This window comes from Thiothrix sp. UBA5583 (genome assembly GCA_002425225.1).
GTDB lineage: Bacteria > Pseudomonadota > Gammaproteobacteria > Thiotrichales > Thiotrichaceae > Thiothrix > Thiothrix moscowensis.
In genome coordinates this window covers 57510-113074 of sequence record DILV01000029.1, presented here as the reverse complement: position 1 = coordinate 113074, position 55565 = coordinate 57510, and the positions used below count along the sequence as shown (strand labels likewise).

General features: G+C 53.7%; 62 protein-coding genes (2 of these 62 cut by a window edge). 38 read left to right on the top strand and 24 right to left on the bottom strand.

Going from position 1 to position 55565, the window contains the following annotated elements:
* The 3 genes in view from B2U47_RS12200 to B2U47_RS12190 are tightly spaced (at most 48 nt apart) and all read left to right on the top strand, a layout consistent with a single transcriptional unit that may run on beyond the window.
* Positions 1–407: the 3' portion of a DOMON-like domain-containing protein gene (locus B2U47_RS12200; protein ID WP_296681283.1), read on the top strand. Its footprint begins 139 nt before the window's first position; 407 of the gene's 546 nt are visible here — the last part of the coding sequence; its start codon lies off the left edge, out of view; its stop codon occupies positions 405–407.
* A complete protein-coding gene (locus tag B2U47_RS12195) occupies positions 391–1593 on the top strand; it encodes an exo-beta-N-acetylmuramidase NamZ family protein (RefSeq protein WP_296681280.1) in 1203 nt (400 codons plus the stop codon). Before B2U47_RS12200 ends, B2U47_RS12195 begins: the two co-directional genes overlap by 17 nt.
* Positions 1594–1641: 48 nt before the next feature.
* Positions 1642–2274 carry a hypothetical protein gene (locus B2U47_RS12190; RefSeq protein ID WP_296681278.1) on the top strand — a complete coding sequence of 211 codons (633 nt, stop codon included), beginning with the start codon at positions 1642–1644 and terminating at the stop codon, positions 2272–2274.
* A gap of 2 nt (positions 2275–2276) precedes the next feature.
* On the opposite strand, the gene B2U47_RS12185 is transcribed toward B2U47_RS12190, so the two are convergent.
* The 4 genes from B2U47_RS12185 to B2U47_RS12170 form a co-directional block, all read right to left on the bottom strand.
* A complete protein-coding gene (locus B2U47_RS12185) occupies positions 2277–2963 on the bottom strand; it encodes a helix-turn-helix transcriptional regulator (protein WP_296681275.1) in 687 nt (228 codons plus the stop codon).
* A gap of 9 nt (positions 2964–2972) precedes the next feature.
* Positions 2973–3371 (bottom strand): VOC family protein, encoded by a 399-nt coding sequence (locus B2U47_RS12180; protein ID WP_296681273.1) that lies wholly within the window; start codon positions 3369–3371, stop codon positions 2973–2975.
* Positions 3372–3463: 92 nt separating this feature from the next.
* The gene (locus B2U47_RS12175) at positions 3464–3823 is read right to left on the bottom strand and encodes a DUF1428 domain-containing protein (RefSeq protein ID WP_296681270.1); all 360 of its coding nucleotides are present in this window, start codon (positions 3821–3823) and stop codon (positions 3464–3466) included.
* A gap of 150 nt (positions 3824–3973) precedes the next feature.
* Entirely contained in the window at positions 3974–6313 is a 2340-nt protein-coding gene (locus tag B2U47_RS12170; protein ID WP_296681267.1) for a right-handed parallel beta-helix repeat-containing protein, read from the bottom strand.
* Between the two features lie 537 nt (positions 6314–6850).
* On the opposite strand from B2U47_RS12170, the gene B2U47_RS12165 reads away from it, so the two are divergent.
* On the top strand, positions 6851–7531 hold the full coding sequence (locus B2U47_RS12165; RefSeq protein WP_296681265.1) for a cytochrome b/b6 domain-containing protein: 681 nt from the start codon (positions 6851–6853) through the stop codon (positions 7529–7531).
* Positions 7532–7548: 17 nt separating this feature from the next.
* Here the strand turns inward: B2U47_RS12165 and B2U47_RS12160 are convergent, their stop codons facing one another.
* From B2U47_RS12160 to B2U47_RS12135, 6 genes are all read right to left on the bottom strand, one after another.
* A complete protein-coding gene (locus B2U47_RS12160; protein ID WP_296681262.1) occupies positions 7549–9159 on the bottom strand; it encodes a type I restriction-modification system subunit M in 1611 nt (536 codons plus the stop codon).
* On the bottom strand, positions 9156–10235 hold the full coding sequence (locus tag B2U47_RS12155; RefSeq protein ID WP_296681259.1) for a PDDEXK nuclease domain-containing protein: 1080 nt from the start codon (positions 10233–10235) through the stop codon (positions 9156–9158). Before B2U47_RS12155 ends, B2U47_RS12160 begins: the two co-directional genes overlap by 4 nt.
* Before the next feature lie 190 nt (positions 10236–10425).
* Positions 10426–11709, bottom strand: coding sequence for a restriction endonuclease subunit S (locus B2U47_RS12150; RefSeq protein WP_296681255.1), 1284 nt, complete (start codon positions 11707–11709; stop codon positions 10426–10428).
* A 149-nt stretch (positions 11710–11858) separates the two neighbouring features.
* Positions 11859–12860, bottom strand: a complete 1002-nt coding sequence (locus B2U47_RS12145; protein ID WP_296681253.1) for a PDDEXK nuclease domain-containing protein — start codon at positions 12858–12860, stop codon at positions 11859–11861.
* Complete coding sequence (locus B2U47_RS12140; RefSeq protein WP_296681250.1) at positions 12853–15846, bottom strand: type I restriction endonuclease subunit R; 2994 nt, start codon at positions 15844–15846, stop codon at positions 12853–12855. The genes B2U47_RS12145 and B2U47_RS12140 overlap by 8 nt, the downstream gene beginning before the upstream one ends.
* A 258-nt stretch (positions 15847–16104) precedes the next feature.
* Positions 16105–16722, bottom strand: coding sequence for a ubiquinone biosynthesis accessory factor UbiJ (locus B2U47_RS12135; protein WP_296681248.1), 618 nt, complete (start codon positions 16720–16722; stop codon positions 16105–16107).
* A gap of 236 nt (positions 16723–16958) precedes the next feature.
* Between B2U47_RS12135 and B2U47_RS12130 the strand changes: the two genes are divergently transcribed.
* The 4 genes from B2U47_RS12130 (at position 16959) to B2U47_RS12115 (ending at position 22183) form a co-directional block, all read left to right on the top strand.
* Positions 16959–18158 carry an FIST signal transduction protein gene (locus B2U47_RS12130; RefSeq protein ID WP_296681245.1) on the top strand — a complete coding sequence of 400 codons (1200 nt, stop codon included), beginning with the start codon at positions 16959–16961 and terminating at the stop codon, positions 18156–18158.
* 85 nt (positions 18159–18243) lie between these two features.
* Positions 18244–19998: an ATP-binding protein gene (locus B2U47_RS12125; RefSeq protein WP_296681242.1), complete on the top strand. Its 1755-nt coding sequence runs from the start codon at positions 18244–18246 to the stop codon at positions 19996–19998.
* A 54-nt stretch (positions 19999–20052) separates the two neighbouring features.
* Positions 20053–21477: a sigma-54-dependent transcriptional regulator gene (locus B2U47_RS12120; RefSeq protein WP_296681239.1), complete on the top strand. Its 1425-nt coding sequence runs from the start codon at positions 20053–20055 to the stop codon at positions 21475–21477.
* A 172-nt stretch (positions 21478–21649) separates the two neighbouring features.
* Entirely contained in the window at positions 21650–22183 is a 534-nt protein-coding gene (locus tag B2U47_RS12115) for a hypothetical protein (RefSeq protein ID WP_296681237.1), read from the top strand.
* On the opposite strand, the gene B2U47_RS12110 is transcribed toward B2U47_RS12115, so the two are convergent.
* The 3 genes from B2U47_RS12110 to B2U47_RS12100 all read right to left on the bottom strand — a co-directional run bounded on the left by B2U47_RS12110 (position 22167) and on the right by B2U47_RS12100 (position 24341).
* On the bottom strand, positions 22167–23276 hold the full coding sequence (locus tag B2U47_RS12110; RefSeq protein ID WP_296681234.1) for a hypothetical protein: 1110 nt from the start codon (positions 23274–23276) through the stop codon (positions 22167–22169). The two genes, B2U47_RS12115 and B2U47_RS12110, sit on opposite strands and share 17 nt — an antisense overlap.
* A gap of 50 nt (positions 23277–23326) precedes the next feature.
* On the bottom strand, positions 23327–23632 hold the full coding sequence (locus B2U47_RS12105; RefSeq protein WP_296681231.1) for a hypothetical protein: 306 nt from the start codon (positions 23630–23632) through the stop codon (positions 23327–23329).
* Positions 23633–23702: 70 nt separating this feature from the next.
* Positions 23703–24341, bottom strand: coding sequence for an SCO family protein (locus tag B2U47_RS12100; protein ID WP_296681230.1), 639 nt, complete (start codon positions 24339–24341; stop codon positions 23703–23705).
* Between the two features lie 120 nt (positions 24342–24461).
* Between B2U47_RS12100 and msrP the strand changes: the two genes are divergently transcribed.
* Positions 24462–25364 carry a protein-methionine-sulfoxide reductase catalytic subunit MsrP gene (gene msrP / locus B2U47_RS12095; protein WP_296681299.1) on the top strand — a complete coding sequence of 301 codons (903 nt, stop codon included), beginning with the start codon at positions 24462–24464 and terminating at the stop codon, positions 25362–25364.
* The gene (locus tag B2U47_RS12090) at positions 25364–26014 is read left to right on the top strand and encodes a sulfite oxidase heme-binding subunit YedZ (protein ID WP_296681227.1); all 651 of its coding nucleotides are present in this window, start codon (positions 25364–25366) and stop codon (positions 26012–26014) included. Before msrP ends, B2U47_RS12090 begins: the two co-directional genes overlap by 1 nt.
* Here the strand turns inward: B2U47_RS12090 and B2U47_RS12085 are convergent.
* Entirely contained in the window at positions 25980–26282 is a 303-nt protein-coding gene (locus B2U47_RS12085) for a hypothetical protein (RefSeq protein WP_296681224.1), read from the bottom strand. The genes B2U47_RS12090 and B2U47_RS12085 overlap by 35 nt on opposite strands.
* Before the next feature lie 136 nt (positions 26283–26418).
* Here B2U47_RS12085 and B2U47_RS12080 point away from each other — a divergent pair, with 136 nt between their 5' ends.
* The 4 genes from B2U47_RS12080 (at position 26419) to B2U47_RS12065 (ending at position 31309) form a co-directional block, all read left to right on the top strand.
* Positions 26419–27687, top strand: a complete 1269-nt coding sequence (locus tag B2U47_RS12080) for an SUMF1/EgtB/PvdO family nonheme iron enzyme (RefSeq protein WP_296681221.1) — start codon at positions 26419–26421, stop codon at positions 27685–27687.
* Positions 27688–27897: 210 nt separating this feature from the next.
* Positions 27898–28158, top strand: coding sequence for a hypothetical protein (locus tag B2U47_RS12075; protein ID WP_296681216.1), 261 nt, complete (start codon positions 27898–27900; stop codon positions 28156–28158).
* A 9-nt stretch (positions 28159–28167) separates the two neighbouring features.
* Positions 28168–30069, top strand: coding sequence for an ATP-binding cassette domain-containing protein (locus tag B2U47_RS12070; protein ID WP_296681213.1), 1902 nt, complete (start codon positions 28168–28170; stop codon positions 30067–30069).
* A gap of 40 nt (positions 30070–30109) precedes the next feature.
* A complete protein-coding gene (locus tag B2U47_RS12065; RefSeq protein ID WP_296681210.1) occupies positions 30110–31309 on the top strand; it encodes a methionine gamma-lyase in 1200 nt (399 codons plus the stop codon).
* Here the strand turns inward: B2U47_RS12065 and B2U47_RS12060 are convergent, their stop codons facing one another.
* Positions 31310–32254: an alpha/beta hydrolase gene (locus B2U47_RS12060; RefSeq protein ID WP_296681297.1), complete on the bottom strand. Its 945-nt coding sequence runs from the start codon at positions 32252–32254 to the stop codon at positions 31310–31312.
* 252 nt (positions 32255–32506) lie between these two features.
* Between B2U47_RS12060 and B2U47_RS12055 the strand changes: the two genes are divergently transcribed.
* Positions 32507–33100 carry a DNA-3-methyladenine glycosylase I gene (locus B2U47_RS12055; RefSeq protein ID WP_296681207.1) on the top strand — a complete coding sequence of 198 codons (594 nt, stop codon included), beginning with the start codon at positions 32507–32509 and terminating at the stop codon, positions 33098–33100.
* A gap of 126 nt (positions 33101–33226) precedes the next feature.
* Here B2U47_RS12055 and B2U47_RS12050 read toward each other — a convergent pair whose 3' ends face one another.
* A complete protein-coding gene (locus tag B2U47_RS12050) occupies positions 33227–33574 on the bottom strand; it encodes a winged helix-turn-helix transcriptional regulator (RefSeq protein ID WP_296681204.1) in 348 nt (115 codons plus the stop codon).
* Between the two features lie 123 nt (positions 33575–33697).
* Here B2U47_RS12050 and B2U47_RS12045 point away from each other — a divergent pair, with 123 nt between their 5' ends.
* The 7 genes from B2U47_RS12045 to B2U47_RS12015 all read left to right on the top strand — a co-directional run bounded on the left by B2U47_RS12045 (position 33698) and on the right by B2U47_RS12015 (position 37156).
* Complete coding sequence (locus B2U47_RS12045) at positions 33698–33934, top strand: thioredoxin family protein (protein WP_296681202.1); 237 nt, start codon at positions 33698–33700, stop codon at positions 33932–33934.
* Between the two features lie 78 nt (positions 33935–34012).
* Positions 34013–34432, top strand: coding sequence for a DUF1801 domain-containing protein (locus tag B2U47_RS12040; RefSeq protein WP_296681199.1), 420 nt, complete (start codon positions 34013–34015; stop codon positions 34430–34432).
* Positions 34433–34697: 265 nt separating this feature from the next.
* Positions 34698–34946 carry a hypothetical protein gene (locus B2U47_RS12035; protein ID WP_296681302.1) on the top strand — a complete coding sequence of 83 codons (249 nt, stop codon included), beginning with the start codon at positions 34698–34700 and terminating at the stop codon, positions 34944–34946.
* A 2-nt stretch (positions 34947–34948) separates the two neighbouring features.
* On the top strand, positions 34949–35425 hold the full coding sequence (locus tag B2U47_RS12030; protein WP_296681196.1) for a DM13 domain-containing protein: 477 nt from the start codon (positions 34949–34951) through the stop codon (positions 35423–35425).
* Between the two features lie 125 nt (positions 35426–35550).
* Positions 35551–35790 carry a hypothetical protein gene (locus tag B2U47_RS12025; RefSeq protein ID WP_296681194.1) on the top strand — a complete coding sequence of 80 codons (240 nt, stop codon included), beginning with the start codon at positions 35551–35553 and terminating at the stop codon, positions 35788–35790.
* Positions 35685–35942, top strand: coding sequence for a DMT family transporter (locus tag B2U47_RS12020; protein ID WP_296681191.1), 258 nt, complete (start codon positions 35685–35687; stop codon positions 35940–35942). Before B2U47_RS12025 ends, B2U47_RS12020 begins: the two co-directional genes overlap by 106 nt.
* A gap of 302 nt (positions 35943–36244) precedes the next feature.
* Positions 36245–37156, top strand: a complete 912-nt coding sequence (locus B2U47_RS12015) for a DMT family transporter (protein ID WP_296681189.1) — start codon at positions 36245–36247, stop codon at positions 37154–37156.
* A 31-nt stretch (positions 37157–37187) separates the two neighbouring features.
* Here B2U47_RS12015 and B2U47_RS12010 read toward each other — a convergent pair whose 3' ends face one another.
* The gene (locus B2U47_RS12010; RefSeq protein WP_296681186.1) at positions 37188–37790 is read right to left on the bottom strand and encodes a DUF4395 domain-containing protein; all 603 of its coding nucleotides are present in this window, start codon (positions 37788–37790) and stop codon (positions 37188–37190) included.
* 85 nt (positions 37791–37875) lie between these two features.
* Positions 37876–38214 (bottom strand): hypothetical protein, encoded by a 339-nt coding sequence (locus B2U47_RS12005; protein ID WP_296681183.1) that lies wholly within the window; start codon positions 38212–38214, stop codon positions 37876–37878.
* A 130-nt stretch (positions 38215–38344) separates the two neighbouring features.
* Here B2U47_RS12005 and B2U47_RS12000 point away from each other — a divergent pair, with 130 nt between their 5' ends.
* The 5 genes from B2U47_RS12000 to B2U47_RS11980 all read left to right on the top strand — a co-directional run bounded on the left by B2U47_RS12000 (position 38345) and on the right by B2U47_RS11980 (position 41211).
* The gene (locus B2U47_RS12000) at positions 38345–38812 is read left to right on the top strand and encodes a DUF695 domain-containing protein (RefSeq protein ID WP_296681180.1); all 468 of its coding nucleotides are present in this window, start codon (positions 38345–38347) and stop codon (positions 38810–38812) included.
* Positions 38813–38833: 21 nt separating this feature from the next.
* Entirely contained in the window at positions 38834–39652 is an 819-nt protein-coding gene (locus B2U47_RS11995) for a hypothetical protein (protein ID WP_296681177.1), read from the top strand.
* A gap of 69 nt (positions 39653–39721) precedes the next feature.
* Positions 39722–40117 carry a lactoylglutathione lyase gene (gene gloA, locus B2U47_RS11990; protein ID WP_296681174.1) on the top strand — a complete coding sequence of 132 codons (396 nt, stop codon included), beginning with the start codon at positions 39722–39724 and terminating at the stop codon, positions 40115–40117.
* Positions 40118–40123: 6 nt separating this feature from the next.
* Complete coding sequence (locus B2U47_RS11985; RefSeq protein ID WP_349675726.1) at positions 40124–40327, top strand: GNAT family N-acetyltransferase; 204 nt, start codon at positions 40124–40126, stop codon at positions 40325–40327.
* Between the two features lie 140 nt (positions 40328–40467).
* Complete coding sequence (locus B2U47_RS11980) at positions 40468–41211, top strand: DUF5131 family protein (RefSeq protein ID WP_296681169.1); 744 nt, start codon at positions 40468–40470, stop codon at positions 41209–41211.
* Here B2U47_RS11980 and B2U47_RS11975 read toward each other — a convergent pair.
* The 3 genes from B2U47_RS11975 to vapB form a co-directional block, all read right to left on the bottom strand.
* A complete protein-coding gene (locus B2U47_RS11975) occupies positions 41195–42061 on the bottom strand; it encodes a three-Cys-motif partner protein TcmP (protein WP_296681166.1) in 867 nt (288 codons plus the stop codon). The two genes, B2U47_RS11980 and B2U47_RS11975, sit on opposite strands and share 17 nt — an antisense overlap.
* A gap of 159 nt (positions 42062–42220) precedes the next feature.
* Positions 42221–42622, bottom strand: a complete 402-nt coding sequence (gene vapC / locus B2U47_RS11970) for a type II toxin-antitoxin system tRNA(fMet)-specific endonuclease VapC (protein ID WP_296681163.1) — start codon at positions 42620–42622, stop codon at positions 42221–42223.
* Positions 42619–42855 carry a type II toxin-antitoxin system antitoxin VapB gene (vapB, locus tag B2U47_RS11965; RefSeq protein ID WP_296681159.1) on the bottom strand — a complete coding sequence of 79 codons (237 nt, stop codon included), beginning with the start codon at positions 42853–42855 and terminating at the stop codon, positions 42619–42621. Before vapB ends, vapC begins: the two co-directional genes overlap by 4 nt.
* A gap of 122 nt (positions 42856–42977) precedes the next feature.
* Here vapB and B2U47_RS11960 point away from each other — a divergent pair, with 122 nt between their 5' ends.
* Positions 42978–43562: a transglutaminase-like domain-containing protein gene (locus B2U47_RS11960; protein ID WP_296681156.1), complete on the top strand. Its 585-nt coding sequence runs from the start codon at positions 42978–42980 to the stop codon at positions 43560–43562.
* Between the two features lie 127 nt (positions 43563–43689).
* Here B2U47_RS11960 and B2U47_RS11955 read toward each other — a convergent pair whose 3' ends face one another.
* Together B2U47_RS11955 and B2U47_RS11950 are read right to left on the bottom strand one after the other, a co-directional pair.
* Complete coding sequence (locus tag B2U47_RS11955; RefSeq protein ID WP_296681154.1) at positions 43690–44112, bottom strand: type II toxin-antitoxin system VapC family toxin; 423 nt, start codon at positions 44110–44112, stop codon at positions 43690–43692.
* The gene (locus B2U47_RS11950; protein ID WP_296681150.1) at positions 44103–44375 is read right to left on the bottom strand and encodes a type II toxin-antitoxin system Phd/YefM family antitoxin; all 273 of its coding nucleotides are present in this window, start codon (positions 44373–44375) and stop codon (positions 44103–44105) included. The genes B2U47_RS11955 and B2U47_RS11950 overlap by 10 nt, the downstream gene beginning before the upstream one ends.
* A gap of 10 nt (positions 44376–44385) precedes the next feature.
* Between B2U47_RS11950 and B2U47_RS11945 the strand changes: the two genes are divergently transcribed.
* Together B2U47_RS11945 and B2U47_RS11940 are read left to right on the top strand one after the other, a co-directional pair.
* Positions 44386–44709 (top strand): FMN-binding negative transcriptional regulator, encoded by a 324-nt coding sequence (locus tag B2U47_RS11945; RefSeq protein ID WP_296681145.1) that lies wholly within the window; start codon positions 44386–44388, stop codon positions 44707–44709.
* A 22-nt stretch (positions 44710–44731) separates the two neighbouring features.
* The gene (locus tag B2U47_RS11940; RefSeq protein WP_349675725.1) at positions 44732–44992 is read left to right on the top strand and encodes a Uma2 family endonuclease; all 261 of its coding nucleotides are present in this window, start codon (positions 44732–44734) and stop codon (positions 44990–44992) included.
* A gap of 251 nt (positions 44993–45243) precedes the next feature.
* On the opposite strand, the gene B2U47_RS11935 is transcribed toward B2U47_RS11940, so the two are convergent.
* Complete coding sequence (locus B2U47_RS11935) at positions 45244–45495, bottom strand: hypothetical protein (RefSeq protein WP_296681142.1); 252 nt, start codon at positions 45493–45495, stop codon at positions 45244–45246.
* A 192-nt stretch (positions 45496–45687) separates the two neighbouring features.
* On the opposite strand from B2U47_RS11935, the gene B2U47_RS11930 reads away from it, so the two are divergent.
* The 8 genes in view from B2U47_RS11930 to B2U47_RS11895 are tightly spaced (at most 58 nt apart) and all read left to right on the top strand, a layout consistent with a single transcriptional unit that may run on beyond the window.
* Positions 45688–46524 carry a DNA/RNA non-specific endonuclease gene (locus tag B2U47_RS11930; protein ID WP_296681139.1) on the top strand — a complete coding sequence of 279 codons (837 nt, stop codon included), beginning with the start codon at positions 45688–45690 and terminating at the stop codon, positions 46522–46524.
* Between the two features lie 10 nt (positions 46525–46534).
* On the top strand, positions 46535–46786 hold the full coding sequence (locus tag B2U47_RS11925; RefSeq protein WP_296681136.1) for a hypothetical protein: 252 nt from the start codon (positions 46535–46537) through the stop codon (positions 46784–46786).
* 37 nt (positions 46787–46823) lie between these two features.
* Positions 46824–47837: a hypothetical protein gene (locus tag B2U47_RS11920; RefSeq protein WP_296681134.1), complete on the top strand. Its 1014-nt coding sequence runs from the start codon at positions 46824–46826 to the stop codon at positions 47835–47837.
* A complete protein-coding gene (locus B2U47_RS11915) occupies positions 47834–50176 on the top strand; it encodes a hypothetical protein (protein WP_296681131.1) in 2343 nt (780 codons plus the stop codon). Before B2U47_RS11920 ends, B2U47_RS11915 begins: the two co-directional genes overlap by 4 nt.
* Positions 50177–50234: 58 nt before the next feature.
* On the top strand, positions 50235–53654 hold the full coding sequence (gene hsdR, locus B2U47_RS11910) for a type I restriction-modification system endonuclease (RefSeq protein ID WP_296681128.1): 3420 nt from the start codon (positions 50235–50237) through the stop codon (positions 53652–53654).
* Between the two features lie 54 nt (positions 53655–53708).
* Entirely contained in the window at positions 53709–54851 is a 1143-nt protein-coding gene (locus B2U47_RS11905) for a helix-turn-helix domain-containing protein (protein ID WP_296681125.1), read from the top strand.
* Positions 54851–55402 carry a PIN domain-containing protein gene (locus tag B2U47_RS11900; protein ID WP_296681122.1) on the top strand — a complete coding sequence of 184 codons (552 nt, stop codon included), beginning with the start codon at positions 54851–54853 and terminating at the stop codon, positions 55400–55402. Before B2U47_RS11905 ends, B2U47_RS11900 begins: the two co-directional genes overlap by 1 nt.
* Before the next feature lie 3 nt (positions 55403–55405).
* A protein-coding gene (locus B2U47_RS11895) for an N-6 DNA methylase (RefSeq protein ID WP_296681119.1) crosses the window boundary here: on the top strand, positions 55406–55565 show its 5' end (the start). 1337 nt of this gene lie beyond the right edge of the window; the window shows 160 of its 1497 coding nt (coding positions 1–160); it begins with the start codon at positions 55406–55408; its stop codon lies beyond the right edge, outside the window.

Here is a 55565-nt window from a genome sequence, read left to right as displayed (position 1 = left end):
CCGCGCAACCCCCGCAGTTCACGGATAACCTGTGGGAACACACCTGTCTGGAAGCCTTCGTCGGTGTCGTGGGCGACAGCGCCTACCGCGAATTCAACTTTTCCCCTTCCGGTCAGTGGGCGGCGTATGCTTTCAGCGACTACCGGCAGCGGCTGGCATGGCAAGACCCAGCCGCACCCACGCTCTCTCTTGCTCCCTTCCCTGACAAGGGCAGGGTTGGGGATGGGTTTGTTGTTAGCGCCATCATCACCCCCGCCAACCTGCCCGCAGCAACCCCCTGGCAACTCGGCATTACCGCTGTCATCGCGTTGCTCGACGGCAGCAAATGCTACTGGGCACTAACACACCCAACCGAACGCCCCGATTTCCACCACCGTGACGGATTCACCCATGAAATTTGGCCTTGACCGCTTCCTCAATGATTCCACCCTGCGTGCGCCCTTGGCGGGCAAGCGCGTTGCCCTGCTGGCACACCCCGCCTCGGTCACGCCCGACCTGACCCACGCGCTGGATGCCATTGCCGCCTTGCCGGATGTGCAACTGACTGCCGCCTTTGGCCCGCAGCACGGCATCAAGGGCGACAAGCAGGACAACATGATGGAATCGCCCGATTTCCTCGACCCCATTCATGGCATCCCGGTGTTCAGCCTGTACGGGGAAGTGCGCCGCCCCACGGATGCAATGCTGGCGACGTTCGACGTGCTGCTGGTGGATTTGCAGGACTTGGGTTGCCGCATCTATACCTTCATCACCACCCTGCGTTACGTGCTGGAAGCGGCAGCGCAACACGGCAAGTCGGTGTGGGTGCTGGATCGCCCCAACCCGGCAGGCCGCCCGGTGGAAGGGCTGAGCTTGCGTGCCGGGTGGGAAAGTTTCGTCGGTGCGGGTGCAATGCCGATGCGCCACGGTCTGACCATGGGCGAACTCGGCCTGTGGTTCATTGACCAGCTCAAGCTGGATGTTGATTACCGCGTGATTACCCTGCAAGGCTGGCAACCGGAATCCAAACCCGGCTACGGCTGGCCGCTGGGGGAACGTGAATGGGTCAACCCCAGCCCCAATGCGCCCAACCTGTCAATGGCGCGTTGCTACGCCGGGACGGTGATGCTGGAAGGCGCAACCCTTTCCGAAGGGCGCGGCACAACCCGCCCGCTGGAGTTGTTCGGCGCACCCGACATTGATGCCTGTGCCGTGATCCGCACCATGCAGGCAATGGCGCCACACTGGTTGCACGGCTGCATCCTGCGCGAATGCTGGTTTGAGCCGACTTTCCACAAGCATGTCGGCAAGCTGTGTGCCGGGGTGCAAATCCATGTGGAAGCGCCGCATTACGACTATGCGACATTCCGCCCCTGGCGGGTACAGGCGCTGGCGTTCAAGGCCATCCGCCAGCTTTACCCCGACTATGCGTTGTGGCGTGATTTCCCTTACGAATACGCATTCGGCAAGCTGCCGATCGACGTGATCAACGGCTCACCGCTGCTGCGTGAATGGGTGGATGATGCGCAAGCCAGCCCCGCCGATCTGGATGCCCTGACTATCCCGGATGAACAGGCATGGGCGGAGGCACGCCAGCCGTTCCTGCTATACTGAGGTGTAAGGGGGAGTTCTTTCCCCTGGCACAATCAATGGAGGTGCGCAATGTTTCAACGAATCCTCATGCTGTTGCTGGCGGGCTTGCTCAGTGCCTGCATCAACACCCCCAACAGCAGCAACAACAACCAGCAAGTCATTAGCGGCACGCCTTTGCAGGCAGCCAATACGGTGGTGCAAGCCATCAACAACCTGCAAAACGGCAGCGGCGGCTTGCAGCCGTTTACCAGCCTGTTTGATGCGGCAGGGGTGCGTTTCATGCCGTATTACCGCACGGAAGCCACTGACCAGATCCTGACTGCCACCGCGTTTGAAAGCGATTTCATCCTGCAAAATCCGCCGACCCGCAACTGGGGAACGCAGGATGGTTCCGGCGACCCGATCATGCTGCATGTGCGCGACTATTTCGGGCGCTACGTGTGGGATTTCCCCTACCACAGCAATGCCACGGTCACGCTGATCAGCAGCAACAGCGATTTCCACTCGCAAGGCAACCTGATCAACAATCTGCTGGGCAGTTTCCCGCAGCCACAATACCGCATCGTCGAATACCACCAGCCCGGAACCAACCCCGCCTATAACGGCATGGACTGGACTAGCCTGATGGTGATCCTCAAAGATGCGGGTGGTGGCAACCAGTGGACACTGGTCGGTTTGGCGCATGGTTCCTGGACGATTTAGGCTCAATAGCCTTCTGACTGCATCAGCCTGACGAAATCGCCCAGCGTTTGCCCCGGCGATTCCTCAAAAATCTTGTCCAGCGTATCCAGCCAGCGGATGCGGTCGAGGCGGAAGGTACGGAAGTCGTGGCGCAATTCGCACCATGCGGTCAGCGTCCACACATTGCCCCAGAAAAACAGCCCCAGTGGTTTGACATCGCGCTGGCTGCATTCGTGGTCAGCCCGCTGGTAATCCAGCCGCAGGTAACGGTGCTGGGCAATCGCATGGCGGCAGGTGTCGAGGGTGGTTTCGAGGTCTTCGCGCACCCCGAAACGCATGGCAAACAGGCGGCTTTCCTCCAGATGGCGGTGCAGTTCGGTGGGAATGACAGCATGAACCTTGTCGAGTACCGATTTCGCACTGCTGCCGAGTTCACTGCCACCCCAGGCTTGCAGCATCCGCGCACCCACCACCAGCGCTTCGATTTCGGCAGCGGTAAACATCAGCGGCGGAATGTCGAGCGAATAACGCAGGTGATAGCCAACCCCGGCTTCGCCTTCCACCGGCACGCCAGAGACGCTCAAGTCCTGAATGTCGCGATAAATGGTGCGCTCGGAAACCTCCAGCCGCTCGGCAAGTTCACGCGCAGTGACCAGCCGCTTGTTACGCAGGATTTGCACAAGCTGAAACAAACGGTCGGCACGGCGCATGGGTCAGCCTTACGCCATCGAATGCAGGCCGATCATATTGCCCTCGGTGTCGAACACCAGCGCAATGAAACCGTGTTCGCCGATCGGCATTTTTTCCTTGAAGATGCTGCCACCGTTGGCTGCGGCGCGAGCGGCATCCACTGCGCAATCTTCACAACTGAAATACACTAATGTACCGCCGCCACCGGATGGGCAACCGCCCATTTTGCACAGTGCGCCCGCAGCACCATAGGTAGGATTGTCGCAATCGGACATCGGAAACGTCCACATTTCCAGATCAGGCCAGGCTTCAGGGTCAGACATGGGTAGCTTTTCCAGCTTGGTTGCAAGCATGGCTTCGTAGAAGGCGATGGCGCGAGGCATATCCTGCACGTAGATTTCAAACCAGCCGACGGGGTTCGCTTTCATGGTATTACTCCTTTGGTGGGTCATTGTTGATTGGTTTTTTTAGTATAGATGCTGCTTCCTGACAGCATCATGTCAGGAGGGTCTGACTTTCTCTACAAATCTACCAAGGTGGTGAAGCCGCCGTAATTCATGCGGTTGCAATCGAACGGCAAATCCTTCATGTCGCCGCATTGCATCCGTGGGTCTTGGTGGACTTTGGCGTTTACTTCATCGCGGTGCTCGCGGGATTGGTAGACGATGAAGGCGAAAATGACGGTTTCACCTTCCTGCACCCCGGCGATACGTGGGAAAGAATTGTTGGCAAATTCGGAACTCAGGTCTTCGCCCACGCATTCCTTGTAGGCGAGTGCGCCGTGTTCCATCCAGATTTCGCCTGCCTGTTGCGCCATTACGCGATAGTCTTCCAGACGATTTTCGGGAACGGGTAATACGAATCCGTCGATGTAGCTCATGGGGTGTCTCCTTGGGTGGTAATGATTTTTTTAAGTATATGGGAAATATTCATGAACACAGGGGAAAGCGAGTTGTGAGTGTGTGCCAGCCAGAAAAAAAGGGGAAACCTTTCGGCTTCCCCCTCAACTTCTCGTGAAAAGTCAGATTGCTTATTGTGCGGTCAAGGTGATGGCTACGCTGTTGTTGCTCAGGTTACTGTCCCCCTTGTCGGAGGTGGCTGTACCTGTCAGGGCATAACTGCCCGTCACCGCAGGACGCAGGTAGAGGTAACGGGTACGTGAAGCCCCTTTTGCCAAGCTGCCAAAACTGCACGTCACTTGGGTAGTGGTGGCGCTGCATTCGCTACCGTTGCCACCTTTGACCCATGCCATATTGGCAGGCAACGGCAACACAAAACGCGCATTGCTGGCGGTATCATTGCCGTTGTTCTTCACCGTGAAGCTGAACTCGGCGGCTGTACCCTTGGTGACGCTGGCCTTGGTTGCCTTGAACACGGTCAATGCCATGTCCGCATTGCCTGTGGCTGGTGGGGTGGCGTTGATGGTCAGGCTCAGGGCTTGGGTATCCGACAAGCCTTTGCCATCGGTCACTTTAACGCTGAAGCTGGTTGTCCCCGCCGTGGTGGGTGTACCACTGATGACGCCCGCAGCACTCAAGGACAAGCCTGCTGGCAAGCTGCCGCTGTTGAGTGACCAGGTATACGGGGCTGTGCCACTGCTAACCGCTAAGGTTGCGCTATAGGCTGTGCCCGCTGTACCTGCCGCCAGGCTGGTGGTGGTGATATTCGGTGGCACGGCAACGGGTTGCTCTGCCACCACTAAGCCCAATTCCTGTGTATCCAGTGCGCCGTTGGCATCAGTGACACCCAAGGTGACAGTGGCTGTCCCTGCTGTGGTGGGTGTTCCGCTTACCAAGCCCGTGGCACTCAGGTTCAAGCCGTTAGGCAAAACCCCACTGACAAGCTGCCAGGAGTAAGGGGCAACCCCGCCGCTGGCATTGGCTTGTGCGGTATAGCTTGTGCCTACGGTAGCTTGTGGCAAGCTGGTAGTGGTGATGTTCAGGGCTGGTGGTTGACCGGAGAACTCATAAGCCCCTATATCCCACACCCCGTTCATGGGACGTACCAGACCGTCGTAATCATGGTCTGGGGCGTTGGTTGCCGTACCCGCATCAATGGCGGGTGAGTTGGCAGTCAGGTGGAAATCGGTAGCACTGGCGAGTTGTGGGGCTGCCAGTACGGGGTTAACCCCCAGCATTTCGCTACCCCAGTCACACCGTGGCTTGCCGGATGGACCATTCAGCAGGTTGTTTTCGATGGTGTAATGGGATGCAACGTCGGCATTGCCGTTGTTGGAGATCGGGCAACCTGCAAAGTTCAGGGTTTTATGCCCGTTGTCGTGGATGAGGTTGTTGGCAACGTAGATATTGCCAAATTCAGGGTGGATGGGGACACCTGCATCACGGGTGTAATTGATCCCGACCTGACCATTGCCGACGATAGTGTTATTGACGATTTTTACCCCGTTGATGTTGCCGGGGGTGGGGGCTGGGCTGCCACATTGCCCAAACATATCGCCCCAAATACCGACATTCACCCCGTGGCGGGTATTGTTGTAAACGAGGTTGTTGCTGATGGTGACATTACGCAAGGGGCCGCCGCATTCCGATCCCAAGGTAATGGCACTTTTGCCGATGCCGTAAACCTTGTTGCGGTCAATCAGGATGTTGTAGGTATGCTTGTTCCAGGCATCCACATAAATCCCGACCTTGGTGTTGTTGTAAACGGTGTTGCCTTGCACCAGCACGTCGTGTGAACCTTGCTTGATGTCGATGCCTTCACCGCCACCAGCATCATTGCCGTTATCATGCACCACGTTATTGGTGACGGTCACGAAACTGCTTTCCCGCAACACGGAAAGGTTTTCATGTTCACCGCCGTTGTTGGCTTTCTCAATGTCGTTGCCATCCACCACCACCCGGTCGCCATAGCCCACCACGATCCCGGACAGGCGGGTGTTATAGGTTTTGTTGTTGCGGATTTCCACGTCAGCACAGTCATAGCAGGAGATGCCAAAGCCGTTGGAGGAGGTGTTATTTTGTACCTTCAAACCGCTGACACGGACATGGCGGGTTTTGTTGGTGGCAGTCCCCCGGATGGTGAAAATACCGTTCCAGTAATCGGCACTGGTTTTGCCGGTGGCGTCCAGCACCGGAGTTTCACCGGGGTAATTGGTGAAGGTGATGGGGTTGCCCGCTGTGCCGGATTTGCTGACCAGTACCACCCCGCTGTAAGTGCCACCTCGGATGTAGACGGTATCTCCCGCATTGGCGGTGTTAGCGGCTTTCTGGATGGTCTTGAACGGTGCGGCTTCCGTACCCGCGTTGGTGTCGTTGCCTGTGGTAGCTACGTAGTAGTTGGCGGCATGGCCTGCCTGAGCTGCCAGCAACAGGGGGATGGAGGCGTAAAAATACGCCTTGTGCTTTTTCATGGGTAACTCCCTCATTGTGTTTCGCAAGTAACAACAAGGTAGCATTTAGGCAAGTTAAAAACAAAAACTGATTATCTCAGCTTATAATAGAAAGTTGATTTATGTCATGGTTTGGTCAGAATCCACCGATAACGAGACCGGCTGTTACTGCCAATAAATACCCCCGCTTTAGGGCGGGGGTTAGAGGAGTCGAAACATGGCTAGGCAGCTTGTTGTTATTGATGATTATGCCTGCTCTCTGCTTCTTGGGGCTTGCTGATAAATTCTTTTGTTGTTGTTACGCTGTTCTGACTGAGAGGATTATTGCAACCCCCGTGCCAACGTTGGTGGAAACCCCAAGTTATTGATAATTTTGGTTTTTATTTTATTGTTAGGAATGTGCGTCAGCCATTGGCAGTGACGTGCCTGTCAGGAAGTGACAACTGTGGCGGTATTGACCAAAGTCGGGGCGCAGGCTGGCAGCGTAACGATTTTTCCCATGCTGGTGGGCAATCGCTTACACTTGCCCTTATACGTAAATTGCAGAAGGGGAATACCATGCCACAGGAAACCATCCGCCACATACTGGTCTGGTCGGGTTGGGTACGCCTGCCCCACTGGCTGATTGCTGTTGGTGTACTGTTTCAGTTTGTCAGCGTTTGGGCCATCGGGCTGGGGGCGGCGGATTACGAATTCTGGCGCGACTGGCATCTGATTGTCGGGCAGTTGCTGATCGTGGCAGTGGTTGCACGGGTCATTCTGCTGTTCATGCTGCCGGGTAGTGCCCATTGGCGGGCATTGTTGCCGGATCGGGCGCAATGGGTAGGCGTAAAGCAAATGCTGCTATTTTATCTGAGCTTTGCGCGTGCGCCCTTACCGAACTGGTTTGCGCATAATCCGTTCTGGCGACAACTTTACCCGTTGTTGTGGCTGGTATTGCTGCTGTGTGCGTTCAGCGGGCTGTATTACAACTCGGCAAACAGCTTCCTTGGCATGTCGATGTTTGGCTGGCATGACGTGCTAGCTAGCATCATTCTGGGTTTCAGCGTGCTGCACATCCTGGCGGTTGTTCTGCATGACCTGAAAGGCAAGGGGGCGGGCATTTCCGGCATCATCAACGGCTACCGCTATTTCCATGTGGAAGGGCGGGATGAGGGCGGGAACACACCGCCAGCAAGCAAGAAATCGGCGGTGGTGCATGTGTCGGTCGACAGCATCCAGAAAGCGCCGAAACGCTAAGGCAAAACCCAACCTCATCAGATCGGTAATAACCCCAGTTCCTTGAGGAAGGCGTTGTGGGTCTCGGAGGCTTGTACGGCGCGTTTCTCAATCGCTCTGAGTTCCGCATTGACCGCTTGCAGATCAATGGTTTCCTCGCCCTTGGCGGTGCTGACATAGCGCGAGATATTCAGGTTGTAATCGTTCTTTTCGATTTCTGCCATGCCCACTTTGCGCGAATAACGTTCCTCTTCCTTGCGGTATTGGTAAGTGCTGACAATCTTGTCGATATGCTCCGGCAGCAGGCGGTTTTGCCGCTTGCCTTTCTCGAAATGGTCGGCGGCATTGATAAACAGCACATCATCCGGTTTTTTGCAGCGTTTCAGCACCAGAACGCAGACCGGAATACCGGTGGAGAAAAACAGGTTGGGCGGCAAACCGATCACGGTGTCGATGTGCCCGTCCTTCAGCAGTTTGGTGCGGATGCGCTCCTCCGCCCCGCCCCGAAACAGCACACCATGCGGCAGGATAATCGCCATCACGCCGTTATCACTGAGGAAGTGGAAGCCGTGCAGCAAAAACGCGAAGTCAGCAGCGGATTTAGGCGCAAGACCGTAGTTCTTGAAACGAAAGTCCTCGCCCAGCGCGTCGTTAGGTTCCCAACGGTAGCTAAATGGCGGATTGGCGACCACCGCATCGAATTTCAGCTTTTTCGCTGGGTTCATCTCATTGAGGATGCCCCAGTCATTGAGCAGGGAATCGCCGTGGTGAATCTCGAATTCGGTATCCTTCACCCCGTGCAGCAGCATGTTCATCCGTGCGAGGTTGTAGGTGGTGATGTTCTTTTCCTGCCCGTAGATTTTGCCAATTGTCCCGCCTTCCTGACGCATCCGGTTTCTGACATTCAGCAGCAATGAACCGGATCCACAGGCGAAGTCGAGCACATTTTCCAGCTTTTTCTTCTTGCCGGTTTTGGGTTCTTGGCTGTCCAGCGTGACGATTTCAGAGAGAATGGTGGAAATCTGCTGCGGGGTGTAAAACTCACCAGCTTTTTTGCCGCTGCCTGCTGCAAACTGACCGATCAGGTATTCGTAGGCGTCACCTAAAATGTCGGTGTTGGTGCTGAACTGGGCAATCCCTTCGGCGATTTTCTGGATGATGGTGCAGAGTTTGGCATTGCGCTCAGCCGGTTTTCTGCCCAGCTTTTCGGAATGCAGGTTGATCTCGGAAAACAGCCCCTGAAAATTGCCACCAAAGGATTTTTCTTCGATGTATTTGAAACCGTTATACAGGGTTGTCAGCAGGTCGGGGTTTTGGGTACGCGCCAATTCCGCGATGTTGCTCCACAGGTATTGGGGTTCGATCACGTAATGCACTTTGAGGCGCATTTGCTTTTCAAAATCCGCCACGTCTTCCGCATAATCCTGATACCACAGGCTCAGCGGTGTGACGTTGGGCAGGTCGGCAGTATCCGGGTAATCCGCACCCAGTTCCTTTTTCGCGGCCGCTTCGTAGTTGTCGGAGAGGTAGCGCAAAAACAGGAACGACAGCATGTAGTCGCGGAAGTCATCGGCATTCATCGCACCGCGCAGGTCGTCAGCGATGTTCCAAAGGGTGATACCCAATTTCTTTTGGTCTGATTCAGTCATGGCTTATCGTTTGGGTGTGTTTTGATACTGAGTTCTTGTTCAATTTGCTCAATGGTGGGCAAACCGATTTCAAGCACGGCTGGAATAGCATCACCCAATTGATACTGGGCAATGCCTATGGGTTTATGACTATCACGCAAAGCGTATTCTGCTACGATGCGGTTATGATTTTTGCACAACAGTAATCCGATGGAGGGCTGATCATCTGGGTGTTTAAGCAATGAATCGACCGCACTCAAATAAAAACTGATTTGCCCAGTATGTTCCGGTTTAAAGTCACCCGCTTTGAGTTCGACTACCACATAACAACGCAATTTTAGGTGGTAAAATAGCAAGTCCAAATAAAAGTCGTCTCCACCCACCTCTAAATGAATTTGCTTGCCAACAAAAGCAAAGCCTGCACCTAGTTCCAGCAAAAATTGCGTGATGTGCTCAACCAATGCAGTTTCGACAGCTCGTTCCTGTGCCTCTTGTCCTAATCCCAAAAAGTCTAGGCGATAAGGGTCTTTCAGCGATTCTCGTGCCAAGTCAGATTGAGGTGTTGGCAAACACTGAGCAAAGTTATTGACGGCTTTACCTGCTCTATCTAGCAAGTTAGTTTCTATTTGCATCACCAATACGTTGCGAGACCAATTGTGGGTGATGGCTTGTTGGGCATACCATTCACGAGCTGCTTGGGTGTTGAGCTTATCCAATAAGGTGATGTGGTGATACCACGGCAATTGTGCAAGCACCTCTTGCACAAATTCACTGCTGCTCCAGTTTTGGGCAAAAGAACGCATGTATTTGAGGTTACGCGGTGAAAATCCTTTCATGTCAGGAAAAGCAACCCGCAAGTCATGCGCCAAGCGGTCAATCACTTTCGCGCCCCAACCCTGCGTGGATTGGCGGGTTAAAATTTCCTGCCCTATTTGCCAATATAACAACACCAACTCACGGTTAACCGCTAATGTTGCCCGCTGTTGTGCGGTGTGAATGCGGGTTTTAAGGCTAATCAGCCAGTCTTGATAACCTGCTGGCAAGGGAGTGAGTGCCACGGGGGTGTCATCCGGTTTATTCTTATCTTGTTCTATCATGGTTGGCTCGGTTGGGTTGTCTCTGCTGTGAGAGGTTTAGGCAATTGGAAGCGGTAACGAATCTTCTTGAAGAATCCCCACCCCAGCCCTCCCCTTATCAGGGAAGGGAGCAAGAGAATCATGCCACTTTCTTGTTCCTCCCCTGATAAGGGGAGGTTAGGAGGGGTTTCTTTGGCGATGGTCTGAAAGATCATGCACCTACCTCATCCATGCTCGGAAAAAGCTGCTGCATCAGCCCTTTCTTGTGCTTCTTGAGTGCCTCCACTTTCTCAGCTTGCGCAGTAATCAGCTCGTCAACCGAAGAAAGACAATCCGCAATTTTTTGCTGTTCTTCGATTGACGGCATATAAATTTGTGTACCTAGAACAATTTTATTTGAGCTATGCCGAACAGTAGAGCCTGTTGCTGTATCTCTAATTCTCTTGTGGTATGTTTCAGTTGAGAAGAAGTAAAGTAAAAACCTAATATCCAGTGGATTCTTTGGGGTTACTTTAACGATACGCTGGTTCAATAACACTTCTTCATTCTCTTTAAGCAATATAGGCTTGCCAAGCAGCTCACATGATGGTGTTAAATCTGTCAATAGCAACAACAAGTCACCTTGTCGACAAGCATACTTAGAATCACATTCTTCAATGGTAAATTTTGTATTCTCTTTGTTAAAGTTTGCCGCCCCATGTTTTGTAAAATTTTTAGGGGTTAGCAGTTTTTTCCCGTTCTCAGAAAAATATTCACTTTGAAAGGCATACCCTGATAACAGTTCAATAAGGTTTTCTAGTTTGTTTTTTTTCCACCCATCCCGAAACTCAGGAAACCGCAACTTCGGCACAGTCTCCCCTTCGGCGGGGAAGAGTTGCTGCATCAGCCCTTTTTTATGCGCCTTGAGGGCGGCGAGTTTTTGGGTTTGGGCGGTGATCAGATCGTCGATGGAGGAAAGGCAATCGGCGATTTTTTGTTGTTCTTCGGAAAGTGACTCTGGTAACGGCATTGCCAAAAAATCAGCGGCACTAATAGCCATACGGTCATGCCTTGCACCATTGTTAGATACAACGCGCATATAATTATGCCACTGCGATGTTTTGAAATAATGCTCGTAGAAGTCATTATTGGAATCGTTAAATCTGAAAACAGTATAAAGTGGCGACATTACACCCGTGCCAAGCTTGTTTTTTGAAATGGGGCCGACGGGTGCAAAGGTAGATATTCGAGGATTGTAAACATAATCCCCTTTTTCAACAATGTAGTAACCTTCAAGATTATTTTGATTCGCAATGTCTTTATCAAAAAAATCACGCTGGTCAACAATGCCGTATTCTGCTGAGTTCGTCAGAACTCTATTATTTCTGCCATCTGTATTTTTAAGTGTGGTGCATTTTGCTACATACTTTAACTTTACTGTTTTCCACTCCCCCGCATCCCGAAACTCAGGGAAACGTAAGGCTGGCACTAATGCCTTTTTTTCTGGTTTAGTCATGGCTTGCCTCTTGTACCGTGGAAGAAACCCCTCCTAACCTCCCCTTATCAGGGGAGGGACAAGAAACGGTGCTGCCTCTTAGCTCCTCCCCTGATAAGGGGAGGCGGGGGTGGGGTTTCTTCCGAATGCAAATGGGGAATGGGGGCTGATTATTCATTGCCATCCTCCATGCCAGCACAAAGCCCATGCAATTTGGCTTGTAGTAGCTTTTTATCCGGCAATTGCAATTGGTATTCTGCGATGAGCGTTGGCGAGAGGTTGCGTGATAAGGCGTATTCCACCACTTCATCATCTTTGTCACGGCACAGCAACACGCCAATGCTGGGGTTTTCGTGCGGCTTTTTCACGTCACGATCCAGTGCTTCGAGATAGAAATTGAGTTGCCCAAGGTGTTCGGGCAGGAACTTGCCAATTTTTAGCTCAAACGCCACCAGTGCGGATAAGCCACGATGGAAAAACAGCAGGTCGATGAAAAAGTCCTGATTGCCCACTTGCAGACGGTATTCTTCACCGATGAAGATGAAGTCCTTGCCTAATTCCAAGATAAACTGCCTCATGTGCTGCACCAGTGCTTTTTGCAGGCGATTTTCACTGTGTACGGGGGGCAATCCTAAAAATTCAAGGACATAGCTATCTTTGAAGGTGTCGCCAATAGTGGGGTGTAATTCTCTCAGCAGTGCCGAGAGTTTTTGGTTGCCCATCGACATCCGCTCAAATTGTGCTGAATCAATCTGACGTTCCAACTCCCGCGAAGCGTAACGTTCCTTAATGGATTGTTTCAGGTAAAACTGCCGTTCTTCAGCAGTCTTGCAGCGTGAAAAGATAATGGTGTTGTGTGTCCACGGCAATTGTTTCACCAGTGGGATGAGTTGTTCATCCGCCTGATAGGTTTCATAGAACTGCTTCATCCGCCACAGATTCTTGTCACTAAAACCTTTAACATCAGGGTCATGCTGGCTAATGTAGCGTGCCAACTCGCTGACTACGCCCTTACCCCATGCCTCGTTTTGGACTTTGTGGCTGATGGTTTTGCCGACGTGCCAATACAACGCAATTAATGCCGTGTTGACGTTCGTGAAGACGCTTTGGCGTGCCTGCTGAATGTGTTGCAAAACTTCGCTAAAGTCCTGTTGGTTCGTGAGCCTACTCATACGCATTCAACCCCGAAATGTCGCGCCCACCCGCGAGCTTGTTCAAGTAGGGAGCCAACTCTTCCATCAGCGCCAGTTCTGCCTTGCGGCGCTGTTTCCAGCCGAGTTCCAATGGCGCGAGCAGGTCGGTGAGTTGTTCGCCGTCGAAGATCATGCGGCTCATGATGGCATCGACAAAGGCTTGCAGGGCTTGGGTTTGCAGCCCGTGCCGGTCGGCGATACCCGCCAGTTCCTCAGCGGCTTTTTTCGCCTTGTAACCCTGATAACCCTCGCGGATTTCATGCTCTTGCAACGGGCTATCGGTGGGCAGGCTATAGATATAGGGAATGATGTCATCGCGTTCATCCAACAAACTGGCGTTGGAACTGATCATATCGACCAATTGCTCACGCGACATTTTCATCCTGCCTGCTGCGGTGGATTCGGCAATCAGCCCCATGATGTAATCGTAATCGACCAGCGAGGAAGCAAACAGCACCAGGTCAAATTCCAGTTGCTCCACATCCGGGTTGGGGTCTTCGGTCTTGCCCTGCTTGCGCCGCAGTTCCAGCGCGGTGTCGAGATACATCGCTTTGAAGCCGCGTAAAGTGTCGGTAGGCAGGCGCGTTTCGATGGTGGTTTTGCTCTCCGCGTCGAGGTCGGTGTATTGCTCCAGTTGGGTCTTGAGCTTTTGTACTTCCTTGAAATGGTTGATGAACTCAGCCTTGGCGCTGTCGCCTTTGAGGTTGGCGACTTGCGCAGGCTCACACGCCAAACCCTTGCCAGCCATGAATGTTTCCAGATTGGCGACGGCTGCCGTGTACTTCTCGACTACCTTCTCGGCAGGGTCAACCAGCCAGATTTCTTTTGCCCGATCCCGATCCTCCTTACCGGAAAACATCCTGATGGCAGTATCGACTTCGGTTTCCTGATAACGGAAATCGAGGATATTGCCCCACGGTTTGGTGTCGTTGAGCACCCGGTTGGTGCGCGAAAATGCCTGTATCAGCCCGTGGTGCTTGAGGTTTTTATCCACATACAGGGTATTCAGGTATTTGGAGTCGAAGCCGGTCAGCAGCATATCCACCACGATGGTGATGTCGATCTTGTGTTGGCGCGGGTAGTCGGCATTGCTGTACTTGTGGTCTTTGATGCGCTGCTGCACATCCTGATAGTACAAGTCAAATTCGTTGAGGGTGTGGTTCGTGCCGTATTGCTGGTTGTAGTCGTCGACAATGGCTTTGAGCGCGGCCTTCTTTTGCTCCGGCTCCTGTTCGTTGTCGGCCTTTTCCGTCGCCAGGTCTTCCTGTAGCTGGATCACATCCTTGTTGCCTTCTGCCGGTGGCGAAAACACACAGGCGATATTCAGCGGGGTGAAGTTCTCATCTTCCTCAAGCTGTTGCGCCTGAATGGCTTTAAAGCGCTGGTAGTATTCAATCGCATCATTGATGGAGGCAGTAGCAAGGATAGCATTAAAGCGGCGCTGGTCGGTGGCGCTGTCGTGCTTGTCCAGAACCGCCCTGATGACAGCATCTGGCGGCGGGAGTTGGCCTTTTTGCGGTTTCTGGTCGCCATTCTTGCCGAAATAGTCGATGTGGAAGCTCAGTACATTTTTGTCGTCGATGGCGTTGGTGATGGTATAGGCGTGTAGTTCCTGCTGGAAAATATCTTCCGTGGTCTTGAAGGAGCCGACAGTCCCGTCAAATTGCTGGTAAGTGGCGTTTTCCTCAAAGATCGGTGTGCCGGTAAAGCCGAACAGTTGTGCCTTGGGGAAAAATGCCTTGATGGCTTTGTGGTTCTCGCCGAACTGGGAACGGTGGCATTCGTCGAAGATAAACACCACGCGCTTATCACGCAGCGGTTGCAGCCGTTCTTTATAGGTTTGTTGCCCCTGTTTTTGTTTGGTTTTATTGCGGGTGCTGTTTTCGTCCAATGCCAACCCTAACTTTTGGATGGTGGTGACGATCACCTTGTCGGCGTAATCATCCGATAGCATCCGCCGCACCAGTGCTGCGGTGTTGGTATTTTGTTCAACGCAACCTTCCTGAAACTTGTTGAACTCCTCGCGGGTCTGGCGGTCGAGGTCTTTGCGGTCAACCACGAACAGGCATTTGTGGATGTCGGGGTTATCCTTCAGCAGGGTGGATGCCTTGAATGAAGTCAGTGTCTTGCCGCTGCCGGTGGTGTGCCAGATATAACCGTTGCCCCGATTCTGGTGGATGCAGTCGACGATAGCTTGCACCGCATAGATTTGGTAGGGGCGCATAATGAGGATTTTCTGTTCACTCTGCACCAGTACCATGTAACGGCTGATCAATTGCCCAAGACGGCATTTTTCGAGGAAATCGTCGGCAAAATGGTGCAGGTGCGTGATTTTTGCGTTGTTCTCATCAGCGTGTTGGTAGATCGGTAAAAAGCGCTCGTCGGCATTGAAACTGAAATGCTGGTCGCGGTTGTTGGAGAAGTAGAGCGTATTGTTTTCGTTACTGACGATAAACAGTTGCATGAAGCACAGCAACGAATTGGTGTAGCCGTTGCCGGGGTCGTTACGGTATTCGATGATCTGTTCCATCGCCCGGCGCGGGCTGATTTGCAGGGTTTTCAGCTCGATTTGTACCAAGGGCAAGCCATTGATGAGCAAGATCACGTCATAACGGTGGTAACTGCTGTCGGTATTGATGCGTAGCTGGTGGATGATTTCAAAATCGTTTTTGCACCAGTCGCGTAGGTTAACCAGCATGTATTCCAGCGGCGTGCCATCTTCGCGGGTGAATTTGCCTTTTTCGCGTAAGGACTGGGAAGCAGTGAACACATCGGCAGTAATGATTTCGTCACGCAAACGGGCAAATTCGGCATCGGTCAGACTGACCCAGTTCAGCGCCTCGAATTTCTGGCGGAAATTGTTTTCCAGCGCGGCTTTATCGCGGATGTCGGGGCGATAGGTGTATTTGAGGTCTTGCAGCTTCTCAATGAGTTTCTGTTCAATCACGTTTTCTTTGGTCGTCATCCAGTTAACTCTTCGATTGGGCTGTCATTGATTATGTGCAGGCAGTATAGCCGATAAATACAACGCTTCGTATTGTCTCCTAACAGGCTTTGCGAAACGTTAGCGGGGTACAGCCGCCCGCCGCATGGGCGTTCGGAAGAAACATACGGCAAGACCCTGATAACGACAAATCAATGACTTACGGGTATGTTTCTTCAGAGCTTGTGCCACTGTCGATTGTGTTGAAAAGGTCGAGGTTCATTTCCCCTCTGTACGTGGCTAATGATTGCTTTCCAGCCGCTTGAGCCGTGCTTCCAGTCGGTCGGTATCCATGCGCAGGGTGTCGACCGCATCCAAATATTGGCGCAACTCGGCATCAGCGGGCACAAGGCGGGCTTCTTCCTGCAAATATTCCTGGGTATTCAGGCGCATGGCATGGGCGGAATCCTCCAGCCAGCCCTTGGTGGCGCGTGCCAGTTGCCCCATCTGGTGGGCGATGACATCACCGACAGCGCGTGACAGCAATTCCTCCCAATCCACGTCGATTTCGCGCAGAATCTGGCTGAAACGGTTGCCTAGCCCCATGTCGCCATCAATTTTGATGCCCTGTTCCAGCATCGCCTTGCCAGTGTCTTCAGCGGAGGAAAGCCGCATCAGTGCCAGCGCGGAACCGTGGATGGTGACATCTGGTTCGGCCTCATAAGTGGTTGTGACGCGCACGGTGTCTGCGGTTGGCAGGAAATACAGCTTCAGATCGGGGTTACTGATATGCAGGCAGATCAGCTTGCCTTGCAGGGCTTGCAGGCGTTCCAGCGCAGTGCCGTGGGTTTGTTTGTCGAGCTTTAGCCAGGTGTTGAAGGCGGTTTCGAGGGTGGCAGTGAGGGCGGCGAACAGCATGATAATTCCTTGGCGGCGAAATCCGGTTGCTGTTGATGATACTACAGCGTTCGCGGAAAAACTGGCAAAAACCTAGTTTGGTGTTCCTGTCTCAAGGCTGACTTTCACTAACCGCTTGTCAGTGGAAGCCAAACGAACGGCTGTTTCAGCGTAAACTGATACCCTCTTCCCGCTCAGGGAAGAGTCCCTATCAGGGTTGGATTCCGAAAATTCTGAAAATAATAAGGAGTGTGATTATGCTAAGTTTCCATTCTGCCAGCACCCGTATGGTGAATTCCAAACGCGCCATCACGGAATGCATGGAGGCTGCCTTCGGTGAAGGGCACGCCACTGATTGTGATTTGCTCGTCATCTATGCGTCGATGGGGCATAACTTTCAGCACCTCCTTGATCAAGCCCATGCAATGGCTCCCGGCGCCCGCATTGTCGGCGCATCCTGCTGCGGTATCGTGGGTAAAGAAGGCGTCAGCGAGTCGATGAAAGATGTCGCCATCATGGCGGTGCGCGGTGCGCCGGAAGAGATTTCGGTAGCGCATGTCGATGGCATCCTCGGCAGCAACTCCTACGAAAAAGGCAAGGAACTGGGGCGCCAACTCAAGGCGCAGCATCCGGGGATCAATATGGTCTATTTCCTCGCCTCAGGGATTGATATTGCCAATGATCGCTGCATTGCGGGCATCGAATCGCAATTGAATCCCGGCGTGACGATTTTCGGGGCGACTTCCGCCGACAATATGAAAGGGGTCATCAGTTTTCAGTTTCTGGACAATCAGGTTTATGAACATGCTGCAATCGCAGTGGGGTTTGCTGACCCGACGCTGGAAGTGGTGACACGCGCAACGCACGGTTTTCTGGCGACAGGCGAACCAATGGAAGTGACCCGCGCGGAGGGACACCGGATTATCGAGCTGGATGGGCGTCCCGCTTGGGAGGTGTATACCGAACGCTTAGGCTTGGATGCATCGGCAACCTGTGGCGACACCATTCCCATTGGCGCACTGGCTGAGGAATTGCCGGAGCATCTCAAAAAGGAATACGGCAACGACCACATCCTGCGGGTAGTCACCAAGCGCAGCGATGATGGCGTGATGTATTACACCACGGAATGCCCGCAAGGCACCAAGCTGTGGCTGACGGTCAGAGACGAGGAACTCATTTTTTCCGAGATGAACCGCATGATGGAATGGTTCGCGGAACAGGGCAGCGGTCGGACACCCGTGGCTGTCTTCCACGCCGACTGTCTGGCACGGGGGCGCTTTTTATTCTCAAAAGTGATCAAAGACGAGTTGGTGCATTGTATGCAGCACCCGCTTTCCTGCGATGGTGAAGTGCCGCCTTGGCTGGGTATTTACGGGTTCGGTGAATTCGCCAAGCTGGGCGGGGTGAACACTTATCATAATTATACGACCGCCATTTATGCGCTATACCGCCGCTAAATAACTTGACACTATGGTAAGCGAACAAGAGTACCTTGACTTAAAAAACAAATATGAGGCGCTTCGCCGCAAGTCATCGTTTTCTTTGGTTGAGCAAAAACTCATTGATACCGGCTACCGCCTGGAGCGGGAGCTGGCGCGGTTTGAGGCGATCTACAGCTACAGTCAGCAGCTTCTCAGACAAGCCGATATGACGCTGTTTGCCGAAACTGCTGCCGAAGCCATTGTCGATATGTTTGAACTGGAGACAGGGGCCGTTTGGCTATTTACTGCCGAGGGCTACCTGTCTCCCCAACCGGTTGCGATTTCCACGTCGTTGGACGAAACGGTGGATTGGGGGTTGTTTGCAGCATGGCTGGGTGAGCATGGTTTTTCGGCTGCATGTTCCCCGCAAAAAAAACCACTGGTTTACCACAATCAGGCAGATTTGTTGCCACTCGGCATCTACTTGCTGCTGGTCAATCCGCTGGTCAATGCCCGTAATCAACTGCAAGGCTTGGTGCTGGGTATGGTCTCGGTGCAAAACCATCGGTTGTACGATAGCCCAGTCAAGGAACTCACCGGCTCATTCACCGTGTTTTGCCAGTTGGTTGGCACGCTGCTACAAAATCGCGACAGCCGGGAAATCATCCAGCAGCAAATTATCTCATTGCAGCAATCCGAAGCCGAATTGTTGCAAGCCAGGGATATAGCCGAAGCGGCATCCCTCGCCAAGAGTAACTTTCTTGCCAATATGAGCCATGAAATCCGCACACCGATGAATGGCATCATGGGCATGGCACACTTGGCACTGCAAACCGATTTATCGCCAACACAGCGTGATTACCTCGAAAAAGTACACCGTTCCGCCAAGAACCTGCTGGGTATCCTCAACGACATTCTGGATGTCTCCAAAATCGAATCCGGCAAGTTACATCTGGAAAGTATTGATTTCTGTTTGCAGGAGTTGTTCGACAACCTTGCCGCACTGCTTGAACCCAGTGCATCAGGCAAGGGGCAAACCCTGAGATTGCACATCGACTCCAGCCTATTTTCCACCAATCTGATCGGTGATCCCTTACGATTGCGGCAAATTCTGCTGAACCTTGGCAATAATGGCGTTAAATTTACCGGGGTGGGTGGAGAGGTATCACTGGCGGTAACACTGGCAGAACGTCGCGCAGCATCCGTGTTGCTGCATTTTTGCGTCAAGGATAACGGTATTGGTTTAACGCCGGAACAACAGGCGCGGCTTTTCCAGCCATTCTCACAAGCGGACGATTCCACCACGCGCAAGTACGGCGGAACGGGGTTGGGATTAGCCATTTCAAAGCAGCTTGTTGAAATGATGAATGGCACTATCTGGATTGAAAGTGAATTCGGCAAAGGCAGCACCTTCCATTTCACGGTGGAAGTGCAGGAACAAACCAGCACCGTCATGGCAGTACAGCCGGATGCCGCAGCCAGTCTCGCCGAGACTATCGCCCGGTTGCAGGGGGCAAGAATTTTGGTGGTAGAAGACAACGAAATCAACCAAGAGATTGCCATTGCGCTGCTGGAAATGAGTGGGCTGATGGTTGAAGCTGCCAACAATGGTCAAGAGGCGTTGGAGCGTCTGGCATCCAGTGAGTTCGACGGGGTATTGATGGATTGCCAGATGCCGGTAATGGATGGCTACGAAGCCACCCGCCAGATTCGCCAGCAAGCAAGATTCAAGCACCTGCCCATCATTGCCTTGACTGCCAATGCGATGGAGGGTGACAAGGAAAAAGTCCTTGAAGTTGGCATGAATGACCACATTGCCAAGCCGATTGATCTCAATGTGATGCTCGTAACCATGGGGCAGTGGATCAAGCGATAGGCATTCGGACCATGCTTTCCCACTACCTGAAAATAACACAACCAAGGTAATGACATGCCTGAGCAGACCGTATTGATTGTCGATGGCAACCCTGCCGAACGCGAACGTCTGGAGTTGACCCTGCTGCGGATGGGGCTGGATACGTTAACAGCACCTTCTATTGCTGAAGCCGTTACGCAAGCGAGCCGTTTCCCGCCGGTATTGTGTCTGGCTGAACTGGCATTGCCGGATGGTGACGGGCTGGCATTGTTGCAGCAGATGCACCAGCAGCAACCGCCCGTGCCGGTGGCTTTCATTAGTGGCAGTGCTACGGTCAATTCAGCGGTGGCGGCGATGAAAGCCGGAGCGGTGGATGTCATCCCCAAGCCAGTGGAGTTGGTACGTTTGCGCGAGTTGCTGCAAAGCGTGCTGAACCCAAAAGCCAGCAAGCCGCGCAAGAATGCACCCTCTGCCACGCTTGACACACGCCAAAGCAGCATTCTCGGCAATGCGCCGGTCATGCAGCAATTGCAGGCAACCATCCGCAAGCTGGCACGCGGGCAGGTTCCCGTCTATATCCACGGCGAATCCGGCAGCGGCAAGGAACGGGTGGCGCACGAAATCCATCAGCAGGGGGCGCGAGCCAATGCGCCTTTTATCCCGGTCAACTGCGGGGCAATTCCTGACAATCTGATGGAAAGCGAGTTTTTCGGGCACAAGAAAGGCAGTTTTACCGGCGCGGTCAGTGACAAACAGGGCTTGTTTCAGGCTGCGAACAAAGGCACGCTGTTTCTGGATGAGGTCGCTGATTTGCCGTTGACCATGCAGGTCAAGCTGTTGCGTGCCATTCAGGAAGGTGCGGTCAAGCCGGTGGGCGGGTTGGAAGAAATGCCGGTGGATGTGCGTATCCTCAGTGCAACCCACAAGGCACTGGAAGAGGAAGTGCTGGCTGGGCGTTTCCGGCAGGATTTGTATTACCGCCTGAATGTCATCAGGCTGGATGTGCCGCCGCTGCGTGAACGTCAGGAAGACATTTTGCTGCTGGCTGATGTTTTCCTGCAACGCATTGCCGAACGCTGGCAAACAGACCCCATTGCCCTGTCACCCGCTGCCCGCGCTGCGCTGCTGGCTTACGCTTTCCCCGGCAATGTACGCGAACTGGAAAATATCCTCGAACGAGCCTGTACTCTGTGTGACGACGACCTGATCGAGGTGAAGGATTTGCGTCTGCAAGCGGTGCGTTTCGATCAGCCTGCTACGGCTGCTACTCAGCCGGTGGCAGTAGTGGCGGAACAGTCGCAGGCAACCGCAGGTGATTTGCTACCGGATGATGTGTGGAACCCGGAAGATGAAGATGCCGAGCGCGATCTGGTGCTGCGGGCGCTGGACTACACCCGCTGGAACCGCACGCGGGCAGCCCGCATTCTGGGCATGACCTTCCGGCAACTGGGCTACCGTATCCAGAAGTATGGGCTGGATGAACCGGAGGAGGGATTGTAGAAAACCTACAATCGGCCTGTAGGTTTTTTCCAGCGGACTGTGGAGCTTCTACACACATTGGTGGTTGGTGGCAGGTGGTCTTTTTCAAGTCATTGTTTTTATTGGGATGCAAGGGTTGGCATGGCTCCTGCAATAACCTTCCCATCAACAACTTAACTTTCTGGAGCCTCACATGAAAAACACTATCGTTGCAGCAGCTTTCTCCCTCCTGGTTCTGTCTGGTACTGCTTTCGCCGGAACCAACGTCAACGGTTTTGCTTACCAGTTACAAAAAGCCAATGAAATCACCGTGAATGCAGTGGAAGACAAGAACAATAGCAGCAAGGAATCCGTTGTCGGCTCACAGGTGATGTATTCCGAAACCGCCCTGAATATCAACGGTCGTGCTTTGCAAGAAATCCATGTAGCCGAGGCAGCAGTCACCGCAGCCAATGTGAATGACTCGGTAGTGGGCATCCAGGTTGCCAAATCCAACGGTGTCATCAACGTCAACGGTTCGGTTGAACAACTGATGTTTGCTGCGGATGTCGCCGTCAAGGCCAGCAACGTGGACAATTCAGTGGTCGGTGCTCAGGTCATTCACGCCAAGGGTGACTTGAACGTGAATGGCGCGACCAAGCAGATGCTGTTCGCTGAAAACATCGCGGTCTCTTCCAATGGTTCTGGCAAATCCGTGGTTGGTGCGCAGGTTATTGCCGGGCGCTAAGCTGTAGGTACAGCCGATCCAGATTGCTTTGCAAATGTGGGGTGTAGAACAGGCCATGCGCTGCTTCATAGGCACGTATGGCCTTTCTGGTGGGGGCATCCAGCACGCCCGACTGATAGTCACCCGCAGCCAGTTGCTCGGCTTGTTCCAGTAATTGCTGGATACGGGTAATTTTTTCCTTTTCCTTGAGTGTTCCCCAGTCCTTTTGCTGGTTGACCAGATAAGCAGGGTCGCTGGCAGTACCCATGCAGCCATCCAGATTGGCCTCCTCTGCGTAAGCCAGCCCGATGAACCACAAGGCTGCCGCTTCCAGCAACATGTGTTGTGTCCCTTGCACGCCTTCCGCCAGAATGACCTTTTTGCTCAGGGCAACATTGGTATCGCCCGGAACCATGCTGAACTTGATTTCGCCGGAGGTTTTTTGCATCCGCGCTTCAATCAGGGTGGAGCTGAGTTCGGTATTGGTGCCGACGTGCCCAATGGAGGTACTCAGGCCGACGATGGATTCCTGTTTGGCCTTGCCGGTGCTGAACGCCACACCCAGATCGCCGTCTTCCTTGATGTGCGTACCGTGCCCTGCGTCGACTTGCGGGGTTTCATTATCCAGCCGGTTGAAAGAGCCGGACAGGTACACGATGTTGTCAGCACGGTATTGCTGGCTCAGGGCTAAATACTGGGTGGGGTCTAACGTGCCAAATGCCGTGATTGCCGAGCTTTTGAGGCTGTTGCGGCGTAGCAGCGGAATTTCCCGCGAGGGCAGCGCCACAATGTGACTGGGCAACAGGCGGTTGATGATGGCTTTCATCTGTGCCTGATTGTTGTCTGCCAGCGGGCCATCATTGGCGGCTTCCTTGCGTACCGTGCCATCACCAAACTGGTCTTCCTCAATCACCACCAGCATTTTTTTCACCCCCGCAGGGTTGCTTTGGCTATGGTAAGCCCCCTTGCTACCGTATGCCTCAATCACATTGTTGGCAACGCACTGGAGCAAGGGGGTCATGTTACTGACCGCCACCACCGGTGTTTCCTCATTCAGGGTTTTGGTGGAAAGGGTGGTATTGGAACAGCCTCCTGCCAACAGCAGAAGGCTCACTAAAGCCGTTTTTTTCATGATTTTTTATATAGTTGTCAGATTGTTACGGATTAATGGCAGTTCAGGTTAATCGTGTCTGCACTTAATGACTGGTCGGCATCGCTGGCGTTATTGGCCAATTGCAGGAAAGCCACGCAACTGGGCGAAGATACATTATCCACAATGGCGAGTTGCCCGTTGCTTTGATCCAGTGAAACATCGCCGTATTTGCCCGTGCTTTTCGGGCTGATACCGCGTGCCGCACTGATCATCATGGTGGCGGTATTCGGGTTGAAGTCGGGGATTTCCGCAAAATCATTCGCACTAACAGTAGCTGCGAACCATAGGGGAATGAATGCCAGCAATCGCGTTTTCATGTTGCACCTCATCAGGTTAGGGAAATGCATACTAAAGCAAACCCTGTGCCATTATTGTTGTATGGGGACATCATAAGCCTTGTCGGATGCTGTCGGCAACCATCGCTGGGGTAATATTGTGCGGCAGGATTTTCACCGATTTGCCATCCTTGCTCAACAGGTAACTTTGGGAGGTATGGTCAATCAGGTAGCCCATCGCCGAGTTGCTTTCCACTCTGGCGTAAAACGCACCGTATTGCCGGGCAGCCTGTTGCACTTCCTCTGGCGTGCCAGTGATGCCAATGAAAGCAGGGTGGAAATGTTTGGCGTAAGCCATCAGCTTTTCGCCATTGTCGCGTTCCGGGTCGACGCTGACGAATACCGGTTGTACTTGCGCCAATTGTTCGGCAGACAATTCGCGTAATCCGGCGGAAATGATCGCCAGTGAGGTGGGGCAAATATCCGGGCAAGATGCATAGCCAAAATAAACCAGTACCAGTTTGCCGCTGAAATCACTCAGTTTGAGCGGTGTGCCGCCTTGTGTCAGGGTGAAATCCCCGCCGAATTTGCCAGCGATTACCGGAACGGTGGTACCGTTGGCATCGGTCGTGATCATGTCGGGTTGCATCCCGTCTGACTGGGCTGAGTTGCTGGATACATAATACTTGGCAACAGCAATGCCGACCGCAAATGCCAGCAGGCCGATGATGAAAGTGGCAGGTTTGTTCATGTTGCTTCCCGGTAAAGGTCAAAGTCATTGGCAATGTCTGGCAAGCATAGCTTTGTTGCAGGGTATTTGCATCCAGATGCCGCTTTGTAGCGTAATAGCTGAAACAGGAGGTATCCCATGATATTCATCAAACACCCACACGACTTGCGCGACCACGATGTTACTGACGAGGCATTGTACCGGCAGAGGCGGCAGTTCCTTAAATCCCTTGGCGGCTTTGCCTTGCTGGGGGCAGGTGGAATACCGCTGCTGGCCAATGCTGCCGGGGAGGATGAGCCAACGCCTTACGAAGACATCACCACTTACAACAATTTCATCGAGCTGGGGCAGGGCAAGCAGGCGCCTGCCTTGCGTGCCGACAAGTTGCGTACCAGCCCGTGGACAGTCACGGTTGATGGTGAATGCGAGAAACCCGGCAAGCTGTTGCTGGAAGACATCCTCAAGCAGAACCCGACCGAAGAGCGTATTTACCGCCTGCGTTGTGTAGAGGGCTGGTCGATGGTCGTGCCTTGGCTGGGTTTCCCACTGGCAGGTTTGCTGAAACGTTTTGAGCCGACTTCCAAAGCCAAGTACGTGCGTTTTGAAAGCCTGTATGACCCGGAACAAATGCCGGGGCAAAAAAGCCGCGCCTATGACTGGCCTTATGTGGAAGGTTTGCGCATTGACGAAGCCATGCACCCGCTGACTCTGATGGCAACCGGCTTGTATGGCAAAAACCTGCCGGGTCAGTGTGGCGCACCCTTGCGTCTGGTCGTGCCGTGGAAATACGGTTACAAAAGTGCCAAATCCATTGTGCGTATCAGTTTCGTTGAGGAACTGCCGACCACCTTGTGGATGGCAACCGTGCCGGATGAATACGGTTTCTACGCCAACGTCAACCCGCAAGTCAGCCACCCGCGCTGGAGCCAACGTAAGGAACGCCGCATCGGTGAATTCCGCAAGCGCGATACCCAGATGTTCAACGGTTATGCCGAACAGGTTGCGAGCCTGTATAGCGGCATGGATTTGCAGGAAAACTTCTGATGCACATCCGTGAACCGTATTTCAGCAAACTGTTCAAGCCTGCTGTGTTTGCGTTGGCACTGGTTCCGCTGGCTTTGCTGGGTTGGGGCGTGTGGCAGGATACGCTGGGAGCAAACCCGATCGAAACCGTGACCCGCAGCCTAGGCGAATGGGGCTTGCGTTTCTTGCTGCTGACCTTGCTGGTATCGACGTTGCGGCGGGCAACGGGCTGGGTACAGGTGTTGCGGTTGCGGCGCATGTTGGGTCTATTTGCCTTTTTCTACGGCACGTTGCACTTGCTGAGTTATGTATGGCTGGATCAGTTTTTTGACTGGGAAGAAATCTGGCTCGACATCCTCGACCGGCCTTTCATGACCGTGGGGATGCTGGCGTTTGTGCTGATGGTTCCGCTGGCAGCAACCTCGTTCCAGGCGGCTATACGACGGTTGGGGCGCAACTGGCAGCGCTTGCATAGGCTGGTTTACCCGTTGACTCTGCTGGGGGTGTTGCATTTCTGGTGGCTGGCGGACAGCAAGGTGCGTACCGATATGCCACTGGTGTATAGCGTGTTGCTGGCACTGTTGCTGGGGGAGCGGTTGTATCAGTTTGCCAGAAAGCGTGGGCAGGGCAGGGTGCTCAGCCGTGCGGGTGGTTCCTCAGGCATTGCCTGATGCAAGCCAGAATATCGTGTTCCAGCTTGAGGATATTGCCAACCCGCATGTATGCGCCCAGAAAGGATACAACCCGGCGTGCCAGTTGCTGGAGATCTTCGTGTGGGGCAATAACGGCGGCATTCAGGTTTTCACCGTCTTGCTGGAAACTGCAAATCAGGCTGCTGAGTGGGAAAAAGTCACTGCCGACCTGCATGGTCAGGCTGTGGGAATGTTGGTTGATCAGGACAAAAGATTCCTGTGCCATGCTGACGATGGGGTTTTGCATGGTTGTCTCCTGCGGCGATGGTTATTATTGCAATGCACAATAGTTTGCAGCGAGTGGTGGGGAAGGTCAACTCATTCACATCCTGCGGTTTGTCTGCTATTAATGTAGCACCCATTCGATCAATCAAGCCGAAACCATGCCTAAAGCCTTTATCAGCTACGCCCGCGACGGCGGCCACGGTGAAAATCTTGCCGCCGAAATTCAGCAGCAATTGCAGGCGGCTGGCTTTGCCGTATTCCGTGATGTCATCGGCCTGAAACCCGGCGATGTCTGGTATCACAAGCTGGAGTTTGAACTTGAAAGCAGCAATGTGATGGTGTTGGTCGTCTCCGAAAAGGTACGCACGTCCAAGTGGGTGCATAACGAAGTCAGCATGGCGGAGGAAATCGGCATTCCGGTCATTCCGGTGTTGGCGGAGAAGGTGCGTTATCCGTTGTGGTTGCGGCATTTGCAGATTCTGGATTTTTGTGGGGCGAGGGATTGGGCGGTGTTGCTGGGGGCGGTTGGGGATCGTGCGGGAAGACCCTCACCCCCCAGCCCCCTCTCCCGCCAAGCGGTAGAGGGGGAGCAAGAGAATGCGACACCTCTTAGCCCCTCTACCTCCGGGAGAGGGGTTGGGGTGAGGGAATCGCCCGTTTGGGCGCAGGATGCAGGGCAAGACCAATACGGGCGCTACGCCGACCTGCTGGTAAAAGGCGTCACCCAGCGCTTCCGTTGGATTGAACCGGGGACTTTCTGGATGGGTTCGCCTGCATCCGAGCCGGAACGTAATGCTGATCGGGAAGTCCGCCATCAGGTAACGCTGGGCAAAGGTTTCTGGTTGGGCGACACAGCTTGTACCCAGGCTTTGTGGAAAGCGGTCATGGGTAACAACCCCGCCATCTTCAAAGACAGTGAAATCAACCCGGTGGAGGAGGTAAGCTGGGACGATACGCAAGAGTTTTTCCAGACCCTGAATAGCATGGTGTCCGGCCTGAATGCACGGCTGCCGACAGAAGCTCAGTGGGAATACGCCTGCCGGGCGGGAACCCATACCCCGTTTTCTTTCGGTGATAACATTACACCTGAGCAAGTCAATTATTACGGTAATTATCCCTACGCCAATGGCAAGAAAGGTTTATACCGGCAGAAAACCGTTCCGGTCAAATCGCTTCCAGCCAATCCGTGGGGTTTATATGAGATGCACGGCAATGTGTGGGAGTGGTGTCAGGATGCATGGCAGGAAAAATTACCGGCGGAGCCGGTAACAGACCCGGAGGGTTCAGGAGGAGCTGGCGTCCTGCGCGTGGTGCGCGGCGGCTCGTGGCTCAATGACGGCAGGTCCTGCCGTTCTGCCTACCGTGACTGGTTCGTGCCTGATGGGCGTAACGTCGACCTTGGCTTCCGGCTTGTGCTAGGTCATTGAGCTCAGGCCATGCAGGGCAGCGGAGCCGCCGCCGGAGGCGGGGTTTCTTGCGCGGCTGACGCAGACAAATGCAGCGGCGTTACCGGAGTAGCCGCAGCGTTTGTTGGAGTCAGACGCGCTCTTGGCGGGGTGCAGGGGCAGCGCCCCTGCCGCGCAGCGGCGGTGAGTTTGGTGGTATACTCGCGCCAGAAAGTAAGCTGGAGTCACGGTGTGTCTGATTTGGAAAATATTCGGCAGAAAATACAAAAACTTAATCCTGAGCAGTTACAAATGCTGGCAGGTTTTGTAGGCTTTCTGTTCGGTCAACAGGATGGGACGATTGCCGCAGATGCAGAGTATTCTACGGACTATACCGCATGGCGAAATAACTTGCGTAAAGATGTCGGTTTCATCGAAAAATATGCTAATGATCCTGTGCATTTGGATGAAGATGCTGATTTCCTTTCCCGCGACGAAGCCAACAAACGATAGAGTTCTCCCATGCTAGTCTTCTCCGACCTCACCCTCCGGCGCGGCGCTAAAGCCCTGCTGGAATCCACCTCCTTCTCCATCCACCCCGGTCAGAAAGCCGGTGTTACGGGTGCGAACGGCGTTGGCAAATCCACCCTGTTTGCCCTGATCCGGGGTGAAATCTCGCAGGATACCGGCAACTTTTCCATGCCGCCCGGCTGGGTCATTGCCCACGTCAAGCAGGAAACGCCCTCCAGCCAGCAGTCCGCGCTCCATTACGCGCTCGAAGGCGATACCGAATACGTCAGTCTGCACGCCCAGCTCGAACATGCCGACGGCGCACACCTCGGCGAACTGCACGCCCGCCTCGACGCCATCGACGGCTACACCGCTGAAAGCCGCGCCGCCACCCTGTTACACGGCCTCGGTTTCAAGCCGGAGGAAATCACTCGCCCGGTCAGCAGTTTTTCCGGCGGCTGGCGGATGCGCCTCAACCTCGCGCAAGCGCTGATGTGCCGTTCCGACCTGCTGCTACTCGACGAACCCACCAACCACCTCGACCTTGATGCGGTCATCTGGCTGCAAGACTGGCTGAACAGCTACCGTGGCACGCTGCTGCTGATTTCGCACGACCGCGAATTCCTCGACGCCATTTGCACCAATATCGCGCACATCGAACACGGCAGGCTCACGCTCTACACCGGCAACTATTCCACCTTTGAAATCACCCGTGCGGAAAAACTCGCCCAGCAGCAATCGGCCTACGAAAAGCAGAAGCGCGAACGCGAACACATGCAGAAGTACGTCGACCGTTTCCGCGCCCAAGCCACCAAAGCCCGTCAGGCGCAAAGCCGTCTGAAAGCGCTGGAACGCATGGAAGTGATTTCCGCCGCGCACGTCGATTCGCCGTTCCATTTCAGCTTCCGTGACCCGGAAAAGTTGCCCGACCGCCTGCTGCATGTGCGTGAAGCCCGCCTCGGCTATGCGGATAAAACCATCATTGACAAGGTGGAACTGCAAATTTTCCCCAGCGACCGCATCGGCCTGATTGGCCCCAACGGTGCGGGCAAATCCACCCTGATCAAGTTCCTCGCGGGCAAACTGCCAGCGCAGGCGGGCGAAAGCTGGCAGGCTCCCGACCTGAAAATCGGCTACTTCGCCCAGCACCAGCTCGAACAGCTCAAGCCCGACCAGTCGCCGCTGCAACACCTGCGTGAACTCGACAAGCAAGCCCGCGAACAGGACTTGCGCAACTTCCTCGGTGGTTTCGCCTTTCAGGGGACACGGGTGGAAGAGGCCGTCGCGCCATTTTCCGGCGGTGAAAAAGCCCGCCTCGCGCTGGCCTTGCTGATCTACCAGCGCCCCAACCTGTTGCTGCTCGACGAACCGACCAACCACCTCGACCTCGACATGCGCCTTGCCCTCAGCATGGCCTTGCAGGCATTCAAGGGCGCAATGCTGATTGTTTCACACGACCGCCACATGCTTAAAACTGTCACCGACAAGCTGCTGCTGGTCGATAGCGGCAAAGCGGTGGAATTCGATGGCGACCTCGACGACTACGCCGTGTGGCTGCAAAACCGTTTCCGCGCCGAAGAAGCGGCTGCCAAACCCTCGGATGAACCTGCCGCTGCCCACACTTCTGCCGGTCGCAAAGACCAACGCCGCGAATCCGCTGAACGCCGCAAACAGCTCCAGCCCTTAAAGCGCAAGGTCGAAAAACTGGAGCAGGAGATGGACAAACTCAACCAGCAAAAAGCTGTGCTGGAAACCCAACTCGCCGACCCCGACATTTACAACGAAGCCAACAAAAACCGGCTCAAGCAACTGCTGCTCGACAAGAGCAACACCGATGCCAAGCTGGAAGAGGTGGAAATGGCGTGGATGGAAGCCAGCGAAGCATACGAAACCGCCAGTGCCGCTGGGGAGTAATTCTGTTCCGCTACATCGAAAATACGCTTTGGAGGAAACCATGAGCCAAGCAACCGACCAGAAAATGGGCTTTTCTACCCGCGCCATTCATCATGGATGGGATCAGTATGCTGGAACCGGCGACCTCAATCCGCCGATACACCTGAGTTCCACCTACACCTTCCCGACGGTGGAAGACGGCATGAAACGGTTTGCCGGGGAGCAGCAGGGCTACGTCTATTCACGGGTTGGCAACCCCACCACGGTGTTGCTGGAACAGCGCATCGCTGATCTGGAAGGCGGCGAAGCAGCATTGGTCACGGCTTCCGGCATGGGCGCGACCGCTGCATTGTTGTGGACATTGCTGCAACCGGGCGATGAAATCATTGCCGACAAGACCCTGTACGGTTGCACCTATGCGTTTTTTAACCACGGTCTGCACAAGTTCGGTGTGACCATTACCCATGTCGATATGGCTGACCCCGCCAACCTGGCGGCAGCGATCAGTGCGAAAACCCGCATGGTGTTCTTTGAATCGCCCGCCAACCCCAATATGCGGTTGGTGGATATTCCGGCGGTTGCAGCCATTGCCCATCAGTACGACAACTGTAAGGTAGTGGTGGATAACACTTATTGCACCCCCTATTTGCAACGCCCGCTGGAACTGGGGGCGGATTATGTGGTGCATTCCGCCACCAAATACCTCGGCGGACACGGCGACCTGATTGCCGGGGCAATTGTTGGCGATGCTGAAACGCTGACCCAGGTACGTTTCTACGGCATCAAGGATATGACCGGTGCGGTAATGTCGTCGCAGGATGCGTTTCTGGTGCTACGCGGTCTGAAAACGCTGGCACTGCGCATGGATCGCCACTGCCAGAATGCGCAAGCGCTTGCAGAGCTGCTGGTCACTCATCCCAAAGTGGCGGTTTGCCATTACCCCGGCTTGGCAAGTTTCCCGCAATACGCATTGGCACAGCGGCAGATGGCGCAACCGGGCGGCATGGTTGCGTTTGAACTCAAGGGCGGCTTCGAGGCTGGCTGCCGTTTCATGAATGCGCTCAATCTGATCACCCGTGCCGTCAGTCTGGGCGATGCGGAAAGTCTGGCGCAACACCCCGCCAGCATGACCCATTCCACCTACACCCCTGAAGAACGGGCAGAACACCTGATTAGCGAAGGGTTGGTGCGTGTTTCGGCAGGGCTGGAGGATACGGCGGATTTGCTGCGGGATGTGGAACAGGCGCTGGAGGCAGCCTGATCAGTCTTGCCAGCGCAGGATGCTGGCAATGGCGTTGGGCTGCAAAATCAATTGCACATGCGTTATTCCTTCCAGCAGGGTGATGGGGATAGGGTTGCCAGCTTCCCGGAATACCGGCTCGAACTGTTCTGCCACCACCACCTTGTCAGCCTTGCCCACAATGATGCGCAGCGGTTGGCGGACAGCGCGGATAGTAGCACGGTAGTTGGCTGGCGGGCGGAAGTTGGTCGCTAGTGCAAAGGAATACGTTGCGGTTAATTCCCCCGCCGCAGCCGGATCAAGCGCAAAGCGGGTCACTGGCAGGTGATTGAAAGCGGTGATACCGAAACCATTCAGGATATTCAGGGCAAGCATTCGTGGCACACCCATGCTGACCCAGCCGCATTCCGGGCGATAGGTTGGTGCATCCTGACCGAGGAAGGGAGCCAGCAGCAGGTAATGCTGGAACAGGTGTTGCCGCTCACTGCCCGCCACCCGCAAGGCAAAACCGCCGCCAGAGGAAAAGCCCACCAGTGTGCAAGGCTGCGTCGGTTGTACGGCCTGCATCCAATCGCTGATATCATCTTCCAGTTGTCCCAGATAAGCAATCTGCCCACGTTGCCCGCTTGCCCCATGCCCGCGCATATCCAGCGCGTAGGCGTGCAAGCCGTTGCTGGCAAAGGCTTTCGCCAGCACATGCATACTGCGGCTGTTGGCAGAGGAACCGTGTATCAGCACCACGCTGCCCCGCGCTGAGCTGGCGGGGTAGTGGCGGTAGGCCAGCGGGGTATGGTCTCGCGCCGCTGCGTAATCCAGTGTTGGCAGGTCAGAGAAATCCACCTTGTTGAACGGTTCGCTGACCCCGCTCAAGGGCGGCAGGGGTTTGGGATCGCCGAAAACCAGTGCAGCCGTGAGCAGCAGCCCACCGATCAGCGAAATGCCGGTTAATAACAGGATGAGGGTCATTATCACGGGTTAGATCCTTATGCTTTCATTCGCCAGTACAGGACGGAATCAGCGCTGCCAATTCCTTGCCGTCCACCTCCTTCGTAATCCATCAGCAAGGGCAGATGCAAGCACGGAATATTCTCAGACGCAAGCCGGTACGCATACAGTTAAAAAACAGACATACCCGACATCCTGACAGTACGTTGTCAGGGGTCTTGTACTACACTGCGGTTTTGGGCACACACTGCTGGCTGAACCCCTTGGTGAAACATGACAATCATTGATCCAATACTCTCCGCCCCGTGCCGTTGCGCCTGGGTAGATTTGAGCAAACCCGATTACGTCGCCTACCATGATGAAGAATGGGGCGTACCCGTCCACGATGACCGCAAACTGTTCGAGTTCATCGTGCTGGAATCGGCGCAAGCGGGCTTGAGTTGGTACACCATCCTGCGCAAACGTGAGAATTACCGGCAAGCCTTCGACAATTTCGACCCCGAAAAAATTGCGCTCTACGACGCTGCCAAAGTCGAGGAATTGCTCGGCAACGCTGGAATCATCCGCAATCGCCTGAAAGTGTTGGCAACCATCAACAACGCGCAACGCTTTTTGGAAGTGCAGGCAGAATTCGGCAGTTTTGATGCCTATCTGTGGCAGTTTGTCGGTGGCAAACCCATCGTTAACCATTGGCGTACACTGGCTGAATGCCCCGCCACCACCCCGGAATCGGATGCGATGAGCAAGGATTTGAAAAAGCGCGGCTTCAAATTCATGGGTTCGACCGTGTGTTACGCGCACATGCAGGCGACGGGGATGGTGAATGACCATACGCTTGATTGCTTCCGGCGGAATGAGGAACGTTAAATGGACACCATCGGCATCACCCTAACCGACACTCTTGCGCCAATGAAAAAGCACCCTGTATAGAGACGACCATGCATATCCGACCCCATTATCACTTGCTTGTGTCGGCGGGCATGATGATGTTCCTTATTGCACGTCGTCAGTCGCTGAGCGGATGTCGTTATCCAGGCGTTGTAGTTGGGCAATGATCGCCGCCAGCTTTCTGCCATTGTCTGTCAGGGTGTATTCGGTGTGAGGTGGTATTTCCGGGTAAACCTGACGGGATAACAAGCCATATGCCGTCAGTTTGCGCAGGCGTTCACCCAAAACTTTGGTGGAAATGCCGTCGATATGACGTTCCAACGCACCGGGGCGGGAAATGCCTTCCGCAATTGCTTGCAAGACAGAAACTGACCATTTACACCCGACCACATCCTCCAGTTGTCGATAGGTAGAGCGGCTTGATGGTGGTTTTTTTTCTGTTTTGTTTTTCATGAGGTTACACCATAAGGTAGGTAGGGAACCAAAAAGTGCCTGCTGTTTTTGGGCGGTGCAGGGGGCTAAGCTGTGGGTGTGTCACTGAGGCATCCACCGTAACAATTTCAGGAGAAAAATGCCATGAAAACCAAAGCTGTTTTTTATCATGCCGGTTGCCCGGTATGCGTTGCTGCTGAACAAACTGTCGCCAATGCTCTCGACCCCGCCCGCTATGATGTGGAAATTGTCCACTTGGGTGAGGATAAGACAAGGTTAGCAGATGCTGAAGCAGCGGGTATCCAGTCTGTGCCTGCCTTGGTGATGGATGGTGGGGTTTTCCATATCAATTTTGGGGCTGGCATTGATGCCTTGCGCTAAACTCTTGGTTTGATAATGGTTGCTCTGCCTGTTATGCGGGCGGGGCAACATTTATTTCACCCCTTGAAGGTTCACCCAATGGCTGAAGCTAAAACCAAGCCAACCGATGCCAGCGTTGATGACTACATTGCCGCCAAAGCCAACGAAGCGCAACGCGCCGACTGCATGGCGCTGATGGCGATGCTGCGCAACGTCACACAGCACGACCCCAAGATGTGGGGAGCGAGCATCGTGGGTTACGGCTCATACCGGTACACTTACGCCAGCGGGCACAAAGGCGAATCCTGCCTGACTGGCTTTGCGATCCGTGGGAAGGATCTGGTTGTGTATCTCGTCGCAGAAGGCGCAGAACAGCAAGACCTGCTAGCCAAACTCGGCAAACACAAGATGGGTAAGGCTTGCCTGTATATCCGCCGCTTGAGCGACATCGACCTAACAGTCCTCGAAAAACTCGTCGTCGGCTCAGTCGCTGAGATCACGCGCCGCTACGGCACTTAACCTTGCCTTGCGTTTGCATACCTACTCAAAAACCTTGGTGGGAAGAGACATGCACACCTGCATCGCCCTGTTCCGGGGCATCACTCGCGGAAAAGGTGGAAAAAAAATCTGGGTGTTCCTGCCACTGCCCGCAACTGGAATACGGTCAGCAAGTTACTGTTGATGCTGCCACGCACAACACCTACTTGACCCCATGCTTACTGCGAGTATTCATTTACAGCTACTTTAGCCTGACAATGGCATGACACCATAAGAGGATATATCAATGAATCAATTACCTATGGCTAACGGTCAGGCAACAACCCTGAAGAAACTGTTCAGCCGCCAAACGAGTATCGGTATCGACATCAACGCTCCAGCGGCGACGTTATGGGTATTATCGACCGATGCCAGCAAATTTGTCGCGTGGAACAGCACAATCCTTGAACTGACCGGCACTGCCTACGAGCTACACAAATTTGAACAGGAATGCAGCGAAATATACATCTATGATCTTGCGTATAGGAGAAGTTAATCATGAAATTACGGACGTTTGTTACCCTGCTGTTCTCCCACGCTATCGTTAGTGCGCTTGGCTTTGCGGCAGGTATTTACTGGTTGCCTATTCTTATTGCGCCAGCCGCGCCCACAGTGGCAGAGGTATCCGCAGCGGCAGGGGCGGCGACTTATAAAGGGGAGTTCCGGCGCGATCTCAAAGACAGTGACGGGCTGCACTGGGGCGAGGGTAGCGTTTCAGTGGGTACGGATTCGATTTCCTTGATGGGTAAATTGGCTCCAGGTCCTGATTACAAGCTCTACCTTTCACCAACGTTTGTAGAAACGGAAGTCGACTTCAATCGCCTGAAACCACAGATGGCATTGGTGGGTGATGTCAAAACGTTCAACAACTTTGTCGTCAAGGTTCCGCCCGGCATCAACCCGGCGCAGTACACCAGCGTCATCGTCTGGTGCGAAACCTTTGGTCAGTTCATCACCTCAGCAAAGTACCAATGACAGGAAAACTTAAACCGGGTGCCATGAGGGTGAATCCGTCACTATAGGAAACATGACTTTAGCAGATACCGTAACCACCAAACCATGTACCACAGAAACGTTTACCCCATCCCTGTCATCCCCGTATGACGCCCCGTAACCTGTTTGACCTGATCCTGCTGGCAGCCCTGTGGGGCGGGTCATTCCTGTTCATGCGCTATGCGGCTCCGGCGTTCGGGGCGATTCCGCTGATCTGGCTGCGGGTGGCGATTGCGGTGGCGTGCCTGTTGCCCTTGCTGTGGTGGCGCGGGCAAAGCGGGCAGCGGCGCTGGCGTTCGTGCTGTTTTTCCGGCTGCTGGCGGAAGTGGGCGCATCGCGGGCGGTGACAGTCACGTTCCTGATCCCGGTGTTCGGGGTGCTGTGGGGTAGCCTGTTTCTGGGCGAAACTGTTAGTACGCCGATGCTGGTGGGTGGGGCAGTGATTGTGCTGGGAACGGCGCTGGCGACCGGGGTGTTGCGTTTACCTGCCCGTCGGTAAACTTGCACGTAGCAGATGGAGATGTCGCTGAAAACCGCACTGGAGCGGGGGGTGCGGACGGGGGAAATTACCCTAGAACGCTGGATGGCGAAACTGATCTCGAAGACTTGCTGCACAAAACCGCCAGTCCCCTGTATAGTGTCCGCCATGAACACCATCACTTTTCCATCCACCTTCGCCACCCGCTGGCTAAAGCCCCGCCTGACAACGCGGAGCAGCTAGTTTTTTGCCTTTTTACTGATTAGCTGCGGGAGAACCCTCAGCCAGTTGGTCGTCATCCCGCAGCCCCTACGGAGTCCAACATGCGGGAGCAACATCCAGACACGGCACGGCAACGCCATTTCCGAACCGGCTTGTTATTGGCAGTCATGGGTACAGCCCTGTTCGCCCTAAAGTCGATTTTCATCAAGCTGGCTTACGCGCAAGGGGTGGATACGGTCACTTTGCTGACCTTGCGGATGCTGGTGGCTGCACCCTTTTATCTGCTCATGCTGGGTTGGCTGTTGCGGCAGTCAGCAACCGTCAAGCCTTTTCCCAAAGAGCTGGCAACCGTCATGTTGCTGGGTTTTATGGGTTATTACCTGTCGTCGTGGCTGGACATGCAGGGCTTGAATTATATCTCCGCGCAACTGGAACGGCTGACCTTGTATACCTACCCGATCATGGCCACGCTGTTGGGCTGGTTTTTCCTGCGTGAAGCGATTACCCGGCGTATCCTGTTGGCGCTGGTGCTGACCTACAGCGGGGTGATGCTGTTGTATGGGCATGAGGCACAATTGGGTGGAGAAAATGCAGCTCTGGGTGTGGTGCTGGTGATGTCCGCTGCCTTGATCTTTGCGTTTTACGTGATATTCAGCAAAGCCCTGATCGGGCGCTTGGGCAGCCGTTTGTTTACCTGCGTTGCCATGCTGACTTCAACCGTGTTTGTGTGCATCCATTTCCTGTTGACCCACCGGCTTACTGATTTGCTGGTCAGTCCAATGGCTTGGGGCTATGTGTTGCTGCTGGGTATTTTCAGCACGGTGTTGCCGAGTTTCATGGTCAGCGAAGCGATTGGGCGGATTGGGGCGGCACGTACCAGCATCGTGGGTACATCCGGCCCCATTATCACCATCCTGTTGGCAGTGCTGGTACTGGGGGAGCCATTCGGCTGGTTCCATCTGGCAGGCATGGTGCTGGTGATGACCGGTGTGGGGATGCTGGGCAAGCCATAAAGCCCGCATCCCCGCCAACCGGTTTGGCAGTTTACATCACCTGCCAGACCATGCCCCCGGCAATGCCCAGTGCCAGCAAGGCAATAATGGCTTGTAGCGGGCTGATCCGCTGGATGTCGTCCTTGTCGCGCAGTTCGCAGACCCCGCCGGGGCACAGTTCGGGCGGGGTTTTGCCAAACCAGTTGTATATGACACAACCAATGCAGATGCCAAATGCTGTTTCACTGAACAGTAGTACCAGACAGGCCAGACAGATGTAGATTTTGATCGGGGTCATCATTTCCAGGATGACAACGAAGCCGAACATGATCACTGACAGTACCAGCCCGATGCTCCAGGCAAAACGTTTCTGGCTTGCCCCGACATATTCCGGTTTCTGCCGGGAAACAAAAAAGCGCCCGACAATCAGGCTGGGTGCATATTTGGGGTTAATCAGCACGCGCACGAAAAAATCCAGCATGAAATACGTGATGAAAATGCTGGTGTAGCGAAAATCCATCGTGCGCCAGGCATACAGGAATGACAGTAAGGCGAGTACAAACAGGATACCAGCCGCCGCCCGTGCTTCACGTTCATTCAGGACGCGCACGGCGTAGCCGTCCACTTGTTCGCCAAAATACAAAAACTTGTTCATTGTGACCTCTTGTGACAGGAATGCTTGCCCAGCAGCACATGACGCCGCTGGTTTCGGGTAGTTCAAACAAAAAGCTTGTGACAGGTCAGGCAATGGGGGGGCGATAAAGCAGGTCAACCCGTTCCGGCAGGGACGGCAAGGGCAAGGCAGGGGGGACAAAATGGCTGGCAGGTGCGACCGTCAGTGTGACCGGCAGGCTCAGGATGAACTGGGCGTGCTGGAACTGGTCGCAATGGCAGGTATCCGCTGCTGTTTGCCCGTCAGATAGCTGCTGCTGGTCAAGGCAACAATGGTGATCTCCGCCCTGCGGCATGGTCTGGCTGGCAGCGGGGTTGCCTTGTTCATGGTGGCACAACACCGTTGCTGACCACACCGGCAGGGCGGTCATCAGCAGAATGAGCAATGTGACGATGTATTTGCGCATGAAGCAAACTCTAGCAGAAGTGTCTGCTGTGCGCAAAAGTCCATGAGCTAGCTGTTGCTCAGGTTTTACCTGTCGTATGCGACGATTTAGCTTAAGATAACGCCCTTGCAGCAAACCCAGGTGAATGAACATGACAGACAACTCAAGCAACCCCGCCGAACCCTTATGGACAGTCGTCCAGCAAGCCGCCGCCGATGACGGTTTACACCTGTTAAGGATGCTGGATGTGGGGGAGAATTTCCCGTTTCGGAATTACCCGGAACGCTTCAGCATTTTGTGGGAGTTTACCGAACTCGACGCCGAAGGCTTGCCCAGTGCGGCAGAACTCACCCGCATGAAGGATTTTGAAAACGCCTTGTGTGCGGTGATGCAAGCCGACCATGCTGCCTTACTGGTGATGGTGTTCACCGAGCCTGCCCACCGCGAATTTATCTGGTTGGCACGCAACAAATCAGTCTTCCCGAACCGGCTCAATACTGCGGAAAGTTTGGGCGCTAAACTGCCCATCACCCTTGACCATGAAACCGATGCGCAAGGCGAGTTTTACCTGTCGTATGCGACGAAAGTCTTTGAGCGCCTGCAAGCGGCGAAACCCTGAACTTTGGCTGGAGGTAACACCATGCAAAACTTCGGCTACAAAATCATGAAAAAGAACTTCGTGGACGAAGCGCCCGTGGTTCACGCCGCCATTGCCCAGCAACGCCCGTTGGAGGTTGGTCTGTATTCGGGCGATGCGGAAATCTGGGAATTTATCGTTGCCACTCTGCGTGATGCTGCTCAGCCCATCCCCATCAACACCCATTTCAACCATTACCAAGGGACACTGTTTGGGCTTGACCGCTACGAAGAACCATTGCGCCAGCAGTTTGCCTCTGCCAAAGCACTTGGTTCGGCGTATTCCATCATGCACGCACACACCTATTCACTCAGCCAGCGCCCGGCGTTTCGTGAGGCACTGGGCGAACATCTGGTGCGGCAATTGCGTTTGCTGGAACGCTTCTGTGCGGAATACGACCATCCTGTCCACATCGAGAATACCTTCCACTCGCTGGCGTTTTATCGCTGGCTGTTTGAGCTGGTGGAGCGGCTGGAATTGCGTTACGTCCACTGCTGTTTCGACATCGGTCATGCCAAGATTTGGTCGCCGGAAAGCCTGCCGCAATGGTTGCAATGGCTGCATGAACTGGAAGGCAAAGGCGTGCGGCTGCATTTCCACCTGCACGCCAACAACGGGCTGACCGACCAGCACCTCACTTTTGTGGAAAGCGAAAGTCTTGGTCTGAACCAGGCGGATGATTACACGCAGGTGTGGGATTACTTCACGGCGCTGGCGCAATTGCACCGGCAGTTTCCTGATAGCCGCAAGGTGTTTGAGGTCAAACCGGCGCTGGCTGTGGCGAATATGGAACTGGTGATGGCGCGGCTGGCAGCGCACTGAATACTGTGAGTTTGCCGCTATGACCCGATCGGGGCAAAATGGGCGGATTGTATTGTCAGGAGTTTTACCATGCGAATCCTTCACACCATGCTGCGCGTCGGCGATCTGGAACGCTCGATTGCGTTTTACACCAATGTCCTCGGTATGCAACTGCTGCGCCGCAAGGATTACCCGGCGGGCGAATTCACCCTTGCCTTCATCGGTTATGGCAACGAAACGGAGAATACCGTGCTGGAGCTGACCTACAACTGGGGCGTGGACAAGTACGAACTGGGTACGGCGTTCGGGCATATCGCGCTGGAAGTGCCGGATGTGTACGCTGCTTGCGAGAAAATGCGGGCAGCGGGCGGCAAAATCATCCGCGAAGCCGGGCCGATGAATGCGGGCACGACCATCATCGCCTTCCTCGAAGACCCGGATGGTTATCAGATTGAGCTGATTGGAGAGAAGCACCAGCGTGGTTGATGTTACCTGTCTGCTCTGGCGGTTGACCAAGACTACCAGCGGCAGGGCATCGGCAAGCAATTGCAAATCCTCACCCTGCAGCAATTGGGCAGGCATTGCAAACTGATACTGATTGCCGCTCCAGCGGCGAATGCGTATTACGGGCGGATTGGGTATACGCATATGCCGTGTTGTTGGGTGTGGGATGGGGGGCTAGACTTGAAATCCTGATAGGGTTACCGGCATTATGCTGAAGAATCAGAAAATGCTTTTGTTCGTTCTTTGTTCGGTTTATTATAACAAGTATTACAATGGATGTTTGTGAGCAAACAACAGGATATTGAGACAGCCCAAACATGGAGGGCATGGTTATGAGTACGCAAAGCAAAATTGAATGGACAGAACAAACATGGAATCCGGCAACTGGCTGTACAAAAATATCGCCAGGATGTAAGCATTGTTACGCTGAGACAATGGCAAGACGTTTACAAGCCATGGGAACACCGGGCTACGATAACGGTTTCAAGCTATCGCTGATGCCTGAGCGTTTGTCACAGCCGCTGACACGCAAGAAGCCGACCATGTATTTCGTCAATTCCATGTCAGATTTATTCCATGAAGACATTCCTGATCAGTACCTTGAGCAGGTATTTGATGTAATAAGACAAACACCTCACCATACCTATCAAATTCTAACCAAGCGAGCGACACGGATGCGTGAATTCTGCATGGGTCGGCATGTGCCGGAGAATGTTTGGTTAGGTGTAACGGTTGAGGATCGTGAATATGGCATTCCGCGTATTGATGAGCTACGTCATATCCCAGCTAAAATACGTTTTTTGTCGGTTGAACCGCTGCTGGAACATTTGGGTTTAATTGATCTGTCAAATATTCATTGGGTCATTGTTGGTGGTGAAAGTGGCCCTAAAGCAAGGCCAATGAAACCAGAATGGGTATCCAGTATTCGTAGACAATGTGAAAATTCAGGTTCCAGTTTCTTCTTTAAGCAATGGGGAACCTGGGGAGCAGATGGCGTAAAACGTAACAAGCATCTTAATGGGCGAACTCTGGATGGTGCTATATGGGATAGTTATCCTGTTACTGCGGAGATTTAAGGATATGATTGGCAACCTTTAACGCCAACCCTATTGCTTTTGGGTCTGGATTTGATATGCAGAAAAACAGGGAAAACTGTTGGGGCTTTCTATCGTGTGGTAGGGGCAGTGGTTTTGAAACGCGAGGAAAGCAGTTTTCCAATCGCTGTTTTACCCACTTTTCCATATCTGTCATGCTGACACGACTAACTTTTTCTGTTGATCCAAACAAATCCTGTGTTTGCTCCCTCTTGTAAAGTTCAGTTTTCCATGAATCTGTGCCCAGAATCTTGTTGAGATTTCTCTCTTTATAATCTTCAATTTTCTCAAACTCATGGTTGAGTTGTCGGTTCATTCCGCTGATGGGAAATAAAAACCAGACATCCAAAGAGCGGGTAGAGGCTATAGCTTCCAGGGTTTTCCATTCCACACTGTTACCATACGGATCAAGAAAGAGAACACCCCGATATTTTTGTGATTGCCATGTTTTCTTGTTACTGCATATATTCTGAAGTACTTGATTGGCATCTGAATTTTCAATTCTTATATGTTGAGACGGATACTCTTGTTTTAATGCTTCCAATGCATTGCAACGTTCTTTGCTAGCTTCAATGAATAGATAGCGGTCAAACTTCCGTTCAATATCCAATGCTATTCTGGCAGAACCATCGTATGTTAGTTTCTGTTCATTTTCTCCCAGTAACGGAGCATCAGGTATTTTTTCCGAACGGTTTCCTGATCCTGCAAATGCATCGATATAGAGAAGTTCATAAGGTTTATTTTTCAATGCTTGAGTATAAAAATCGAGGTATTTTTTTAGTATCTCCAACTTGATTTCAGTCCATGCACCGCCAAAGTAATGATCTGCCATTTGTTAGTCCTTATCTGATAATGACGATAATCTTAGTTGACAATAATTATTTGCATCATAGCACATTTGCCGTTTTGATCGTCAATAATGAGGTGCATTGACAAGTATGAGGAGACGTAGTTTCTACCGAGTATTGAGAAACAGCTCAAGCAATGTTGGTTAGCCAACCCAATTATCTAGCTTCAACCCCTTAACCCGCTCAAACTCTTTGGTGTTATTCGTCACCAGCGGCACATCCAGACTCAGCGCATGGGCGGCAATCATCATATCCAGCGACCCAATCGGCTGACCGCGTTTTTCCAGATCAGCCCGCAGTTCGCCATACAGGAAGGTGGCGGATTCGTCGTAATCCACAATACGGAACGGCAACAAAAAATTGTTCAGGGCTTCGAGATTGGTTTGTACCCGCTGGCTTTTCTGTGCGCCGTAGTAAAGCTCCGAAGTAGTCACGGATGAAATGAAAACGCTGCCGGGTTGCAATTGCCGAAAACGCTGGAGCACTTCCGGCGGTTTGCGCTTGATGAGGTAAATGCAAATATTGGTGTCCAGCAGGTAGTTCATGCAAACAGGTCTTCACGTTGTTGTTGTGCGGGTTGCTCGCGTCCATCTGCCATGAAATCGGCTGAAAACTGCTCAAGGCTCTTGAACAGGCTGTCCCATGAGTTGCAGATAGGGTGTAGGATCAGGTTGTTGCCGATCTTTTTCACTTCCACCTGCTTGCCTTCAAAGCGGAATTCTTTCGGGATGCGCACCGCCTGACTCGCGCCATTCTGGAACAGGGTCGTGGTTTGCATAAGTGAATACCTCCAACTGAAATATATATTTAAAGTATATATCCAGTATATTGCATTTTGCCAGTTCAACAATAGTGCGGTAATAATCTGCCCAATGTAGCCATGCCACAGGAGCCACACCGATGAACACCGATCTGAATGCCTACCGGGTCAGCAGCCCATACATCGACTGGCAGCACCCCGAGGTATTGGCCACCGCCACCGCCTTGGCGGCAGGGTTGGAATCGCCGCCAGCCATTGCCCAAACCTGTTTTGAATTCGTGCGTGACCAGATCAAACACAGTTGGGATTACCGCCTGAATCCCGTGACCTGCAAGGCATCCGACGTGCTGCGTTTCGGCACGGGCTTTTGCTATGCCAAGAGCCATTTGCTGGCGGCGCTGCTGCGGGCGAATGGTATTCCGGCAGGTTTGTGTTACCAGCGCTTGACCATTACCGATGAGCCGCCGTTTTGCCTGCATGGCCTGAATGCGGTGTACCTGCCGGAATACGGTTGGTATCGGTTGGATGCTCGCGGCAACAAGCGGGGGGTGAATGCCGCTTTTTGCCCACCGCTGGAAAAGCTGGCGTTCCCGATCCTGCATCCGGGCGAACAGGATTTGCCGGGCATCTGGGCAGAGCCGCTACCCGTGGTGGTGGACGTGCTGGAGCGTTACCTAACGGTGGAACAGGTAGCGGAAAACCTGCCGGATCAGCCCATTCCCTGAGCAACTGGCTCAACCAGTGCCAGTCATCGGTGTGGACGATTCCTCCGACACACCGGGCAGGTAGACGCCGTTATCGAGATGGGGGGTGAGACGGGCGGCGATGTCGTGGTAGAGGGCCATGGAGGAATCAATCCTCAAACCAGTTCTCAATGGCTAGCTGCTCATACATGCTGAAATCGCCCACATTGCGTGTCACCAGAAGCAACTGGTTGGTGAAGGCAACGGCAGCAATTTCACCATCGGCAAATGGGACACTGATACCTTGTCGGGCAAACCGGGCGCGTTCCAGGGCCAGCCATACCCCGGCAGGCTTTTCGTAGGGCAATATCGGCAAACCGCTGCATTCCAGTGCTTGCAGATAAGCCGCAAGTCCATCCTTACGCTGGGAATCCGCCAGCCGCGCAAGGCCATAGTTCAGTTCATGCCAGACGGTGACAGTGGTGCAATATTCACCGGCATGGGTGTCCAGCTTATGCAATACATTGGGATTGGGCTGCTTTTTGGTGGGTTCGGACAGGATGTTGGCATCCAGCAGGTATTTCAGTCCCATGCAAACTCCCGTGCCGGGGTACGGTCACGCCAGCTATCAACCTCTTCGTCACTCAGGTCAATGCCACCGTATTGTTCACGCCATTGCAGGATGGCCTGGAACACGCTTTTACCGGTGCTGAACAGTTGCTGGTAGCGCTCTTCGGAAATCAGCACGGCGACTGGCCTGCCGTGGCGGGTGATGTGGATGTCGTCGCCTGCTTCGGCGGCATGGATCAGGCGTGGCAGGTTGTTCTTGGCGTAGGCAATGGTGGTCAGTTCCATATCCAATAAAATGACGGGCGTACCCACCTGGAATTACGCCGCCGTGCATGTTTACGGGCGTGTCAGTCTGATCAACGATCCCGAAGCCTTGCGCGAACTGGTTAACCGGATGAGCCGACATTTCGAGGGGGATAGTGAAAACGCCTGGGTTCCCACCTACCCGGACAAAATGCTGGAGGCCATCACGGGATTTATCATGGAGGTGGATGAAGTGCAGGCAAAATACAAGCTCAGTCAGAATCGTAGCCCAAAAGACCGGGAAAATGTCGCTAATGCATTGCAAGCCAGCCCGGCGGAGACTGACCGGTGTGTCGCCACATTGATGCAAAAATAGCTTCTAATGATGAAGAAAACGAATTTTCTATAACAAACCTGCGTTTGCGTGGCTGGAAGCCCACAGCGACCGTAGCAGCAAGTTTGCCCATTACCGTTCAATTCCGGGCTTGCAGGATTATCTGCTGGTTGACCCTGAAACCGTCTCCGTTGAACATTTTCAGCGCCTGAAACAGGATGAATGGCTGCTGCGTGTCTATAGCCAACTGGACGATGTGCTGGTACTGGATACGCTGGGAATCAACCTGCCGCTCAGGGAGTTTTACGATCTAGCGGCAAGTTGATTCGTCGCGGCTTGTTTCAGCGTGCGTGACTATGGCAGGGATACGATACAGTTTTCCCTGCCAGCCTGCTGCACAGTTGCCTGCATGATCGCAACTGCTATCAGCAACTGACGCAGGCATTTGCCGCCCTGATCCAGCAAGAAACCGTTGCCGGAATGGGAACCTGATGAGGTGTGGCAGGCATTTTTGCAAATCAACAGTCTGGATGATGTATGAAAACTGGAAGATGATTAGGGCTGGATTCCTGGCTCTCAGCAATCAGACAACCGGTTGCCCTTGGCATCGCGGCAAATCACGATCAGCGCCCGCGCCATGTAGTCATTCACCCCGTATTCCATCACCCGCAATTCGGCATCAGCATAAGCTGCGTTGAATTCTTCTGCGGAATAACGCTGGTAGCTGATGTTGGTACAGTTTTTTTCGATATAACGGTCGGCACATTGCTCGTCGGCGAACACGATGGCACGCACCCATTTTTCACCCATCACAAGGTAGTTTTTCATAAGCTAATGACCTCATTGGTCAGGAAATGTATAAGAATCAGGCTTTGGGTGCTTGAAAAATACCTCAAAGCCGCGTAGTACTGCCTTGGTCATAACGTTAATGCATAAAGTTCATCATCGACATGAAGTTTTTGTTGCAATGCAGCAAATTACAGACAAGCGTATACCTGCAACCGAAGGGAGTCGAATACCATGAAAATCAAGTTTGCCAGCCAACCCATTACCGCGCTGTTTATCCTCGGCAGTTTGACGGCCTGTTCCGGGGTAGCCATTCCCGTACCTGTTCCCGGTGGTAGCGGTGCTGGCGGGGCAGTCGGCAATGGCATGACTGCCGGTAGCGAAGGCAATAGCTGTCAGGGCGATTATTTCAATGGGGCGCAACCCCGGCTGGTGAATGGCAATCTGACCAGCCAAACCCGTGCGGTGTGTTTTTCCGAATATTCCGTGCTGCATTCCGGTGTAACCCGCACGCCGTTGTGGGCAAGTGAACGCCTGACTGCCGGTGAATTGCTGGCAAACATCGACCGCAAGGATAATTTCCACGCTGAGCCATCCTTGCCTGCCGCACAGCGGGCGGAACTGGCGGATTATGCCAATTCCGGTTATGACCGGGGGCATCTGGCTCCGGCGGCTGATATGCCGACAGTGGAAGCCATGAGTGAAAGTTTTTCATTGGCGAACATGACCCCGCAAAACCCTACCAACAACCGGGGGCTATGGTCTGCCATCGAGTCCAAAACCCGCAATCTGGCAATGCAGCGCGGGGAATTGTTTGTGGTTTCCGGGGTGGTGTTTGCGGGTGCGACCCTCCAGCGCATCAACAACCGGGTACTGGTTCCCAGCAACTATTTCAAGGCGGTGTATGATGCCAATACCGGCGAAAGTGGCGCATACTGGGTCGCCAATGATGCCAACAGGAACTATAAGGTAGTCAGTATCGCCGAGCTGACCCAACTGGCAGGTATTGACCCGTTTCCCGGTATCAGTGCTGCCAGCAAGGCGGCTGTTATGCCCCTGCCACAACCGTGAGTAACCACCGATGGATTTTTTCAGGAACGAAGCTGAAACCCGTATCCTCAACGGGCTGAACATCGAAAACCGGCTGGATCGTGTTTCCCTGCACGGCAGCCTTGATCTGACCCACGATGTTGCCGGGCTGGAACTGGCGCTGAAGCTGAAGGAGATGCTGGACGGAATCGTCGCAGTATTGCAGGCGGAACAAGCCAGCGGCACATTACCTGCTGTCATTACGGTGGATAGCCCCGCGCAGGTCGCCAACCCGTTCCTGTAATACGGATAACACTTGCAAGCAGTAAACGGATGGACGCATGTTTAAAGCAATAACAACATCACGGGTCTGGCGTTACCTTGCCATTGCTATCTTGCTGGCGGGCGGGTTGGGTGTGGCGTACTGGGGGGCGGGCAAGAACAGCAACCCGGTGGGGATTCCTGCCAATGTCAGCTATTACCACTGGGCCAACAGCTATACGGATGACCCGGCACGCTTGCACATTTACGCACCCACCCGGCTTTACCTCAAGTTGCTGGATATTGGCTATCGGGAACAAAGCCTGTCGGTCAACCCGACGGCTGTGCGTAGCCCGCCTTCCGTGCCGGTGATTCCCGTGGTGTTTCTGGATAACGATGCCTTGAAATACGCAGAAATGGAGACGGTTTACCAGCAAATCCTTACCCATATTCCCCCGACGCAATACCAGCATTTGCAGGTGGATTGTGACTGGACGGAACAGACTCGTGATGATTATTTCGCCTTTCTGGAACGGTTGCGGGCTGATTACCCGCATCTCAGCGTGACCCTGCGCCTGCATCAGGTCAAATATGCCCAGCGTACCGGCGTGCCCCCGGCGGAACGGGCGGTGCTGATGTATTACAACATGAGTGATATTCGTGATCCTGATACGCTGAACTATATTCTTGATAATGCGGTGGGTCAGCGTTACCTGCAAAACTTTGCCGAATACCCCTTGCCGCTGGATCTGGCCTTGCCACTGTACCGGCAAACACGGGTTATCCGTCAGGGCAGGCTGGTGCAACTGGTCAATAGTGCCGAGGTGAATGCCGATAAAACCGAACGTCTGAAAGACAACCATTATCGGGTGACACAAGGGCATTATTGGCAGGACTATTACCTCTACCCGGACGACGAGTTGCGGGTGGATACGGTTGACCTTCCGCTCTTGCAGCAGGCAGCACAAGCCCTGACCGCCGTCATGCAACCGGATGAAGTCATTTTTTATGCGCTCAATGATGCGGTACGTTTTGATCCGCAGGAGCTTGCCGCCATCGCCGCCCGTTTTTCACAGAGGAGCAAGTCGCCATGAAATACCTCAAAAAGCTGTTCTGGATCGCAGCACTCGCCAGTGCCCTGTTTTCTGCTGCGGTTTTTTCCTGCGGCTGGAGTGAGCCGGAATATTTCTACCATTCCAGAAGCCTCGACATCCTGTATGGCGAGCTGGTGAAACAGCATTTCGAGCGTCGCCGCAGTTACTTCCCTGGCTCCTACAACAGTGATGAATACGATGAAGGTCAGGTGACAGAAACCTACAACCTGCAAGCCTGGAGCCAGTACCTGAAAGTGTCTGCCGAAGATGCCAGGGCGATTGTGTATGAACGGGCGGAAGACAAACTGGCAAGCCAGCCACCAGCGGTCAAAACTTATCTGGGGATCGTGGCAAAGCAGGAACCGCTTGCCAACCAGGGTGATCCGCGCTGGCTGAGCAAGGAAGAGCAGCAGCAACAAAAGGCGGAAAACGCAACCCTGGGCAAGGCAGTCAGCAGCGAAATCAACCAGCAGCTTGCCAGCGCAACTGACCCGTTCCTGCGGCAGCGTTATGCGTATTTGCTGATCCGCCTGCTGCATTACACCGGGCAATACGCGCAAGCCATCAGCGAATACAGCCGCCTTGCTGCTGACATTCAGCAGCCGGACAAGGAAGTCGCCATCTGGACAGGCTTGCTGTACGCCGGGGCATTGCAGCGGGAGGGCAAGCGTGCCGAAGCGGCTTACCAGTTCGCTACCTTGCTGGCTAAAACCGACACCAAGAAACTTCAGGCGCAGGTCAATTTCAGCATCAAGACCGATGCGGAATGGGATGCGCTGATGGCACTGTGCAAAAACGAGGATGAAAAAGCCCTGATGCATTTTGTGCGTGCCTTGCGAGTTGATGCCAACTCACTGGCAGAACTCAAGTCGGTGTATGCGCTGGCGCCCGATTCGGACTGGTTTGACACCATGCTGTTCCGGGAACTGGAATTTGCCCAGTTTGCCGACCGTTCACCCGGCAATGAGGCTGATCCGTGGCTGCAAGCCGCACGAGGCATCAACCGGGATGTCCTGATCAGCGACCTGAACGCTTTCGAGGAAGCCAAAACGGAAGAAGCCAGACAGAAACTGCGCGAGCGCCGTAGCCAGTATCTGGGGCAACTCAGCCAACTGGTCGAACAGGTCAGGCAGGACAAAAAGCGCAAGGATCTGTTCCTGACGGATTATGCGGCGATCTACCTGAAAGTGCTGTCAGCCCAGCCGGTCAGTGTGGCGGATGTGCAAAACTTTGTGTCTGCCTACCCGAACGACCCGCGTCTGGCTTATGCCAAGCCACTGCAACATCTGGTGTATCTGGAAACGCTGGGCACGCTGGATGCAGCAGGCGAAGCCGTCATTGCTGACAACCTGACAGCGGTGGAAGCGCTGGAAAAACCGGTCAACAAGGAAGGCGAAGACGACGTATACACCAGCCCCTACAAGCGCCGCACCCAGGACATCATGACCTATACCTACGCCAAACTGGAGCCGCTTTATGCCAAAGCCCTGCAACCCGGCAAAGCCTATCTTGCCAAACGGCGTGGCGATATTGCGCTGGATGCGATCAAGGTCGACGAAATCCGCGAGCTGCAAGCCCTGCAAGCCAAGCCTTCCCCCAACCGGCTGGAACAACGGATGGTGGCGGATTTCAGCAAGGCATTTGGCGAAATTGACTATGAAACCAACAAGTTTGTGGTCAATGCCGACCCCAGCGAACTGATTGCCCGCAAGTACCTGGCTAGCGGGGTGCTGGACAAGGCCAAAGCCGCTGCCACAGAAGCCAGTGGCAAGCTGTTCAAAACCACCTACAACCCGTTTGACAGCGGGCGTAGTGGCAACAACCGGGGCAAAGCCAAAGCCATGACCCTGCTGGAAGTGATTGACACCCTACAAGACCTGACCAGCAAGGTCAGTGCGAACCCCGCTGATGCGCAAACCCAGTTCCTGCTGGGTACGGCCTATTACAACATGAGCTGGTTCGGCAATTCGCCCATGCTGATCAGGACAGAACGTTCCCCCATTTCCTGGAAAAAAGGCGAAACCGACCTCAGCAAGGCACGCGAACATTACCAGCTTGCCCTACAACACGCGACCGACCGTGAGCTGAAAGCCAAGACCCTGTATGCACTGGCTAAAATCGAGCAGGACGAGTTCTACATGCAACAGCAGGCAAAGGGTGTGGATTTGAACGACCACTGGCCGCACGTGCGTGGCAAGCCCTATGCCAAAGCCGTGAAATTTGCCAAGAAAAACGGTTATGGAACCTATTTCCGGCAGATTCGTGCTTATGAAGATACCCAGTATTACAAGGATGTGATCAATCAGTGTGCGGATTACCGTTACTATTTCGGTCGTTAAGATGATGCGCGGGATAAAATATTCTCATTGAGCAGGGTGGGTGTTATATTGACTGTCAATGAACAGTGACAGCAATTTCCACTTCCTGAAACATCACGATGCGTTATTGGTGCGTTTGGCGGAGACGGCCGAAAGCTGTTTTATTGCCGACCCCAATACCACCTTGATCAAGATGCGCCAGCTTGGTGAAGCGCTGGCGCAGTCCATCGCTGCGCGTGTCGGCGTGGCATTTGGGCAGGAAATCAAACAGGTCGATTTGCTGCGTGAGCTGGATTTCACCCTGCGATTAGATCAGGGTATCAAGGATGCCTTCCATACCCTGCGCAAACTGGGTAACGAAGCCAACCACAACATCACCTCCAGCAATCACCGCGACGCGCTCAAAGCCCTGCAAGTCGCCCACGCGCTCAGTGTCTGGTATCACCGCACCTTCGGCGGCGACCAAGCCAAGGGTTTCAAACCTGCCCCATTCCTCAAACCCCAAGACCCTTCCGCAGACGTGCGCCGTTTGGAACAGATGGTTAGCGAGTTGCAACACCAGCAACAAAGCGCGGCGGAACGGCTGGTGGTCGCCGAACAGCTCAAACAGGCAGAAGCTGATAAAGCCGCAGCCGAACGCCAACGCGCCGAGAAAATGGCAGCGGAAAGCCAAATCTGGGAAGCACTGGCGACTGAAAATGAAGCCAAACTTGCCGAATACCAGGCTCAAATGGCAGTAGCCAATGCCAGTTTACAACAAGCCTTTACCCAACAGGATCAGCAACAACAAGCGGTAGAAATCCAGCGCATCGAAAAATCCCTGCTGGAATTGAGCGAAGCCGAAACCCGCGTACTGATTGACGCGCAGCTCAATGAAGCGGGGTGGCTGGCAGATACCGATAACCTGTGTTACGCCAAAGGTGCGCGTCCGGTAGCGCATGAAAACCGCGCCATTGCCGAATGGCCTTGCCACTTTGACGGTAAAGATGGCAGGGCAGATTATGTGCTGTTCATGGGGCTAACGCCTGTTGCGGTAGTGGAAGCCAAAAAACACGCCAAGCACGTTTACAGTTCCATTGATCAGGCCAAACGTTACGCCAGAGGTTTGCAGGAAAAAGGTGCGTTCACGCTTGACGCACAGTGGGATGAGTTCCGGGTTCCGCTGACGTTCGCTACCAACGGTCGCCCGTACCTGAAACAACTGGAGCAGGAAAGCGGCATCTGGTTTCTGGATGTACGTGATGCTGCCAACCGTCGCCGCGCCCTCAAGGGCTGGTATTCCCCGCACGAAATCAAGACCTACCTGCGGCAAACCCCGCAACAGGCCGAAGACACGCTGGCGCGTATGAGCTTTGACTATGATCTGCGGCTGCGTGATTACCAGATTGCCGCCATCCGCACCGTGGAAAGCGCCATCCGTGACGGCAAAGACCGGGCGTTGGTGGCAATGGCAACCGGCACGGGCAAAACCAAAACCGCGATTGCGCTGGTGTACCGTTTGCTTAAGGCGGAACGCTTCCGGCGCATCCTGTTTCTGGTTGACCGTTCGGCATTGGGCGTACAAACCACCGCCGATTTTTGTGAAATCCGGCTGGAAAATCTGAACACTTTCGCCGACACCTTCGCGGTCTTGGGGATGGATAAGGACAAACCGCCGAAACCCATGCCTGCCGATGACACCAAAGTGCATGTGGCAACCGTGCAAGGGTTGGTGCAACGCATCCTCTATCCAGGCGATAACGAAAGCAAACCCGGTGTCGGGCAATACGACTGCATCATTGTGGATGAATGCCATCGCGGCTATCTGCTGGATCGGGAATTGGGCGAAACCGAAATCCTGTTCCGCAACCAGCAGGATTACCAGTCCAAATACCGCAGCGTGATCGACTATTTCGATGCTTTCATGATCGGTCTGACGGCGACACCCGCGCTGCATACCAGCGATATTTTTGGCAAACCCGTGTTCAGTTACTCCTACCCGGAAGCGGTGCTGGATGGCTATCTCAACGACCACCTGCCGCCGATCCGCATCCATACCAAACTGGCGGAACAGGGTATCCATTATGCCGTGAATGAAGAAGTGCAGGTCTACCGCCCGGAAACCAATACGCTGGAAAGCTGGAATACGCCGGATGAACTGAACTTTGACGTAGCCGAATTCAACCGCCGGGTAATCGCGCCGGAAAACACCAAAGCGATTTGCCAGTGGCTGATTGAAAGTGACGCCATCAATCCGTATTCCCCAGCCAAAACGCTGGTGTTCTGTGTCACCGACAAGCACGCCGATGAGGTGGTGGAAGCCCTCAAGGCGGCTTGCGCGGCTTATCACGGCGAAATCGAGGATGATGCCATCCAGAAAATTACCGGCGCGAGTGACAAGCCGCTGGATAAACTCCGCTCCTACAAGAACGACCGCCTGCCCAATATCGCGGTGACGGTTGACCTGCTGACCACGGGTGTAGACGTGCCGAGCATCAGCAATCTGGTATTTTTGCGCCGGGTCAACAGCCGTATCTTGTTTGAACAAATGCTGGGGCGGGCAACGCGGCTATGCCCTGCAATCGGTAAAGGCCCTTTCCGTATTTACGATGCGGTAGACATCTACAAACAGCTCGAAAGCGTCAACACCATGAAGCCGGTCGTGACCAATGTGGACATCAGCTTCAACCAGCTACAACAGGAAATGCAGCACGATACCGAGCCGCAGTTGCAGGATTTGGCGCGTAAGCAGTTCATTGCCAAATTGCAGGTAAAGAAAAACTACCTCAGCGATGAACAAGCCAGCCAGTTTGAGGCCATTGTTGGTCAGTCGCCTGCCGAGTTTGCCAAGACCTTGAAAACCCTGCCGCTGGAGGACGCCGCGTGGTTTACCCAACATCCGGGCTTGGGCGAATTGTTGGATCGTAAGGCCAAAGGTGCGGGCGGCAATGGTCAACCTGTGGTGATTTCCGGTCATGCCGACGCAGTGGTCGACATTTCCACCGGCTATGGTGCAGGGCAAAAACCGGACGATTACTTGCAAGCCTTCAACGCTTTCATCAATGCCAACAGTAACCGCATGGTCGCCCTACAAACGGTGGTGCAACGCCCGTGGGAACTGACCCGCCAAAGCCTGAAAGCGCTGGCGGTGGAGCTGGAGCGCAACCATTTCCGCGAACAGGATTTGCAAACCGCCTGGCACGAAGTCACCAGTGAGCAAATCGCAGCCCGCATCATTGGCTTTATCCGCCAAGCCGCCTTGGGCGAAGCCCTGATTCCGTGGGAACAGCGCGTCGATCAGGCACTGGCAAACATGCTCAGCCAACAGGCATGGAAAACACCGCAAAAGCAGTGGCTAGAACTGATTGCCAAGCAGATGAAAGCCAACATCATTGTCGATGAAGCCGCCTTGAATCAGGGCGTGTTCAAAAATCAGGGTGGCATCCAGCGTGCCAACAAGCTGTTTGAACAGCCGGTCGGTGAAGTCTTGCAGCAGTTCAACCGGGCGTTGTGGGGATAGGGCTTGCTGCCCCTATAAACTTGACAAAACTTGACGTTGACCTATACTCTGCGTATGCAAAAAAGACTGAATGCCGAAAAGGCTCGTGAGGCAATCGAGAAGGCGGGACTGACCCAAACCGCAATTGCCGAGAAGCTGGATGTATCCAGAGAAGCCGTCTCGCAATGGCTAAGCGACAAGTCTTTTCCCCGTCCGAATAAGCTGCTACAACTCGGTAAGCTGCTGAATCTGGGTTTTGCTGAACTGGTTATCAAGGAAGACCCTTTCACACCCAAAATTGCTTTCCGCAAGATGAAAGGCACTAAAACCAAAGATCACCACGTAGAAAAAGCCCAGGAAATGGGGCGTTTTTTGCGTCAGTTGGTTCCCTATTTGCCGTTTGATACGTTGCAGATGCCGCCCGTACTCAAGTCACCCAGTTGTGATTATGAATACCTGCGCAAGGTAACAACCAAGGTTCGGGAAGACATTAACCTTGGGGCAACAGATAATGTTGATTTCAAGCACCTTATCCGTCGTTTTGGTGAGCTTCAGGCAGTTGTTATTCCGGTACTTTGGGGCAGTAAGCAGCGCCATGAAAATGCAGTGCATATTTTCCTGCCGGATTCCCAAAGCACTTGGGTATACCTGAATCTGGACACCAATATCCACGATTTTAAATTCTGGATGGCGCATGAACTCGGTCACTGCCTATCACCCAATTTGGAGGGTGATGAGGCAGAAGATTTTGCGGATGCTTTTGCCGCCAGCTTGTTATATCCGCATGAGTTAGCGGAAAGTGCTTATGAAAAAATCAGTGTTCAGCGCACATCGCCAGCAAAGATTAGCCACATTATTGCGCTGGCAGATCAATTGGTCATTTCGCCCTATACGGTAATTGCTCAGGTCAACAAGTACGCGAATGCGCTAGGTAAACCTGAAATCAGTCTGGGCAATACTTTTCATGGTGCGGTTACTAATTTTAACAAGAAATATAAAAACCTCAGTGAAACCCTGTTTGGTGATTCTGCGCTGGATGAAAACAAAAAGCCAATCGCACGGGACTATATCGCCAAGACAGAAGCCATATTTGAAACCCCATTGTTTGAACTGCTAAGAAAATACCTTAGCCAATACAATAAAAGCCCTGGATTCGTACAAACTGTACTGGATATGCCATTACTGGACGCGCGGAGTATCCACGCAGAGTTGACCTGATGCCGCAAAGCAAAATTCTCGTTGATACCAATGCTTATCTCAGGTTGGCAAAAACCATTCGTCCTTTGTTATTTATGCCTTTTGGGGATAATGAGTATTGCCTGTACATTCTGCCGGAACTCAATCAGGAGCTAGCCAGCTACAAGTTGCGCAGCAAGTTTCATTGGGTGACGGAAGAAGAGTTTGCAGAAAACCGTCAGCATTTCCCCTCCCTCGGCAAAAAACAAAAAAAAGCCATCGACACGACTTTTGAATACCTGTGGGATCATGTGCAAACGGAACTGCCCGGCCCATCAAAAGTGGATGCACTGTATATCGCCTATGCCATTGAACTTGGTATACCCGTTGTTACCGACGATCAGGACATGATAGCACTGGCAGAAACCTTTGACGCAAAGGTAATGCCCACTTTGGAGCTGCTGAAAATCATGCTGGATTGTGGTCATACGGATATGGCAACCATTAATGGCCTTTGTGATTACTGGCGTTACATTTCCGACCTTCCTGCCAACTTTCACAGGGATTTTAAACGCCTGTTTCCCGGACAATAATTCATGAGCACCCAAGACCTCGTAGCTAAACTCTGGAACTTATGCAACCTGCTGCGTGATGACGGCGTGACCTATCACGAGTACATCAACGAACTCACCTATCTGGTATTCCTGAAAATGGTGCAGGAAACCGGGCAGGAGGAGCACATTCCGGCAGGTTTCC

Coding starts and splice junctions, on each gene's coding strand:
- B2U47_RS12195 (WP_296681280.1), top strand. CDS start 391: ATGAAATTTGGCCTTGACCGCTTCCTCAATGATTCCACCCTGCGTGCG.
- B2U47_RS12190 (WP_296681278.1), top strand. CDS start 1,642: ATGTTTCAACGAATCCTCATGCTGTTGCTGGCGGGCTTGCTCAGTGCC.
- B2U47_RS12185 (WP_296681275.1), bottom strand. CDS start 2,963: ATGCGCCGTGCCGACCGTTTGTTTCAGCTTGTGCAAATCCTGCGTAAC.
- B2U47_RS12180 (WP_296681273.1), bottom strand. CDS start 3,371: ATGAAAGCGAACCCCGTCGGCTGGTTTGAAATCTACGTGCAGGATATG.
- B2U47_RS12175 (WP_296681270.1), bottom strand. CDS start 3,823: ATGAGCTACATCGACGGATTCGTATTACCCGTTCCCGAAAATCGTCTG.
- B2U47_RS12170 (WP_296681267.1), bottom strand. CDS start 6,313: ATGAAAAAGCACAAGGCGTATTTTTACGCCTCCATCCCCCTGTTGCTG.
- B2U47_RS12165 (WP_296681265.1), top strand. CDS start 6,851: ATGCCACAGGAAACCATCCGCCACATACTGGTCTGGTCGGGTTGGGTA.
- B2U47_RS12160 (WP_296681262.1), bottom strand. CDS start 9,159: ATGACTGAATCAGACCAAAAGAAATTGGGTATCACCCTTTGGAACATC.
- B2U47_RS12155 (WP_296681259.1), bottom strand. CDS start 10,235: ATGATAGAACAAGATAAGAATAAACCGGATGACACCCCCGTGGCACTC.
- B2U47_RS12150 (WP_296681255.1), bottom strand. CDS start 11,709: ATGACTAAACCAGAAAAAAAGGCATTAGTGCCAGCCTTACGTTTCCCT.
- B2U47_RS12145 (WP_296681253.1), bottom strand. CDS start 12,860: ATGAGTAGGCTCACGAACCAACAGGACTTTAGCGAAGTTTTGCAACAC.
- B2U47_RS12140 (WP_296681250.1), bottom strand. CDS start 15,846: ATGACGACCAAAGAAAACGTGATTGAACAGAAACTCATTGAGAAGCTG.
- B2U47_RS12135 (WP_296681248.1), bottom strand. CDS start 16,722: ATGCTGTTCGCCGCCCTCACTGCCACCCTCGAAACCGCCTTCAACACC.
- B2U47_RS12130 (WP_296681245.1), top strand. CDS start 16,959: ATGCTAAGTTTCCATTCTGCCAGCACCCGTATGGTGAATTCCAAACGC.
- B2U47_RS12120 (WP_296681239.1), top strand. CDS start 20,053: ATGCCTGAGCAGACCGTATTGATTGTCGATGGCAACCCTGCCGAACGC.
- B2U47_RS12115 (WP_296681237.1), top strand. CDS start 21,650: ATGAAAAACACTATCGTTGCAGCAGCTTTCTCCCTCCTGGTTCTGTCT.
- B2U47_RS12105 (WP_296681231.1), bottom strand. CDS start 23,632: ATGAAAACGCGATTGCTGGCATTCATTCCCCTATGGTTCGCAGCTACT.
- B2U47_RS12100 (WP_296681230.1), bottom strand. CDS start 24,341: ATGAACAAACCTGCCACTTTCATCATCGGCCTGCTGGCATTTGCGGTC.
- B2U47_RS12090 (WP_296681227.1), top strand. CDS start 25,364: ATGCACATCCGTGAACCGTATTTCAGCAAACTGTTCAAGCCTGCTGTG.
- B2U47_RS12085 (WP_296681224.1), bottom strand. CDS start 26,282: ATGCAAAACCCCATCGTCAGCATGGCACAGGAATCTTTTGTCCTGATC.
- B2U47_RS12080 (WP_296681221.1), top strand. CDS start 26,419: ATGCCTAAAGCCTTTATCAGCTACGCCCGCGACGGCGGCCACGGTGAA.
- B2U47_RS12070 (WP_296681213.1), top strand. CDS start 28,168: ATGCTAGTCTTCTCCGACCTCACCCTCCGGCGCGGCGCTAAAGCCCTG.
- B2U47_RS12065 (WP_296681210.1), top strand. CDS start 30,110: ATGAGCCAAGCAACCGACCAGAAAATGGGCTTTTCTACCCGCGCCATT.
- B2U47_RS12060 (WP_296681297.1), bottom strand. CDS start 32,254: ATGACCCTCATCCTGTTATTAACCGGCATTTCGCTGATCGGTGGGCTG.
- B2U47_RS12055 (WP_296681207.1), top strand. CDS start 32,507: ATGACAATCATTGATCCAATACTCTCCGCCCCGTGCCGTTGCGCCTGG.
- B2U47_RS12050 (WP_296681204.1), bottom strand. CDS start 33,574: ATGAAAAACAAAACAGAAAAAAAACCACCATCAAGCCGCTCTACCTAT.
- B2U47_RS12045 (WP_296681202.1), top strand. CDS start 33,698: ATGAAAACCAAAGCTGTTTTTTATCATGCCGGTTGCCCGGTATGCGTT.
- B2U47_RS12040 (WP_296681199.1), top strand. CDS start 34,013: ATGGCTGAAGCTAAAACCAAGCCAACCGATGCCAGCGTTGATGACTAC.
- B2U47_RS12035 (WP_296681302.1), top strand. CDS start 34,698: ATGAATCAATTACCTATGGCTAACGGTCAGGCAACAACCCTGAAGAAA.
- B2U47_RS12030 (WP_296681196.1), top strand. CDS start 34,949: ATGAAATTACGGACGTTTGTTACCCTGCTGTTCTCCCACGCTATCGTT.
- B2U47_RS12025 (WP_296681194.1), top strand. CDS start 35,551: ATGACGCCCCGTAACCTGTTTGACCTGATCCTGCTGGCAGCCCTGTGG.
- B2U47_RS12015 (WP_296681189.1), top strand. CDS start 36,245: ATGCGGGAGCAACATCCAGACACGGCACGGCAACGCCATTTCCGAACC.
- B2U47_RS12010 (WP_296681186.1), bottom strand. CDS start 37,790: ATGAACAAGTTTTTGTATTTTGGCGAACAAGTGGACGGCTACGCCGTG.
- B2U47_RS12005 (WP_296681183.1), bottom strand. CDS start 38,214: ATGCGCAAATACATCGTCACATTGCTCATTCTGCTGATGACCGCCCTG.
- B2U47_RS12000 (WP_296681180.1), top strand. CDS start 38,345: ATGACAGACAACTCAAGCAACCCCGCCGAACCCTTATGGACAGTCGTC.
- B2U47_RS11995 (WP_296681177.1), top strand. CDS start 38,834: ATGCAAAACTTCGGCTACAAAATCATGAAAAAGAACTTCGTGGACGAA.
- gloA (WP_296681174.1), top strand. CDS start 39,722: ATGCGAATCCTTCACACCATGCTGCGCGTCGGCGATCTGGAACGCTCG.
- B2U47_RS11980 (WP_296681169.1), top strand. CDS start 40,468: ATGAGTACGCAAAGCAAAATTGAATGGACAGAACAAACATGGAATCCG.
- B2U47_RS11975 (WP_296681166.1), bottom strand. CDS start 42,061: ATGGCAGATCATTACTTTGGCGGTGCATGGACTGAAATCAAGTTGGAG.
- vapC (WP_296681163.1), bottom strand. CDS start 42,622: ATGAACTACCTGCTGGACACCAATATTTGCATTTACCTCATCAAGCGC.
- vapB (WP_296681159.1), bottom strand. CDS start 42,855: ATGCAAACCACGACCCTGTTCCAGAATGGCGCGAGTCAGGCGGTGCGC.
- B2U47_RS11960 (WP_296681156.1), top strand. CDS start 42,978: ATGAACACCGATCTGAATGCCTACCGGGTCAGCAGCCCATACATCGAC.
- B2U47_RS11955 (WP_296681154.1), bottom strand. CDS start 44,112: ATGGGACTGAAATACCTGCTGGATGCCAACATCCTGTCCGAACCCACC.
- B2U47_RS11950 (WP_296681150.1), bottom strand. CDS start 44,375: ATGGAACTGACCACCATTGCCTACGCCAAGAACAACCTGCCACGCCTG.
- B2U47_RS11945 (WP_296681145.1), top strand. CDS start 44,386: ATGACGGGCGTACCCACCTGGAATTACGCCGCCGTGCATGTTTACGGG.
- B2U47_RS11935 (WP_296681142.1), bottom strand. CDS start 45,495: ATGAAAAACTACCTTGTGATGGGTGAAAAATGGGTGCGTGCCATCGTG.
- B2U47_RS11930 (WP_296681139.1), top strand. CDS start 45,688: ATGAAAATCAAGTTTGCCAGCCAACCCATTACCGCGCTGTTTATCCTC.
- B2U47_RS11925 (WP_296681136.1), top strand. CDS start 46,535: ATGGATTTTTTCAGGAACGAAGCTGAAACCCGTATCCTCAACGGGCTG.
- B2U47_RS11920 (WP_296681134.1), top strand. CDS start 46,824: ATGTTTAAAGCAATAACAACATCACGGGTCTGGCGTTACCTTGCCATT.
- B2U47_RS11915 (WP_296681131.1), top strand. CDS start 47,834: ATGAAATACCTCAAAAAGCTGTTCTGGATCGCAGCACTCGCCAGTGCC.
- hsdR (WP_296681128.1), top strand. CDS start 50,235: ATGAACAGTGACAGCAATTTCCACTTCCTGAAACATCACGATGCGTTA.
- B2U47_RS11905 (WP_296681125.1), top strand. CDS start 53,709: ATGCAAAAAAGACTGAATGCCGAAAAGGCTCGTGAGGCAATCGAGAAG.
- B2U47_RS11900 (WP_296681122.1), top strand. CDS start 54,851: ATGCCGCAAAGCAAAATTCTCGTTGATACCAATGCTTATCTCAGGTTG.